60 protein-coding genes (2 of these 60 running past the window's edge) are annotated in these 57,671 nt (G+C 40.1%); 44 read left to right on the forward strand and 16 right to left on the reverse strand.

The annotated features are described in order from the left end of the window. The 3 genes from UP17_RS05830 to moaA form a co-directional block, all read left to right on the forward strand. On the forward strand, nucleotides 1–465 hold the 3' portion of the coding sequence (locus tag UP17_RS05830; protein ID WP_061462071.1) for a prolyl oligopeptidase family serine peptidase. 324 nt of this gene lie to the left of the window's left edge; 465 of the gene's 789 nt are visible here — the last part of the coding sequence; the start codon falls outside the window, past its left edge; it ends in the stop codon at nucleotides 463–465. Between the two features lie 106 nt (nucleotides 466–571). Next, nucleotides 572–880, forward strand: a complete 309-nt coding sequence (locus UP17_RS05835; RefSeq protein WP_061462072.1) for a metal-sulfur cluster assembly factor — start codon at nucleotides 572–574, stop codon at nucleotides 878–880. A 112-nt stretch (nucleotides 881–992) separates the two neighbouring features. After that, nucleotides 993–2,006, forward strand: coding sequence for a GTP 3',8-cyclase MoaA (moaA, locus tag UP17_RS05840; RefSeq protein ID WP_061462073.1), 1,014 nt, complete (start codon nucleotides 993–995; stop codon nucleotides 2,004–2,006). Between the two features lie 266 nt (nucleotides 2,007–2,272). Here moaA and UP17_RS05845 read toward each other — a convergent pair whose 3' ends face one another. After that, on the reverse strand, nucleotides 2,273–2,962 hold the full coding sequence (locus tag UP17_RS05845; RefSeq protein ID WP_061462074.1) for a Crp/Fnr family transcriptional regulator: 690 nt from the start codon (nucleotides 2,960–2,962) through the stop codon (nucleotides 2,273–2,275). 225 nt (nucleotides 2,963–3,187) lie between these two features. On the opposite strand from UP17_RS05845, the gene argC reads away from it, so the two are divergent. From argC to UP17_RS05885, 8 genes are all read left to right on the forward strand, one after another. Further along, nucleotides 3,188–4,225 (forward strand): N-acetyl-gamma-glutamyl-phosphate reductase, encoded by a 1,038-nt coding sequence (gene argC / locus UP17_RS05850; RefSeq protein WP_061462075.1) that lies wholly within the window; start codon nucleotides 3,188–3,190, stop codon nucleotides 4,223–4,225. 16 nt (nucleotides 4,226–4,241) lie between these two features. Next, complete coding sequence (argJ, locus tag UP17_RS05855) at nucleotides 4,242–5,474, forward strand: bifunctional ornithine acetyltransferase/N-acetylglutamate synthase (RefSeq protein ID WP_061462076.1); 1,233 nt, start codon at nucleotides 4,242–4,244, stop codon at nucleotides 5,472–5,474. 12 nt (nucleotides 5,475–5,486) lie between these two features. Beyond that, nucleotides 5,487–6,260, forward strand: a complete 774-nt coding sequence (argB, locus tag UP17_RS05860) for an acetylglutamate kinase (protein ID WP_061462077.1) — start codon at nucleotides 5,487–5,489, stop codon at nucleotides 6,258–6,260. Continuing rightward, a complete protein-coding gene (locus tag UP17_RS05865) occupies nucleotides 6,257–7,408 on the forward strand; it encodes an acetylornithine transaminase (RefSeq protein ID WP_061462078.1) in 1,152 nt (383 codons plus the stop codon). The genes argB and UP17_RS05865 overlap by 4 nt, the downstream gene beginning before the upstream one ends. An 81-nt stretch (nucleotides 7,409–7,489) precedes the next feature. Then, a complete protein-coding gene (locus UP17_RS05870) occupies nucleotides 7,490–8,572 on the forward strand; it encodes a carbamoyl phosphate synthase small subunit (RefSeq protein ID WP_061462079.1) in 1,083 nt (360 codons plus the stop codon). After that, nucleotides 8,565–11,684, forward strand: a complete 3,120-nt coding sequence (locus UP17_RS05875) for a carbamoyl-phosphate synthase (glutamine-hydrolyzing) large subunit (protein ID WP_061462080.1) — start codon at nucleotides 8,565–8,567, stop codon at nucleotides 11,682–11,684. Before UP17_RS05870 ends, UP17_RS05875 begins: the two co-directional genes overlap by 8 nt. 5 nt (nucleotides 11,685–11,689) lie before the next feature. After that, on the forward strand, nucleotides 11,690–12,640 hold the full coding sequence (argF, locus tag UP17_RS05880; RefSeq protein WP_061465999.1) for an ornithine carbamoyltransferase: 951 nt from the start codon (nucleotides 11,690–11,692) through the stop codon (nucleotides 12,638–12,640). 273 nt (nucleotides 12,641–12,913) lie between these two features. Beyond that, nucleotides 12,914–13,093, forward strand: coding sequence for a YjzC family protein (locus UP17_RS05885; RefSeq protein WP_061462081.1), 180 nt, complete (start codon nucleotides 12,914–12,916; stop codon nucleotides 13,091–13,093). Between the two features lie 53 nt (nucleotides 13,094–13,146). Here UP17_RS05885 and UP17_RS05890 read toward each other — a convergent pair whose 3' ends face one another. Further along, entirely contained in the window at nucleotides 13,147–13,905 is a 759-nt protein-coding gene (locus UP17_RS05890) for an IclR family transcriptional regulator (protein WP_061462082.1), read from the reverse strand. A gap of 405 nt (nucleotides 13,906–14,310) precedes the next feature. Between UP17_RS05890 and UP17_RS05895 the strand changes: the two genes are divergently transcribed. The 5 genes from UP17_RS05895 (at nucleotide 14,311) to clpB (ending at nucleotide 21,045) form a co-directional block, all read left to right on the forward strand. Continuing rightward, nucleotides 14,311–15,258: a fumarylacetoacetate hydrolase family protein gene (locus UP17_RS05895; protein WP_061462083.1), complete on the forward strand. Its 948-nt coding sequence runs from the start codon at nucleotides 14,311–14,313 to the stop codon at nucleotides 15,256–15,258. Between the two features lies 1 nt (nucleotide 15,259). Then, complete coding sequence (locus UP17_RS05900) at nucleotides 15,260–15,751, forward strand: DinB family protein (protein ID WP_061462084.1); 492 nt, start codon at nucleotides 15,260–15,262, stop codon at nucleotides 15,749–15,751. A gap of 30 nt (nucleotides 15,752–15,781) precedes the next feature. Then, nucleotides 15,782–16,894 (forward strand): cupin domain-containing protein, encoded by a 1,113-nt coding sequence (locus UP17_RS05905; RefSeq protein ID WP_061462085.1) that lies wholly within the window; start codon nucleotides 15,782–15,784, stop codon nucleotides 16,892–16,894. 122 nt (nucleotides 16,895–17,016) lie between these two features. Continuing rightward, nucleotides 17,017–18,219: an FAD-dependent monooxygenase gene (locus tag UP17_RS05910; protein ID WP_061462086.1), complete on the forward strand. Its 1,203-nt coding sequence runs from the start codon at nucleotides 17,017–17,019 to the stop codon at nucleotides 18,217–18,219. 234 nt (nucleotides 18,220–18,453) lie between these two features. Next, complete coding sequence (gene clpB, locus UP17_RS05915; RefSeq protein WP_061462087.1) at nucleotides 18,454–21,045, forward strand: ATP-dependent chaperone ClpB; 2,592 nt, start codon at nucleotides 18,454–18,456, stop codon at nucleotides 21,043–21,045. Between the two features lie 80 nt (nucleotides 21,046–21,125). On the opposite strand, the gene UP17_RS05920 is transcribed toward clpB, so the two are convergent. Next, entirely contained in the window at nucleotides 21,126–21,317 is a 192-nt protein-coding gene (locus tag UP17_RS05920) for a YjzD family protein (protein ID WP_061462088.1), read from the reverse strand. A 296-nt stretch (nucleotides 21,318–21,613) separates the two neighbouring features. On the opposite strand from UP17_RS05920, the gene UP17_RS05925 reads away from it, so the two are divergent. The 3 genes from UP17_RS05925 (at nucleotide 21,614) to UP17_RS05935 (ending at nucleotide 23,728) form a co-directional block, all read left to right on the forward strand. Then, the gene (locus UP17_RS05925) at nucleotides 21,614–22,336 is read left to right on the forward strand and encodes a hypothetical protein (RefSeq protein WP_061462089.1); all 723 of its coding nucleotides are present in this window, start codon (nucleotides 21,614–21,616) and stop codon (nucleotides 22,334–22,336) included. Nucleotides 22,337–22,438: 102 nt separating this feature from the next. Beyond that, nucleotides 22,439–23,272, forward strand: a complete 834-nt coding sequence (locus UP17_RS05930) for a Rossmann-fold NAD(P)-binding domain-containing protein (RefSeq protein ID WP_061462090.1) — start codon at nucleotides 22,439–22,441, stop codon at nucleotides 23,270–23,272. A 273-nt stretch (nucleotides 23,273–23,545) separates the two neighbouring features. After that, a complete protein-coding gene (locus tag UP17_RS05935) occupies nucleotides 23,546–23,728 on the forward strand; it encodes a ComZ family protein (RefSeq protein WP_061462091.1) in 183 nt (60 codons plus the stop codon). Nucleotides 23,729–23,770: 42 nt separating this feature from the next. Here the strand turns inward: UP17_RS05935 and UP17_RS05940 are convergent, their stop codons facing one another. Further along, the gene (locus tag UP17_RS05940; protein ID WP_061462092.1) at nucleotides 23,771–23,992 is read right to left on the reverse strand and encodes a hypothetical protein; all 222 of its coding nucleotides are present in this window, start codon (nucleotides 23,990–23,992) and stop codon (nucleotides 23,771–23,773) included. A gap of 201 nt (nucleotides 23,993–24,193) precedes the next feature. On the opposite strand from UP17_RS05940, the gene UP17_RS05945 reads away from it, so the two are divergent. The 4 genes from UP17_RS05945 to UP17_RS05960 all read left to right on the forward strand — a co-directional run bounded on the left by UP17_RS05945 (nucleotide 24,194) and on the right by UP17_RS05960 (nucleotide 28,189). Continuing rightward, nucleotides 24,194–25,129, forward strand: coding sequence for a beta-ketoacyl-ACP synthase III (locus tag UP17_RS05945; protein WP_061462093.1), 936 nt, complete (start codon nucleotides 24,194–24,196; stop codon nucleotides 25,127–25,129). Nucleotides 25,130–25,182: 53 nt separating this feature from the next. Further along, entirely contained in the window at nucleotides 25,183–26,421 is a 1,239-nt protein-coding gene (gene fabF / locus UP17_RS05950) for a beta-ketoacyl-ACP synthase II (RefSeq protein ID WP_061462094.1), read from the forward strand. Between the two features lie 132 nt (nucleotides 26,422–26,553). Next, a complete protein-coding gene (locus UP17_RS05955) occupies nucleotides 26,554–27,324 on the forward strand; it encodes a DUF2268 domain-containing putative Zn-dependent protease (RefSeq protein ID WP_061462095.1) in 771 nt (256 codons plus the stop codon). 109 nt (nucleotides 27,325–27,433) lie between these two features. Further along, nucleotides 27,434–28,189, forward strand: coding sequence for a YjbA family protein (locus UP17_RS05960; RefSeq protein ID WP_034314514.1), 756 nt, complete (start codon nucleotides 27,434–27,436; stop codon nucleotides 28,187–28,189). Between the two features lie 35 nt (nucleotides 28,190–28,224). Here UP17_RS05960 and trpS read toward each other — a convergent pair whose 3' ends face one another. Continuing rightward, entirely contained in the window at nucleotides 28,225–29,211 is a 987-nt protein-coding gene (gene trpS, locus UP17_RS05965) for a tryptophan--tRNA ligase (RefSeq protein WP_061462096.1), read from the reverse strand. A gap of 531 nt (nucleotides 29,212–29,742) precedes the next feature. Here trpS and UP17_RS05970 point away from each other — a divergent pair. Further along, entirely contained in the window at nucleotides 29,743–30,921 is a 1,179-nt protein-coding gene (locus tag UP17_RS05970; RefSeq protein ID WP_081108981.1) for a putative glycoside hydrolase, read from the forward strand. A gap of 56 nt (nucleotides 30,922–30,977) precedes the next feature. Here the strand turns inward: UP17_RS05970 and UP17_RS05975 are convergent, their stop codons facing one another. Beyond that, complete coding sequence (locus tag UP17_RS05975; RefSeq protein ID WP_061462097.1) at nucleotides 30,978–31,166, reverse strand: hypothetical protein; 189 nt, start codon at nucleotides 31,164–31,166, stop codon at nucleotides 30,978–30,980. A gap of 98 nt (nucleotides 31,167–31,264) precedes the next feature. Here UP17_RS05975 and UP17_RS05980 point away from each other — a divergent pair, with 98 nt between their 5' ends. The 6 genes from UP17_RS05980 (at nucleotide 31,265) to pepF (ending at nucleotide 39,128) form a co-directional block, all read left to right on the forward strand. Further along, complete coding sequence (locus UP17_RS05980; RefSeq protein WP_061462098.1) at nucleotides 31,265–31,846, forward strand: GNAT family N-acetyltransferase; 582 nt, start codon at nucleotides 31,265–31,267, stop codon at nucleotides 31,844–31,846. Nucleotides 31,847–32,668: 822 nt separating this feature from the next. After that, nucleotides 32,669–33,064: a transcriptional regulator SpxA gene (gene spxA / locus UP17_RS05990; RefSeq protein WP_061462100.1), complete on the forward strand. Its 396-nt coding sequence runs from the start codon at nucleotides 32,669–32,671 to the stop codon at nucleotides 33,062–33,064. Between the two features lie 467 nt (nucleotides 33,065–33,531). Then, entirely contained in the window at nucleotides 33,532–34,200 is a 669-nt protein-coding gene (gene mecA / locus UP17_RS05995; protein WP_061462101.1) for an adaptor protein MecA, read from the forward strand. Between the two features lie 114 nt (nucleotides 34,201–34,314). Beyond that, nucleotides 34,315–35,823, forward strand: coding sequence for a cardiolipin synthase (cls, locus tag UP17_RS06000; protein ID WP_061462102.1), 1,509 nt, complete (start codon nucleotides 34,315–34,317; stop codon nucleotides 35,821–35,823). Between the two features lie 97 nt (nucleotides 35,824–35,920). Next, nucleotides 35,921–37,132 (forward strand): competence protein CoiA, encoded by a 1,212-nt coding sequence (locus UP17_RS06005; RefSeq protein ID WP_061462103.1) that lies wholly within the window; start codon nucleotides 35,921–35,923, stop codon nucleotides 37,130–37,132. Between the two features lie 178 nt (nucleotides 37,133–37,310). Continuing rightward, complete coding sequence (pepF, locus tag UP17_RS06010; protein WP_061462104.1) at nucleotides 37,311–39,128, forward strand: oligoendopeptidase F; 1,818 nt, start codon at nucleotides 37,311–37,313, stop codon at nucleotides 39,126–39,128. 1,421 nt (nucleotides 39,129–40,549) lie between these two features. On the opposite strand, the gene UP17_RS06015 is transcribed toward pepF, so the two are convergent. From UP17_RS06015 to UP17_RS06030, 4 genes are all read right to left on the reverse strand, one after another. Continuing rightward, nucleotides 40,550–41,440: a ClpXP adapter SpxH family protein gene (locus UP17_RS06015; protein ID WP_081108725.1), complete on the reverse strand. Its 891-nt coding sequence runs from the start codon at nucleotides 41,438–41,440 to the stop codon at nucleotides 40,550–40,552. Further along, a complete protein-coding gene (locus tag UP17_RS06020) occupies nucleotides 41,437–41,841 on the reverse strand; it encodes a globin domain-containing protein (RefSeq protein ID WP_061462105.1) in 405 nt (134 codons plus the stop codon). The genes UP17_RS06015 and UP17_RS06020 overlap by 4 nt, the downstream gene beginning before the upstream one ends. A 233-nt stretch (nucleotides 41,842–42,074) precedes the next feature. Further along, on the reverse strand, nucleotides 42,075–42,725 hold the full coding sequence (locus UP17_RS29185; protein WP_061462106.1) for a lytic transglycosylase domain-containing protein: 651 nt from the start codon (nucleotides 42,723–42,725) through the stop codon (nucleotides 42,075–42,077). A 32-nt stretch (nucleotides 42,726–42,757) separates the two neighbouring features. Then, complete coding sequence (locus tag UP17_RS06030; RefSeq protein ID WP_061462107.1) at nucleotides 42,758–43,336, reverse strand: CYTH domain-containing protein; 579 nt, start codon at nucleotides 43,334–43,336, stop codon at nucleotides 42,758–42,760. A 322-nt stretch (nucleotides 43,337–43,658) separates the two neighbouring features. Between UP17_RS06030 and UP17_RS06035 the strand changes: the two genes are divergently transcribed. Genes UP17_RS06035 through UP17_RS06045 form a run of 3 tightly spaced genes read left to right on the forward strand, consistent with a single transcriptional unit; the run spans nucleotide 43,659 to nucleotide 46,052 of the window. Then, a complete protein-coding gene (locus UP17_RS06035) occupies nucleotides 43,659–44,279 on the forward strand; it encodes a GTP diphosphokinase (protein WP_061462108.1) in 621 nt (206 codons plus the stop codon). Between the two features lie 46 nt (nucleotides 44,280–44,325). Further along, a complete protein-coding gene (locus UP17_RS06040) occupies nucleotides 44,326–45,120 on the forward strand; it encodes an NAD kinase (RefSeq protein WP_061462109.1) in 795 nt (264 codons plus the stop codon). A gap of 17 nt (nucleotides 45,121–45,137) precedes the next feature. Beyond that, on the forward strand, nucleotides 45,138–46,052 hold the full coding sequence (locus UP17_RS06045) for an RluA family pseudouridine synthase (protein ID WP_061462110.1): 915 nt from the start codon (nucleotides 45,138–45,140) through the stop codon (nucleotides 46,050–46,052). Between the two features lie 90 nt (nucleotides 46,053–46,142). Here UP17_RS06045 and prpE read toward each other — a convergent pair whose 3' ends face one another. Next, nucleotides 46,143–46,886 carry a bis(5'-nucleosyl)-tetraphosphatase PrpE gene (gene prpE / locus UP17_RS06050; RefSeq protein WP_061462111.1) on the reverse strand — a complete coding sequence of 248 codons (744 nt, stop codon included), beginning with the start codon at nucleotides 46,884–46,886 and terminating at the stop codon, nucleotides 46,143–46,145. Nucleotides 46,887–47,031: 145 nt separating this feature from the next. On the opposite strand from prpE, the gene mgtE reads away from it, so the two are divergent. Both mgtE and fabI read left to right on the forward strand, forming a co-directional pair. Beyond that, nucleotides 47,032–48,372: a magnesium transporter gene (mgtE, locus tag UP17_RS06055; protein ID WP_375166308.1), complete on the forward strand. Its 1,341-nt coding sequence runs from the start codon at nucleotides 47,032–47,034 to the stop codon at nucleotides 48,370–48,372. Between the two features lie 135 nt (nucleotides 48,373–48,507). After that, complete coding sequence (fabI, locus tag UP17_RS06060; protein WP_061462113.1) at nucleotides 48,508–49,281, forward strand: enoyl-ACP reductase FabI; 774 nt, start codon at nucleotides 48,508–48,510, stop codon at nucleotides 49,279–49,281. Between the two features lie 32 nt (nucleotides 49,282–49,313). On the opposite strand, the gene UP17_RS06065 is transcribed toward fabI, so the two are convergent. The 5 genes from UP17_RS06065 to UP17_RS06080 all read right to left on the reverse strand — a co-directional run bounded on the left by UP17_RS06065 (nucleotide 49,314) and on the right by UP17_RS06080 (nucleotide 53,105). Then, a complete protein-coding gene (locus UP17_RS06065) occupies nucleotides 49,314–50,501 on the reverse strand; it encodes a Ger(x)C family spore germination protein (RefSeq protein ID WP_061462114.1) in 1,188 nt (395 codons plus the stop codon). Beyond that, entirely contained in the window at nucleotides 50,498–51,499 is a 1,002-nt protein-coding gene (locus UP17_RS06070) for a spore germination protein (protein WP_081108726.1), read from the reverse strand. The genes UP17_RS06065 and UP17_RS06070 overlap by 4 nt, the downstream gene beginning before the upstream one ends. Before the next feature lie 38 nt (nucleotides 51,500–51,537). Continuing rightward, on the reverse strand, nucleotides 51,538–52,020 hold the full coding sequence (locus UP17_RS29190; RefSeq protein WP_081108727.1) for a spore germination protein: 483 nt from the start codon (nucleotides 52,018–52,020) through the stop codon (nucleotides 51,538–51,540). A gap of 41 nt (nucleotides 52,021–52,061) precedes the next feature. Further along, entirely contained in the window at nucleotides 52,062–52,331 is a 270-nt protein-coding gene (locus tag UP17_RS27380; RefSeq protein WP_155727256.1) for a hypothetical protein, read from the reverse strand. A gap of 273 nt (nucleotides 52,332–52,604) precedes the next feature. Beyond that, the gene (locus UP17_RS06080; protein ID WP_061462116.1) at nucleotides 52,605–53,105 is read right to left on the reverse strand and encodes a GerAB/ArcD/ProY family transporter; all 501 of its coding nucleotides are present in this window, start codon (nucleotides 53,103–53,105) and stop codon (nucleotides 52,605–52,607) included. Nucleotides 53,106–53,315: 210 nt separating this feature from the next. Between UP17_RS06080 and UP17_RS06085 the strand changes: the two genes are divergently transcribed. From UP17_RS06085 to UP17_RS06120, 9 genes are all read left to right on the forward strand, one after another. After that, the gene (locus UP17_RS06085) at nucleotides 53,316–53,636 is read left to right on the forward strand and encodes a hypothetical protein (RefSeq protein ID WP_061462117.1); all 321 of its coding nucleotides are present in this window, start codon (nucleotides 53,316–53,318) and stop codon (nucleotides 53,634–53,636) included. An 11-nt stretch (nucleotides 53,637–53,647) separates the two neighbouring features. Continuing rightward, nucleotides 53,648–54,232, forward strand: coding sequence for a hypothetical protein (locus tag UP17_RS06090; protein ID WP_061462118.1), 585 nt, complete (start codon nucleotides 53,648–53,650; stop codon nucleotides 54,230–54,232). Continuing rightward, entirely contained in the window at nucleotides 54,233–54,598 is a 366-nt protein-coding gene (locus UP17_RS06095; protein ID WP_061462119.1) for a DUF1360 domain-containing protein, read from the forward strand. Nucleotides 54,599–54,887: 289 nt separating this feature from the next. Beyond that, a complete protein-coding gene (locus UP17_RS06100) occupies nucleotides 54,888–55,385 on the forward strand; it encodes a hypothetical protein (RefSeq protein ID WP_061462120.1) in 498 nt (165 codons plus the stop codon). Nucleotides 55,386–55,403: 18 nt separating this feature from the next. Next, nucleotides 55,404–55,874, forward strand: coding sequence for a stage V sporulation protein AC (gene spoVAC / locus UP17_RS06105; protein ID WP_061462121.1), 471 nt, complete (start codon nucleotides 55,404–55,406; stop codon nucleotides 55,872–55,874). Nucleotides 55,875–55,877: 3 nt separating this feature from the next. Next, nucleotides 55,878–56,894 carry a stage V sporulation protein AD gene (gene spoVAD / locus UP17_RS06110; protein WP_061462122.1) on the forward strand — a complete coding sequence of 339 codons (1,017 nt, stop codon included), beginning with the start codon at nucleotides 55,878–55,880 and terminating at the stop codon, nucleotides 56,892–56,894. A gap of 24 nt (nucleotides 56,895–56,918) precedes the next feature. Then, complete coding sequence (gene spoVAE / locus UP17_RS06115) at nucleotides 56,919–57,275, forward strand: stage V sporulation protein AE (RefSeq protein ID WP_061462123.1); 357 nt, start codon at nucleotides 56,919–56,921, stop codon at nucleotides 57,273–57,275. Nucleotides 57,276–57,377: 102 nt separating this feature from the next. Continuing rightward, nucleotides 57,378–57,530, forward strand: coding sequence for a YjcZ family sporulation protein (locus UP17_RS26110; RefSeq protein ID WP_081108729.1), 153 nt, complete (start codon nucleotides 57,378–57,380; stop codon nucleotides 57,528–57,530). Nucleotides 57,531–57,642: 112 nt separating this feature from the next. Continuing rightward, a protein-coding gene (locus UP17_RS06120; RefSeq protein WP_061462124.1) for a sporulation-specific transcription regulator SpoVIF crosses the window boundary here: on the forward strand, nucleotides 57,643–57,671 show its 5' end (the start). The gene runs 226 nt beyond the window's last position; only the first 29 of its 255 coding nucleotides appear in the window; the start codon lies at nucleotides 57,643–57,645; its stop codon lies beyond the right edge, outside the window.

Genomic DNA, 57,671 nt, shown 5'->3' on the forward strand with positions numbered 1-57,671 from the left:
AGAATTGGTGTAGCGGGTACCTCCATGGGGGGAATAGTTACGAATGGGGCTCTGGCTGCTTATGAATGGATATCCGCCGGAGTAAGTTTAATGGGGAACCCATCATATGTCGCGTATGCAGAGCTCCAAATGGAGGAGATTAAGAAAAGGAAAGCTAATTTCCCCGCTACTGATGAGGAAGTAGCCAAAGTGATTGAACAGCTCAAGCCATATGATTTGAGTCTAAATCAAAATAAGCTTTCCAACCGCCCGCTTCTTTTTTGGCATGGAGCTAAGGATCCAGTTGTGCCTTATCAACATGCATATCACTTTTATGAAGGGGTCAAAGCAGGGTATAATGATGCAAATGAAAGAATTGATTTTATCCTCGACCCTAATGCAGGACATAGGGTCAGTAGAGAAGGCGTGCTTATGACTGCAGACTGGTTCGCGAAATATTTGCTGCCAACAGTGCAAAAAGCTTAAGTGCTCATTCAAAATCTGTTATGATTCTAATATGGAGATAGGTTAAGGTCCAAATGGACAACGACTATCTAAAACGGAAGAAATTTTCCATAAAGGAGTGATTGAAGTGGATCAAGATACAAAAGACATTATTTTTGGGGCTTTGGAGCAGGTAATTGACCCTGAGCTTGGTATAGATATCGTGAATTTAGGTTTGGTATATGATGTGGATATGGATGAGGAAGGTTTGACTACAGTATCGATGACATTGACTTCAATGGGCTGTCCGCTTGCTGGGACGATTGTCGATCAAGTGAAATTGGTTCTGGAAGATATTCCAGAGGTCAAGGAAACGGATGTGAAGATCGTCTGGAGTCCGCCATGGTCGAAAGACATGATGTCCAGGTATGCTAAAATTGCATTAGGAATCAAATAATGACCATGTTGTAATAGAAATATAAAGCCAGTCAAAAAACAGTGAATCCATTCAATGGAGCCACTTTTTATGGTCTGGTTTTTTTCTAATACTTATGGCTAGGAGTGGTTAATTGAACAGTCATATAAAAGATTCATTGGACAGGCCACTAAGGGATTTAAGAATTTCAGTCATAGATCGGTGTAACTTTCGCTGTCAGTATTGCATGCCAGCTGAAATTTTTCATGAGAATTTTCAGTTCCTGCCTAAAAGTGAGCTTTTATCTTATGAGGAAATTGTAAGGCTTTCAAAGATATTTGCAAGCTTAGGAGTGAAAAAACTAAGATTGACAGGCGGGGAACCATTACTCCGGAGAGATCTTGCCACACTGATTTCAGAGCTCATTAAAATTGAAGGTATTGAAGATATAGGATTGACCACGAATGGTGTGTTCCTGAAAAAACATGCCGCGAATTTGAAGGCAGCTGGTTTACAGAGGGTGAATATCAGTTTAGACAGCCTTGATGATGAACTTTTTAAGAAGATGAACGGCAGAGATATCGGGATAAAGCCGGTTATTGAAGGCATAGCTGCTGCCAAAGAAGCAGGGCTTGGCGTTAAAGTGAATATGGTAGTGAAAAAAGAAGCCAATGAATCTCAAATCCTGCCGATGGCCCGTTTTTGTAAAGAAGAGGACGTCCAATTACGCTATATTGAATTCATGGATGTGGGACATACAAATGGCTGGCAACTGAAGAATGTCATTACGAAAAAAGAACTCCTTGAGATGCTCCAAACCGAATTCGAGCTTGAACCGGTTGAAGAAGATTATTTCGGAGAAGTGGCAAAACGCTTTCGTTATAAGGGCACTACTGCAGAAGTGGGCTTCATAACATCCGTATCAGAGTCTTTTTGTTCCAGTTGTACACGTGCACGCCTTTCAGCTAATGGAAGTTTATATACATGCCTGTTCAATGGAAAGGGGCAAGACTTGAAGTCATTAATCCGTTCCGACATGACAGATGAAGAATTGACTGGATTCATCATATCGCTTTGGAACCATAGGGACGACCGCTATTCAGATGAGCGTGAAGCCGGGACATTGAAGAAACATGCAAAAATCGAAATGTCATTCATTGGAGGGTAACAAAACAATAAGGACTTCCGTCTGAATGAATGTAAAAAAATGAAGGGATGGCACTATGCCATCCCTTCATTTAATATGTATAGTCGATCTTAAAAGGATTTTTATGCTTATTTTATGCATTTTTAGATGATTGTGAAATTATTTTATTCGAATCCCATAATAATGAAAATAATTCAATGGTCCTAGGGATGAATGAGCCTGAAAATTAATCCGATCATTTTAAGATCGTAAGGCATTATGTATTTCGCTGCTTATTATGGAAGGATTTAATCGATGGTACAGTTTTCTATTGGACAGTTTTCACAATCGATTTCCTGTTTCAAATAGTCTAAGTCAAGAATCGTAATGCGGCCCTTTTTAATGGAGATGACATTATTTTTCCTTAATTGAGCGAGCATCCGATTGACTACCTCACGGGATGTGCCGCAAAAATTGGCGAGTTCTTGATTTGTAAATGGAAGATTGATAACTTTACCGTCTTCAACTTCAGTTCCATGGCTATTTGATAAACGGATGAGGGTGGAGTATAATGCACCTTTCTTACCGTGCAGGAGCATATCGCGGAATTTAGCCTGGTTTTTACGGTTTTGAGCGGATAACCATGTCATCATTTCAACTGCAAGCTGGCTATCGGAGGCGATTTTCCCCTCTAATGCCTCTTTGGAAATAACCGCAACAGTTCCATCTTCCAACATTTTTGCATTCACCATATATTTAGGATTTGGAGAAAAAAGGACTGTTTCCCCAACCAAATCATTCTCCGAACAAATTCGTATAGTTAATTCCCGGCCGTCGGGAACAACCTTACTCAATTCTACTTTGCCTTTCAAAATATAATACAAATCACTTGCTGGGGTGCTTTCCTGAAAAAGGAAGCACCCTTTTTCCAAATGTTTAATTTGCTGTCTCTTATCTAAAATTGTATGCAGCCGATTAGATAACGAAAAACCATTCATGTGTATGACCACCTTTCAGATACCGTTATTACACTACCTTTGATTTAAACGGAAAAAACACTAGTAGTCAACAACTTTGGATAATTATAGAAATTGAAATGGGTAATTTTTCTTTTGGAAGTTAAGTTTAGAAATTTATAAAAATACATTTGATTTTATTTTTATTCAGTCATATAATAGTATAATCAAAGAATGACAGGTACTTGAAATATAGGAGATGGTTTTATGAACGTATCAATAGTAGGTGCAACGGGTTATGGAGGAGTGGAACTAATAAGGTTTTTGAATAATCATCCGCAATTCAAGATAAAATCATTGCATACTTCATCCCAATTTGGTCGAAATTTATATGAAGAAAATGCACATTTAATGCATATGAAAGATAAATTAGAAGAAATTGATCCGGAAGCGATTGCAAAAAAATCCGATATTGTATTTCTTGCAACTCCTTCTGGTGTTTCCTCACAATTGATTTCGGAATTTTCGGACCTTGACATTAAAGTAATCGATCTATCAGGAGACCTGAGGCTTCAAACCCCAGGTGAATATGAACACTGGTATAAAAAAACAGCCGCGCCACAGCATATTATTGAAGAAGCCGTATACGGTTTGGCTGAATGGAATGCTGAAGCGATAAGGCAAGCGGCGATTGTTGCAAATCCAGGGTGCTACCCAACCGCATCACTTTTAGGCCTTGCCCCTCTATTCACAGAAGGATTGGCCGGAGCAGCTGCAGAAGTGATCATCGATGCAAAATCCGGGGTTTCAGGGGCGGGTAAATCACTTTCGGCCGTTACACATTATAGTGAAATGAATGAGAACTTTAAGATATATAAGGTAAATCAACATCAACATATACCGGAAATCGAACAACAGCTTGGACGATGGTCAGCGGATTTACAACCTATTACCTTTAATACCCATCTGGTACCAATGACAAGAGGTATTATGGCGACGATGTATATAAAGGTAAATCGGGAAACCTCAAATGTTGAATTAAAGGATTTATACGAAACAGTATACGAGAACCATCCTTTTGTCCGGGTACAGCCGCTCGATCGCTTCCCATCCACGAAACAGGTATATGGATCGAACTTTTGCGACATTGGTGTCGCATATGATGAAAGAACAGGTAGGGTAACGGTAGTTTCGGTTATTGATAATTTAGTGAAGGGTGCTGCAGGGCAGGCCATTCAAAATGCAAATATATTAATGGGACTAGAAGAAACGGCAGGACTATGGAACAGTCCGCTATATCCATAAACTTTGGAGGGAAATAATGAATACACTACAGCCAGTTGAAGAAATCAAACAAATTCAAGAAGGAAACATTTTAATGCCTCAAGGATTCAAAGCGTCAGGTGTCCATGCAGGATTGCGCTACTCCAAAAAGGATGTTGGCATCATTTTTACCGATGTTCCAGCGTCGGCCGCCGCGGTTTATACACAAAACGTTGTTCAGGCCGCTCCAATCAATGTAACGAAAGATAGCATTGCCGCTTCTGGAAAACTTCACGGCATTGTAGTGAATAGTGCTTGTGCGAATGCTTGTACAGGAGTACAGGGTCTAAAAGATGCATATGAAATGAGGAAGCTTGCGGCTCAAAAGTTCGGTATGGAGGATCATTCATTTGCAGTGGCTTCTACCGGGGTAATAGGGGAATTCATGAAAATGGAAAAAGTTAGAAAAGGGATAGAGTCATTGCAGCCAGAAAATTCACCTGAAGCTGCCGATGATTTTGGTACAGCCATTTTAACAACGGATATTGTAACGAAGAGCTGTGGTTATGTAACAATTATAGACGGTAAAACCGTGAAAATGGGAGGAGCAGCGAAGGGTTCGGGAATGATTCATCCAAACATGGCAACAATGCTCGGTTTCATTACAACGGATGCCGTCATCGAACCGAATGATTTACAGCAAGCACTATCTTCCATAACCAACGATACATTCAATCAAATTACGGTTGATGGTGACTGTTCAACGAACGACATGGTGTTAGTGCTTGCGAATGGAGAAGCGAAAAATGAACCTTTGACAGCTAACCATCCAGAATGGTCTGTCTTCTTGGAATTATTAAAACAAACATCCGAAAATTTGGCAAAACAAATTGCGAAAGACGGAGAAGGTGCCACAAAACTGATAGAAGTGAATGTTCATGGCATGCCTACGAAGCAAGATTCACAGATGATGGCGAAGACGATCGTTGGATCAAATCTAGTGAAAACGGCAGCTTTTGGAGCGGATGCAAACTGGGGACGAATCATTGCGGCGATGGGAAGAAGCGGAGTGGGATTCAATCCGGATCAAACGACGATTGTTTTTGGTGATATTGTCGTACTTAAAGATGGTGAGCCAGTACTGTTTTCTGAGGAAGAAGCCAAAGCATATTTGGAAAATGAAAGTATCATCATTCATGTTTATTTGAAAAATGGCAATGAATCCGGAACGGCATGGGGCTGCGATTTAACCTATGATTATGTAAAAATAAACGGAAGCTATCGTTCGTAAGGGGGGGAAATAATGAACATATTAGTCATAAAGTGCGGCGGCAGTATCATCAATGAGTTATCGGAGTCGTTTTTCAATAGTGTTATAGAGTTACAAAACCGCGGCTACCAAATTGTCTTTGTTCATGGAGGCGGCCCTGATATAAATTCGATGCTTGAAAAATATGAAATTGAACCAGTCTTTGAAAATGGTTTAAGAAAAACGACCTCTGAAGTGATGGGAATTGTGGAACTTATGCTGGCAGGCAAATCTAACCGCAGTCTCGTTCATAAATTGGAAGCACACGGAATTAAGGCTGTCGGTTTAAGTGGTTCTGACGGCGGGATTCTCACAGGTGAGTATATCGATGAACAGAAACTTGGAGCTGTAGGCGAGATACAAAAAGTCAATACTGAATTACTTGGGATATTATTCGAAAATGGTTATTGTCCCGTATTGACGCCAATTTCAACTACCGAAGAAGGTACTAAATTAAATGTGAATGCTGATATAGCCGCTGGGTCTGTAGCGAAGGCGCTATCTGCAGACATGTGTTTATTTGTGACCGATGTTAAAGGGGTCTTAAAGAATGAACAGATCATTGAGGAATTGACTGAAACGGAAACGAAGGATTTGATAAAGGATGGAAGTATCCATGGAGGAATGATTCCGAAAGTCAATACTGCGTTATCGGTGCTGAATAAAGGGGTTGAAGAAGTGATGATCGTTAGTGGAAAAGATCATTTTTATCAAGGTGGACAATTCATCGGTACGAAATTTCTTCAGGAAGAAGGGGTATTTCAATGAGTTCTTTATTTCCAACATATGCAAGGTGGAACATTGAGCCTAGAAAAGCGTCAGGAATGAAGATTACGAGTACAACAGGTAAAGAGTATCTGGATTTCACATCCGGAATCGGGGTTTTGAATCTTGGTCATTGTCACGAGTTGGTAAAAATGGCAGTCACCAAACAGCTTAATGAATATTGGCACGTATCGAACATGTTTCAAAGTTCCATACAGGAACGGACAGCACAAATGCTGGCAGATGCCTCCGGTTTAAGCCAGGTATTTTTTGCTAACAGTGGAGCCGAAGCGAATGAGGCAGCTATCAAACTAGCGCGTAAAGCTACTGGGAAAAGCAAAATCGTCACATGTCTGCAGTCTTTCCACGGCCGTACGTTTGCAACGATGGCAGCAACGGGACAGGAAAAAATAAAGACTGGTTTCGGACCGATGCTTGCTTCATTCGAGTATGTTCCATTTAATGATAATGATGCCATGACAGCAGCCATAGATGAAAATACGGCGGCTGTAATGATTGAAATAGTTCAAGGTGAGGGCGGCATCCATGTTGTACAGCAATCCTATCTGGATGCGATTCAAACTCAATGCCAAGAACACGGAGCTCTTCTTATCATTGATGAAATTCAGACTGGGATAGGACGTACAGGGAAACCATTTGCATTCCAGCATTTTAATATCCAACCCGACATCATCACTTCAGCAAAGGGGCTGGGAAATGGCCTGCCAATCGGCGCGATGATTGGAAAGGAAAGGTTGTCGGATTTCTTTAACCCTGGAAGTCATGGATCCACATTTGGAGGTAATCCCATTAGTGTTGCAGCAGCAGAATCCGTTTTAAAGGAAATTTTCCAATCAGGGTTTTTAAAAGAGACCGTGAAAAAGGCTGAATACCTTGAGAGTGAATTGGCAAAAGCGTTAAAGGAATCGGAAGAAGTTAAAGAGATTCGCGGACTGGGGTTGATGGTCGGGATTGAATGCAAACAGGATGTTCAGGGGTTTTTAATGGAACTTCAAGAAGAGGGCTTACTTGTGTTGAGTGCAGGTCCTAAAGTGCTTCGTTTACTCCCATCTCTGACAGTTACTGAATCGGAAATCGATATGGCGATAAGTAAAATTGAAAAAATATTGGCAATAAAACAAACTATTTAAATTTAATGAATTTTTATAGAACAAAATGAATAATTATGCTATTCTATATATAAATATACAGCATCTAAAGAGGTGAAGATCATGAAAAACTTTCTATATTTAGAGAATGGTTCCGTCTTTGAAGGGGAACTGCTGACTAAATCGACTGAAAATGCAATCAATGGAGAGATTGTCTTTTTTACAGGGATGACCGGATATCAAGAAGTATTGACAGATCCTTCATATAAGGACCAAATTGTCGTTTTCACATATCCTCTAATCGGAAATTATGGAATCAATGAAAATGATTTTGAGAGTAAGAGGCCACATGTTGCCGGTGTTATTGTATATGAAGGGAATATGAGCCATTCCCATTATCAAGCTAAATATTCACTTGGTGAATATTTAGACAAGTGGAACATTCCGCTTTTAAGCCATGTTGACACAAGAGCGGTCGTTAAAAATATAAGACAGGAAGGTTCCATGCAGGCTGTCATCACAGCCGAAGAAAAATTTTCTATCAAACCTGGCCAGGTTTGTTTATCAGCCCATGTATCTGAGGTATCCACAAAGGTGGTCGAGAGCTTCGGAGAAGGCGACAAGCATGTGGTGATGATTGATTTCGGTTATAAAAAATCCATATTGGATTCTTTGATTGACCAAGGCTGCCGAGTTTCAGTCGTTCCATTCGATACTGAGTTCGAACAAATCAAGGACTTGAAGCCGGATGGTATTTTGCTTTCAAATGGGCCTGGGGATCCAAAACAGCTTGAATACCTTTTAGGAAACATAAAGAAGGTCATTACGAATTTCCCAACGATGGGCATATGTCTCGGTCATCAATTAACGGCCCTAGCCTTTGGGGGAAATACAAAAAAAATGCTGTTTGGACATCGGGGTGCGAATCAGCCCGTGGTCGATTTGAAAACGAAACAGGTGTATATGAGTTCTCAAAATCATAGTTATGAGGTTGATGAACCGAGCTTACAAGGAACATCTCTTCAAGTGAGATTCAGGAATGTGAATGATAGCACAGTTGAGGGGCTTATGCATGAAGACCTGCCAATATTCACTACCCAGTACCATCCGGAGGCTAATCCAGGACCCATCGAGAGTTCACTTCTTTTCAACGACTTTTTACAAATGATAAATGATTATAGCGGGAGAGAAAAAGCCTATGCCTAAGGACAACACGATACAGACCATTTTAGTGATTGGTTCGGGGCCAATTGTCATCGGGCAGGCCGCCGAATTTGATTATGCAGGTACACAGGCCTGCCTCGCTTTAAAAGAAGAAGGATATAAAGTCATACTGGTCAACAACAATCCGGCAACAATCATGACTGATGATATGAATGCGGATGCTGTCTATTTCGAACCTTTAACAGTGGATGTACTGGAAAAGATCATTTCCAAAGAAAAGCCGGATGGCCTGCTGGCTACATTAGGCGGTCAAACAGGATTGAATCTTGCTTATCAATTGGATGATGCTGGAGTACTTGAAAAATATAAAGTCAAATTATTGGGAACTCCGATCGATTCCATCAAAAAAGGGGAGGATCGTGAACTGTTCCGTGAGCTGATGTTTGAAATAGGTGAACCCGTTCCCGACAGTACAATTGTCCATACTCTTGAAGAAGCGATAGCTTTTGCCGAAAAAATCGGTTTCCCGATCATCGTTCGTCCCGCGTATACACTCGGCGGCACTGGCGGTGGGATTGCTGATTCATTGGATACCTTTAAGGAACTTGTCCGGGGCGGACTCCAAGAAAGCCCGATTACACAATGCTTGATTGAAAGAAGCATAGCTGGATTTAAAGAAGTCGAATATGAAGTAATGCGAGATGGCATCAATACGTGCATCACTATCTGTAATATGGAAAATATCGATCCGGTAGGGATCCATACTGGTGATTCCATCGTTGTGGCACCATCACAGACCTTATCGGACGATGAGTTTCAGATGCTTCGTTCCGCTTCAATTAAAATCATTTCTGCTTTAGGTATCATAGGCGGCTGTAACATTCAATTCGCACTTGATCCGAAAAGCAAACAATATTATCTAATTGAAGTAAACCCACGCGTCAGCCGTTCATCGGCATTAGCTTCCAAAGCAACAGGCTATCCCATAGCACGCATAGCTGCAAAGCTTGCTGTTGGCTACCATTTATCGGAAATCGTCAATCCTGTAACGAAAAGCACATATTCAAGCTTTGAACCTGCTCTTGACTATGTAGCGGTGAAGTTCCCGAGGTGGCCATTCGATAAATTCAAGACCGCCAACCGCAAATTGGGAACACAAATGAAGGCGACAGGTGAAGTGATGGCTTTACACCGCAGTTTTGAGGGGGGAGTCCAAAAGGCCGTCGATTCTTTGGAATTAAAAACGAATGGACTGCAGCTATCATCGCTGAAAAATAAAACCGTTCCTGAGCTTTGGGGGAAGCTTGCCGAAAAATCTGATGAGCGAATATTTGTCATTTTTGAAATGCTCAGAAAAGGCGTGACGATTGAAGAAATCCATGAAGCCACAACCATAGATTATTTCTTCCTTAAATCCTTTGATTCATTGATCCAAAACGAAATGAAGATTGAAGCTAGGAGAATCGATCAGGTAACAAAGGAAGAACTGCAGTCATATAAGGAAAAGGGCTTTTCAGACCGCTATCTTGCTTCCGTATGGAATGTAAGCGAGCTGGAAGTGAGGGCACACCGGAAGTCACTTGGCCTTACGGCTGTATACAAAACGGTTGATACATGTGCAGCCGAGTTCGAATCACATACTAACTATCACTATTCAACATATTTCGGTGAGAACGAACAGAAAAAAACGGATAAAAAGAAAGTCTTGATGATTGGCAGCGGCCCGATCCGGATTGGACAGGGAATAGAATTTGATTACTGTTCCGTTCACGGGGTTTATGCACTCCAGGATGAAAATGTTGAAACGATCATGATTAATAATAACCCGGAAACGGTAAGTACGGATTTTGCCACGGCAGACCGCCTTTATTTCGAGCCGTTAACTCTGGAATACGTTCTTAATGTAATAGAAGCGGAAGGTATTGAAGATGTTATCGTCCAATTTGGTGGGCAGACTGCGATAAACCTGGCAAAAGGCCTGGAAGATTACGGTGTCAATTTGTTGGGGACTTCCTTCGATACACTCGATCAATTAGAAGACCGTGATCGTTTTTATCAGCTTCTTCAAAAACTGGATATTCCTCATGTACCGGGTTCGATGGCTAATGGTGAAGAACAATTAATTGACCGTGCAGAGGCTATCGGTTTTCCAGTACTCTTACGCCCATCATATGTAATTGGCGGCCAAGGAATGGAAATAATCCGCTCCAAGGAAAGCTTATTGAATAGAATGGAAAATGGGAATGCACTTGCATACCCCGTATTGATCGATTCTTATATTCCAGGGAAAGAAGCCGAAATCGATTTGATTGCTGATGGAAATGATGTATATATTCCAATCATTGCGGAACATGTAGAAAAAGCAGGCGTCCATTCAGGGGATAGCATGGCATTACTGCCAGCCCAATCATTAACCAATGAAATCAAAGATAAAATGACCCTATATGCGAAAAAACTAGTAATCGAGCTTGGTTATAAAGGACTTATGAACATTCAATTCGTGATTGAAGGAAATAGTGTATATGTATTGGAAGTAAACCCTCGCGCCAGTCGGACAATTCCAATCATCAGTAAAGTCACCGATGTACCCTTGGTGCAAATAGCGACAAAAATATTGCTTGGGAAATATTCATTGTCGAATGTGTTCGAAAAAACGGGCTTAATGGAAGAAATTCCATATGCAGTCGTCAAATATCCAGTATTCTCTACATTTGCACTAAGCGGCCTTGATTCGAAGGTAGGTCCGGAAATGAAATCAACTGGTGAAGGAATCGCCATCGGAGTAACGGTAAAAGAAGCATTGACAAAAGTATTCCATGCTCAAAATGCTAATCATAATTCAGGTGTTTATCAATCCAAATCAGTCAAATTAAGCGAAGATTTGCTAGTGCAAATCAGTGAAGCAGGTTTAACACTGGGGGATTCAAATTTTGATAAATGGTTAAATGAAGGGAATGCATCGGTTGTTTTGGCATATGGAACAACAGAAGAAGATAAGAAGCTAAGGCTAATGGCAGCAAAATATCGCCTTCTGGCATTTACGGAAGAAGAGACTTTCAAAGCCTATCTACAATCGTTAGAAAATGCTGATCCAGGGGTTATCTCGCTTCAGGAATGGCTTGTATCATATTCGGAAGGAGTGTCACAAGTATGAGTTCAATGACGACACCGACACAGGCGAAGATTTTAAATGGAAAAGACTTTTTGACCATGAAGGAGTCAACACCCACTGCGATAGCGGATTTGTTAAAGCTGGCACAGACCATTAAAGGCAAATTGCAAGCTGGCGAGGAATATACACCTTTAAAAGGGAAAACGCTGGGGATGATCTTTGAAAAATCGTCTACCCGTACCCGTGTTTCTTTTGAAGTTGGCATGATGCAGCTTGGCGGACACGCTTTGTTCTTAAGTGGTAATGACTTGCAAATTGGACGCGGGGAAACTATTTCCGATACTGCAAAAGTCCTTTCCGAATATATTGATGGGATCATGATTCGTACCTTCGAGCATGAAAAAATCCTAGAGTTGTCGGAAAATGCTTCTATCCCAGTCATCAATGGGTTAACAGACCTTGCACATCCTTGTCAGGTACTTGCTGACTTCTTGACGATCATCGAGATAAAAGGGCAGCTAAAAGGCCTGAAGATGAGTTATATCGGAGATGGCAATAATGTTGCCAATTCATTGATGGTCGGCTGCGCAAAAATGGGAATGGATTTTTCCATTGGATGCCCTGAGGCCTACAAACCTGATGAAAAGGTCGTTGCCTATGCTCAAAAAGTGGCAGAAGAGACTGGCAGTGAAATTGTGGTGACAACCTCAGCTTCAGAAGCTATAAAAGATGCGGATATCGTCTATTCCGATGTTTGGACCTCCATGGGGCAGGAAATCGAGAATAGTATTCGCTTAGAAGCCTTTAAAGATTATCAAATCAATAGTGAACTTGTGAAACATGCCAAAGAAGATTATTTATTCATGCACTGCCTCCCTGCTCACAGGGAAGAAGAAGTAACAGCTGAAGTCATCGATGGACCGAATTCCGTCGTTTTCCACCAAGCAGGGAATCGTCTTCATGCCCAAAAGGCGGTTCTAGTGGATTTAATGTCTTAACCAAAAAAGTGTCTGCTCAGAGAGAAGTCGCTCAGTTTGTAGAAAAAAAGGTTTCGGAATGGTCCCATTCCGAAACCTTTTTGATTTTATTTGTAGCAGTTAGAGAAATAATAACTGGATGGATCAATACTTGGGTCTACCAGTCTAAGTGTCTGCTCAGAGAACAGACGGTTTTTTAATTCAGCCGAATTTCCTGTATTCCTTAATTTTTCAGACATGAAAGAAAGTAACCTGGTAATAATAACAAGGAAAGCATGTAAAGGGGTGAAATCTATGGGGCAAAATCGTCAATTTAAGCCAGGCCAGAAGGCACCTAATAATGGGACCTATGTAGAAATCGGTGAAACGGGCAGCACGGTAGTGAATCCGAAAATGGTTAAGCTTGATGCAGGGGATGCCTTTCCTGAAACGTCTAATCATAACCGGATATGGACATATCAGCGAAAGCCATGAAAAATTAAAAAGCAGGAAAAAGGAATGATCGCCATCCTTTTTCCTGCTTTTTTCTATTCAGCGGTAAAACCGAAAATTTTCGAAATTTCCAAATAGCTCTTTCTTAAATAATGGCTTAAGGGATCTTCGTAATGATCTGGAATGCTTTCAGTGAATCCAACGGCAGTGATCGCTCCCAATAATTCTGAATTATAATTAAAAACTGGAATGGACATGGAGGAAACAGATGGTACAAGAGGCTCTTTGGCAAAAGCTATTTTGTATTTCCGAATTTCATCATATTCATTTGTTTCTTTAAGGAACGAGCCTGTAACATGACGATCTTTTTCAATCCAGTCCGCTGTCAAGGAAGGATCCTGAAATACTGTGAATACTTTTCCTGAAGAGGATGATGGGGGGAGACGCGTACCTAACTGGGCCCCGATGTTTAAGTTTTGGTTGGAATTCCATATTTTTGCCGTGATTGGTCCATCGTATGTCCAGACGGAAAAAAGGACTGTGCAAGAGGTATGGTGACTGATTTCCTGTAAATAAGGGGTTATTCTGCTCGTGACGTCCTCATTTCCGATGGCTGCCATGCCGTATTGAATCAATTTGCTCCCAAGGTGATACATACCTGTTGTCTTATCACGATAAAGTAACTCGAGTTGAGTCAAAGTATTCAAATATTTATATAGATTACTCTTCGTTATTTCCGTTAATTCTTGAATATCAGAGAATCTTAAAGGATTTCTTTGGGAAGCAAGTAAATCTATAATGCCCATACCTATTTGTAATGATTGGATTGTCGAACCAGATTTTACGATTTCCATATGTCAATCTCCCTAATCAGTTTAATTTAGGTCTAGTATATCAGAATCTTTAAAATTTAAATGAAATTTAGCAAGAAAAACCGGAGGCTGCTTGAAGCTATCAATATACTTTCCTTTTAAATAAATAACTTTAGCGGACCATTTTATTGATTCCGAAGTAGTCATAATGGTGTAGATGATAACATTTGCACAAAAATTTGCAATACTTTCTTGACAATATTCCGAAAATTAAGTTATCATTTATATAAATAGTGAACAATGTTATCTATAAGTGAAATTTGTAGATGCACAGTCATTCATATTCTTGTTTGTGAAGTAAATCTAAAAGAATTATCCCGCAAATTAGGATCGTGGCATCAAGAAGAGGTTTTTTAAAAAATCGAGATTAATAAAGGAGAATGAAATATGAGATTAGTAACTTTCAGCATTCAAGGATTTAAACGTATTGGTGCAATTTACCCGAATAATGTAGTAGTTGACTTGAACTATGCCTATCAAGCGCTTCTGGAAAGCGAAGGGAAACTTCGCAGTGAACAAATCGCTGAGGCATATGTACCTGCAACAATGGAGGCATTTTTAGAGGGAGGGAATGAAAGCCTTTCCATCGCTAAAAAGGCTGCTGACTACGCAATTAACAATCGTGATTCATTCAGACATAAATTGATACATCCAATTGAAGATATAAAGCTTGAGGCACCTGTCCAAAAGCCAGGTAAAATTATTTGTGTAGGACATAACTACCGTGAGCACATTGCTGAAATGGGCCGCGAATTACCGCCATTCCCTGTGGTATTCGCAAAGTTCGCCAATGCAGTAATCGGTCCGCAGGATGACATTCCGTTTTTCCCGATTTCTGAACAACTGGATTATGAAGCGGAATTCGCTTTTGTAGTCGGACAAAAGGCACGTAATGTTTCACAAGAAGATGCACTTGATTATGTAGCGGGTTATACAATTGCCAATGATGTTACGTATCGTGATATCCAAAGGCGTACACTTGAATGGCTTCAAGGGAAATCGGTTGAAGGAAGTGCTCCGATGGGTCCTTGGTTAGTCACATCCGATGAACTATCCGATCCATCTGGCTTAAATGTCCGATTAACTGTAAATGGTGAGGAACGCCAAAAAACGAATACATCCAACTTCGTATTCGATGTGAAATATTTAGTTGAATTCTTATCGAATTTAATGACGCTTGAACCTGGTGACATCGTTCTTACAGGAACACCTGGTGGGGTAGGAGTAGCCCGTGATCCACAAGTGTTCTTAAAAGATGGTGACGTTGTCAAAATCGAAATCGACAAAATAGGTTATCTTGAAAACCGTGTTCGACGTGTCGGGGAGGGAAAATAAAATGGCTTATCAGGAGATCGGGACATCAATCCAATCGGTTCAACAATCAATCGACCACATTCTTGAGACAGCCGCAAACCTTCCGGAAGAGACGATCCGATTAAAGCCTACAGAGGAGGAATGGTCCATCATGCAGATACTTTCCCATTTAGCTGAAGCCATTCCTTATTGGTTAGGTGAAGTGGAAACGGTAATAGCAAAGCCTGGGGCCAAATGGGGGCGTGGATTGCAAGATCCAGCCCGATTGGCAGCAGTCGGTGATATTGACAAACTTGATGTTGATGATGTCTTGAAGCAAGTGGAGGAGCTTAAATATGAAGTGGAGAGCAGGCTTGGGAATTTAGAAGAAGAAGCACTCTCTAAAGAATCGCCACACCGGAATTTCGCTAAATTCGGAAACAAACCAGTTTCTTATATTGTGGAACACTTCATCGATGAGCATGTTTCAGGACACTATGATCAAATCAAGCGAAATCTTTCTAAAATCCAGTGAGGAAAGATAAAAAAGAAAGTAGGGATTAATATGGCTGAAAAATCGGAATACATGAACAGTACAATCGTAAAAGATTTTACAAAGGATATCCAGCAGTATAACCTTGGGCCTTTGTGGGAAGCCATTCCTGCCCTGATGGACCATGAACCTAAACCTCATGCCCATGCTTATTTATGGAAAGAAGAGCTTTTGACAAAAAAGTTGATGGAAGCAGCAGAAATCTTCACACCTGATCGAGGAGGGGAGCGCAGGGCCATTTATTTTCAAAACCCTGGCTTAACTTATCGTCAGCCATGGGGATGGGCTTCGACAACACAAACGCTTTATGCAGCGGTTCAGCTGTTGTTGCCAGGTGAAGTGGCTCCTTCCCACCGTCACTCTCAAAGTGCTCTTCGTTTCATTACGAATGGTGAAGGTGCCTACAGCATCGTGCAGGGAGAAAGGATCTTCATGGAAGAAGGAGATTTCTTGATCACGCCGAAAAACCTATGGCATGGTCATGGTCATGTTGGCGAAAAACCGATGATTTGGATGGACGCCCTTGATATTCCAACTATCTATTCCATAGGCGGCACTTTCTTTGAACCATACCCAGACCGGATTGAAACGCCTAAACGGCCGGATAATTTTTCGGAGCTCCGTTATCAAGGCGGGATGGTTCGTCCAGTATCCGATCGTTATTCACAAGTGGCACCGCTTGCCAACTACAAGTGGAAAGGAACCAAAGCAGCGATAGAAGGGTTAATGAACTTTGAACCAGATCCATATGAAGGTTTTGCAGTGGAATATATCAATCCTTCAAATGGACAAACGGCCAATCCGACGATGGGGGCATGGATGCAGAAACTTCCAAAAGGTTTCCATACCAAAGCACATCGCCATACCCATTCCACAATCTATCAAGTGCACCAAGGTTCAGGCTATTCGGTCATTAATGGAGTGCGTTTTGACTGGTCCAAGGGAGATTATTTCGTCGTTCCGAATTGGGCTTGGCATGAGCACATTGCAGAAGCGGATTCTTACTTATTCTCGGTAAACGACCTACCGATAATGGAGAGATTCGATTTAGAACAGCAACAGGCATTTGACGCAAACAATGGTTACCAAAAGGTTGAAAGTGAATTCAGGCCGGTTTTGGTTTGAAAATAATCTGTTTGCAGCTTTCATCTTGATCCTGATGAATATATATGCCAGTCGAATGAAAACGCTTACTTATATATTGTTTCGCAACTTTGGCGAAAAAGCAACTAATTTAGGGGGAATTGATGATGAACACAGAAAAAAAACCATTCATCGTTATCGGTGGGGGAATTGGCGGATTGGCAACTGCTTTAGGAATCGCAGAAACAAAACAGTATGTAAAAGTCTTGGAGCAAGCTCCCGAATTTGGTGAAATTGGTGCAGGGATTCAGCTTGCAGCAAATGCCACCAACGTTTTACAGCGTTTAGGCGTCATGGATAAAATCAATGAAATTGCAGTATTTCCAAAAAGATTGGTGCTGATGGATGCCTTTTCCGGCAAAGAGCTTTCCGCTTTGGATTTAGGTGATGTTTATAAGGAAAGATATGGAGCACCGTATGTTGTTTTGCATCGTTCCGATTTGCATAAAGTACTGGCTGAAGCCTGTGAAAATAACCCGTATATCGAACTGGTAACGAACCAAACGATTATTGATACAGTGGAAAATGAAGGGGAAGTGACGGTTACTTCTGCCAATGGGTCCCAACATTCAGGAACGGCTGTCATCGGAGCTGATGGATTATGGTCCAAAGCACGGAAACTTTTTGTCGAAGATCAACCGGTCTGCTCGCAATATGTTGCATACAGAGGAGCGATCCCGATGGAAGAGGTTACGAGCCATGGAGATTTAGATGATGTATATATGTGGATTGGACCAAACCTTCATCTTGTTCAGTACCCGGTTAGAAGGGGGGAACTATACAACCAAGTAGTCGTGTTCAAAAGTTCTCAATACACGGTAGAAAACGAAAAAACAGATCAATGGGGAACCCCGGAAGAAATGGACCGTATATTTGCCGGAACTTGTGAGCTTGTTCAGAATGCGATTTCATTTATTCAACGACAACGCCGCTGGCCGATGTATGACCGATTACCAATTGATAATTGGACAAAAGGAAGAATTACGCTTACGGGCGATGCTGCACACCCGATGCTTCAATACTTGGCACAAGGGGCTTGCCAGGCGTTAGAAGATGCAGCTTATTTGTCGGATATGCTTCATAAGCATGGAAAGGACATTGAACAGGCATTTTTGGAATATCAAGAGGAACGCATTCCGCGTACGGCTAATGTTCAAACAAGCGCAAGAATGTGGGGGGAAATCATTCACAATACGACCGATGCAGGCATTCTGCTCCGAGATACGATTCTTACAGGTCGCACGGACAAGGATTTCCAATTCGTCGATCAATTTCATGGTTACAATAAAACGGCCGTGAAAGCATAATCCGTTTTGTTTCATCTAAATGCTGTGCTAAGGGATTTTATGCATTTTACAAATGGGTCTGCCTTTCTTCTATATGAAGAAAGGTTTTTTTCGTTCATCCTCCATACCTCCCTGCATTTTTTATAACTTTCCTTTACATGGGGGAAATTAGAAGTATAATGAAAATATAAAGGTCAAAGTTGGTCAAACCAAGTGTGAATTCGTTCATGATATAGATGAATGGGAGGTTTTAAGATGGATATGAATAAAATGACGGAGAGAACCCAACAGGCATTCATTGGCGGCCAGGAACTAGCCAAAGATAGAGGGAATCCCGAGCTGACGGAGCTTCATTTATTAAAGGCCTTAATGGAACAGGACGAAAGTTTATTGATCAGGATTTTATCGGAATCTGATAAACCGATGAATCAGTTTGATATAGGGCTTAATAGAGAATTGGATCGATTACCGGAAGTGAGTGGGAGTGTTTCCGAGGTTTACATGTCATCCTCCTTACAAAAAATTTTGACGGTTGCCGAAAAAGAAATGCAGAAGTGGGAAGATGAATATTTATCTGTGGAACATTTGCTGCTGGCGTCCTTGAAAGGCAATAACACGAATATAAACAGACTATTCTCATCACATGGAATCGATTACGAAAAAGCAAAACGGATTATACAAGATGTAAGGGGGAATCAGCGGGTGACTAGTCAAAATCCTGAAAGCACATATGAAGTACTGAAAAAATACGGCAGAGATCTTGTTGCTGAAGTTAAATCAGGGAAGGTCGATCCAGTCATCGGTCGTGATGCGGAAATCAGAAACGTCATCCGGATCCTATCACGTAAAACAAAAAATAACCCCGTATTAATTGGAGAACCTGGTGTTGGTAAGACAGCGATTGTCGAAGGATTGGCGCAAAGGATCGTCAGGAAGGATGTCCCGGAAGGATTAAAGGACAAAACCGTTTTTTCACTAGATATGAGTGCACTTGTCGCAGGGGCAAAATTCCGCGGTGAATTTGAGGAACGTCTTAAAGCGGTATTAAATGAAATTAAGAAGAGTGATGGAAAAATTCTTTTATTCATCGATGAACTGCATACAATTGTCGGTGCTGGCAGAACGGATGGCGCACTTGATGCAGGGAATATGTTAAAGCCGATGCTTGCGCGTGGCGAGCTGCATTGTATCGGTGCAACAACCCTTGATGAATATCGACAATATATTGAAAAAGATCCGGCTCTAGAACGTCGTTTCCAACAAGTTCTGGTTCCGGAACCAGATGTGGAGGATACGATTTCAATTTTGCGTGGGCTAAAAGAACGGTTTGAAATTCACCATGGTGTCAGGATTCATGATCGGGCAATCGTGGCTGCCTCTGTCCTTTCGAACCGATATATAACGGAGCGATTTCTGCCGGATAAAGCAATAGATCTTGTGGATGAAGCCTGTGCGATGATCAGAATGGAAATCGATTCAATGCCATCTGAGTTGGATGAAATCACGAGAAGGGTCATGCAACTTGAAATTGAAGAAGCGGCCTTGAAGAATGAGGAGGACCCTCAAAGCAAAGCTAGACTGGAAGTGCTTCAAAAAGAACTCTCAGAACTCAAGGATCAAGCGAATGGCATGAAAGCCAAGTGGCAAATGGAAAAGTCGGCGCTTCAAAAAGTGCAGGATCAACGTGAGGAACTTGAGAAGTTGCGTCATGAACTGGAACAGGCAGAGAATGACTATGACCTTAACCGAGCAGCGGAACTTCGGCACGGAAGGATTCCACAGCTTCAAAAAGAGTTGGATGCCATGGAAGATGAATTGGAAAAGGAAAAACAGGAATCACGGTTGCTTCGCCAAGAAGTGACGGAGGAGGAAATTGCCTCGATCGTTGCAAGGTGGACGGGGATTCCTGTAAGCAAGCTGGTGGAAAGTGAAAGGGAAAAGCTGCTTCGACTATCTGAGATCCTTCATGAACGCGTAATAGGTCAAGGGGAAGCGGTGGAACTCGTATCCGATGCTGTATTAAGGGCAAGGGCGGGAATTAAAGATCCAAACAGACCGATTGGTTCATTCATTTTCCTGGGGCCGACGGGTGTGGGTAAAACAGAACTCGTAAAAGCTTTGGCAGAAACGTTATTCGATAGTGAAGAACATATGATTCGTATCGATATGTCGGAATATATGGAGAAACATTCCGTGTCCCGTCTTGTTGGTGCACCCCCTGGATATGTTGGATTTGAGGAAGGAGGCCAACTAACGGAGGCAGTTAGGAGAAACCCCTACTCGGTCGTATTATTGGACGAAATTGAAAAGGCGCATCCGGAAGTCTTCAATATTTTGCTGCAAATGTTGGATGACGGGAGGATAACAGACTCCCAAGGTAGAACCATAAACTGTAAAAATACAGTGATCATCATGACTTCAAATATCGGTTCCCATTTCTTGTTGCAGTCCAACCGAGTGGATGGTGGAATTGAAGAAGAGATAAAAGATCAAGTCTTTAAAGAATTAAGAGGGCATTTCCGTCCGGAATTTTTGAATCGGGTAGATGATATTGTTTTATTCAAACCGCTTACTAAACAAGAAATCGTTGAAATCGTAGAAAAAATGGTTTTTCAATTACAGGTAAGGTTAACTGAACAAAATATAAACCTTAATGTCACTGAAGCGGCCAAGGAATTCATTGCGGACCAGGGATATGATCCTGTATATGGGGCCAGACCGTTGAAGCGATTCATCCAAAAGCATCTGGAAACGAAGATCGCCCGTAAAATCATAGCTGGCACAGTTGGACTGAATGAAGAAGGAATAACGATTGATTATGATGATGATGAATTGGTCCTCATATAAAAAATTTGAAATGGAGTTTAACCGTAAGCAAAGTACGGTTAACAAAAAGGACATCCTCAATGGATGTCCTCTTTTGCTTCTTAATGTTGATGAGAGTCTTTTGCTGGCCCAGCAGGCAAAATAGCAGGGATGATGCAAATCAGGATAGCAGCAGCTAATCCTAAAATCGTTCCCTGTTTAGCATCGTATGAAACTCCGATCATGGAAGAAACAACATATACAGTCATATGCACTAATAAGAATGTCCAAAAAATTGCCCAAGCATAACGCATCGAATTTCACCTCATTCCACTACATTCATTTTTATCTTACCATAATTAATATACAGTTAAAACGTGTTTTTAATAATAACCTTTAAATAATTCATACATTAAATCATAAGAGAACTTTTCAGGCACAGTCCAGTTGGTACCAAACGTCAAATGGAAAATCATAGGACCTAATATAAAACAAAATCATCACTATTTGGTTAATTTGGGATAAGAAGTTAGGTATTTCCACTGACCCTTTCTATTTTTCGTCATAAATTAATATAGTAGTAGTAATATTCCTTAAAGGAGTTTGACCGATGGAACAACGAACTTTTCAAATTGATGACCAATGGAATATCATCTATTATCCAGAGCGGCCCAGTGGTTTTTCCGTATTGGTAATTGGAGACCGTAGTCATTTTGTCGAAAAAGACAGCAGCTTTTGGCTGCAGCATCCTGGCAGGTTGGAGATATTGGAATATTTAAAGGAATACGGATACACGCTATTTTCATCCAATTTTTACGGAGCCAACTGGGGAAGCCCAAAAGCATTGAACCTTTCCCTTAACCTATATATTCTCTTCATGAAAAAAGAAATAGTCAATCAAAGGGTTCATATATTGGCAGAGGGGTCAGGAGCGCTCCTTGCCTTAAAGCTAATGAATGAACTTGGAAATAAAATACGTTCAGTTGTATTGATTGATCCGGTTTTTTCCTTGAAAGCACAACTGGAGAAGGAAAAGGAAAATAAGTTCTTCTATAAAAAATGGCTGTCCGAGGTCGCTGCTGCATACGAGCTCGATCCACCAGAATGTGAACAGCATATTATGGACACTGAAGATCCAGTGATTGCTGAGAAAATCCCCATGAAAGTGATTCAGGTTTTTGGAAGCATGCGGAAAGAGCAAGCCTCCCTTTATCGGCAAATCCAACTGGCTAGAAAAGCAGACTTGCAGCTGACGTATTTATTACCGGAAAAACGGTATAAAATCCCCTATCAAATACAGAAGTTTTTCAATGAGAATGAAGAGTCTTTATGAGAATGGATATATTTCTACAATAGTTTGCATACGATACAGCATCTAAAAAAACTAGACGTGCCGGATGAAGAGGGCTGGATGGCATACGAGGGGGCTGTATTTATGCAAACATACATTGTAATAGGCGCTTATCAATTTGTGGGATTCTATGTGGCTCAATACTTTTTGAACCAAGGGGAAGAAGTAATCGGAATTGATTGGACTGATTCCGAAGCAAGTAAATATATTATGGAAGAAAAGGAACTTGAAATAGGTAGAAGTTCAAATTATATTTACTTTCCGATAAATAAACTTAAATTATTGGATATTACAAAGCAGGACACTGTGTTCATATCTTGTTACGATATTCAAAGCGGAAAGATGGGTAAAATCGATTTTCTTATAGACGAAATCGTTTTCTTTATTGAGAAATGCAAAAAAAATGGCTCGAATGAAACGCCAAATTTTGTTGTTTTCATGCCAATTGAAGAAGAGATCAGTATTTTTCAATCCATATTAAGCTCGATTCGTGGAATTGATTCTGCAAAAATCATATTTTTACCCACGATTTATGGACCTTGGCAATCGGAAGGCATGAGCTTTGAAGCTGGGATCAATCAACTTGGTCAGTCTGATATCAAACCGGCGATTGCTAACGAATATACTGGGGATGCTCTCTTCATCACTGATTTTGTGAATGCTTTGGAAGAAGTGCTTGCTTCCTCTTCCGATAGGGATATCCAATTGTGCAGCAGTATAGATGATCATTGGAATAAATGTGCAAAGTTAATATTTGGTGAAAGTTTGGGTTCATTCAATTCCCGATCAACAACTAAAATCAATAAAGGATCAATATTTGAGGTGCCTAGCAAAATAGATCCAGAAGAAGGCATTGCTTTACAAAGAAAACATAATAAACGATTAAACTTACTTAAAAAGTGGAGAAAGCGTGATTAAAGAGGGAATGGCTGGTTAATCCGGATAATCAAATTTGAGGGCAATTATGAACAAAGAACATTCGAATCACAATTTTTTTGTGATCGAGAACTTTCGTTATTTAAGAAGGTCAAAACTGTATATTTGCCTCTACCTTATATGTTTTGTACTATAATGTTCAAGGACCGAAATTAATATCAAATGATATTCATGATTTTATATTTATGCCCTTTACGAAAGGGACATCTGGAATTATGATAATATTGATATTCAAATGATAGGGGGAAACACAAAATGAGTTCAGATAAAACTCTTGAATTTATGGGGATCGCCATGAAGTACTTCCCTGAGGCTAAAGCGAAGCTTGAAGCAAACGGGATTCCATTCTCAATGGAGATGGCAGAGCCATTCATGGAGCTCTTTAAAAACGTAATGCAAGAAGCTTATGAGCTTGGGAAACAAGATGCTCAGCGTTAATTAAACGTAGGCTGTCCAAATAAAAGGACAGCCTGCATTTTTTTATTCTTTTTTCAAGAACTTGGCGATCAATGGGTTCAGATTAATTTTATCAATGGCCGGTTTGTATTGACCGTATAAGCCCATCAATGTTTCAACGCTCTCCATCAATTGCATGTAATCAACATTCGATTCCTCTTGTTGGGGTTCACTTTTCCTGCCAAACATCAAATTCGAAAAATGATCATCCTGGTTACTCCGGTTGCTGTGATTGAAGATGTCCACAATAATTCCTCCTTTTCTCCTTTTATTTATAATGTATGTCCCTAAAATCCCTTGGCATAGGCATTTGTCCGACTTCAGTAACGGAATCTTTTATCCTTTCAAACTGTTATCTCTTGCAAGGAGGTGTTTTTTTATATAAAATTAGTACCAGGTAATAATAGATGCTTATAATAACTCATTAAAATATAAGGGGATGGCAAAATGAACGCTGGAATACTAGGGCTTGGCCGCTACTTACCCGATAAAATCGTTACAAATGCGGATTTAGAGAAAATGATGGATACCTCTGACGAGTGGATCCGGACTAGGACAGGTATAGAGGAAAGAAGAATTGCCAATGATGACATTGAAACATCAGATATGGCTTATGAAGCCGCAAAAGCTGCATTGGCAAATGCAAAAATTTCGGCTGAAGAGATAGATTTAATTCTTGTAGCTACTGTTACACCGGATCAGTCGTTTCCTTCTGTCGCGTGTATGATTCAAGAGAAATTGGGAGCGAAAAGTGCAGCTGCAATGGATGTAAGTGCTGCATGCGCGGGTTTTATGTATGCAATGATCACTGCACAGCAGTTCATTAAGACAGGTGCATATAAGCATGTATTGATTGTCGGTGTTGAAAAACTTTCGAAGGTAACCAATTGGGAAGACCGCAATACTGCTGTACTATTTGGTGACGGAGCGGGTGCAGCTGTACTTGGACCTGTTTCGGAAGGCAAAGGGATCCTTGCCTTTGAATTAGGCGCAGATGGAACTGGTGGGAAGCACTTATTACAGGATGGAGATTTCATTCATATGAATGGACGTGAAGTATTTAAATTTGCTGTCCGTCAGATGGGGGAATCCAGCCTAAGTGTGTTGGATAAAGCTGGATTAACAAAAGAAGATGTGGATTTGCTTGTACCGCATCAAGCAAACATACGCATTATGGAATCCTCAAGGGAACGCTTGGGTCTCCCGATTGAAAAAATGACAAAAACGGTTCATAAATATGGAAATACTTCTTCAGCGTCCATTCCAATGGCCCTTGTGGAAGAAATGGAAGCAGGAAGAATCAAGGACAACGACCTAATTATCATGGTCGGTTTTGGTGGTGGCCTTACATGGGGCGCTATCGCTCTTAGATGGGGTAAATAAAAAAAGAAGAAGCAAAACATAAAAGCTTTAAAAAAAGGAAGGAGCCATTTCTAATGACTAATCGTCGTGTAGTTGTAACAGGTATTGGAGCAATATCACCAGTTGGTAATGATGCAGAAACTGGATGGAAGAATATAATCGAGGGGAAATCAGGAATAGGTCCTTTAACTCGTTTGAATGCTGAAGAATTCCCTGTTAAAGTTGCTGCTGAAATCAAGGAGTTTGATATAGAGACATATATTAATCGTAAAGAAGCGCGTAAGATGGACCGTTTTACCCATTATGCAATTGCTGCGTCCGTTATGGCATATAATGATAGTAAGCTGGAAATAACGGATGAAAATGCAGCACGTGTCGGAGTCTGGATCGGTTCGGGTATCGGTGGGTTGGAGACACTTGAGACACAGCATGAAAACTTTTTAAACAGAGGGTATAAGCGGGTGAGCCCATTTTTCGTACCAATGATGATTCCGGACATGGCTGCTGGCCAGGTGTCTATCTTACTGGGTGCTAAAGGAATCAATTCATGTACGGTAACAGCCTGCGCAACAGGAACAAATTCAATTGGTGACGCGTTTAAAGCCATTCAACGGGGCGACGCCGATGTGATGATCACAGGCGGAGCAGAAGCGCCAATCACAAAAATGTCGGTTGCGGGCTTCTGTGCAAATACGGCTTTATCGACCAACCCTGATCCACAAACTGCTAGCCGTCCTTTTGATCTGAATCGTGATGGATTCGTAATCGGGGAAGGTGCAGGGATTATCGTTCTGGAAGATCTGGAACATGCATTGAATAGAGGGGCCAAGATTTATGCTGAAATAGCTGGGTATGGATCAACTGGAGATGCTTTCCATATAACGGCTCCGGCACCTGGTGGGGAAGGCGGGGCAAGGGCGATGAAAATTGCTATTGAGGATGCAGGTTTGAATCCGGAAGACATCCAATATGTGAATGCCCATGGAACGAGTACGCCATACAATGACAAATATGAAACAATGGCAGTCAAAGAAGTCTTTGGCGATCATGCTAATAAACTAGCATTAAGTTCAACTAAGTCCATGACAGGCCATATGTTAGGGGCAGCCGGTGGGGTCGAAGCAATATTCACGATTCAGGCAATCAGGGACAGCATATTGCCTCCAACGATCAATATTGAAACACCAGACCCTGAGTGTGATTTGGACTATGTTCCGAATAAAGCAAGGAAGTGCGAAATTAATGCCGCCATCAGCAATTCACTTGGATTCGGTGGACATAACGCTACTATTCTTTTCAAAAAATATCAATAAATTAAATTGAAGGTAGAGCAGATCTCTTGGGATCTGCTCTTTTTGTGTTATAGAGGTTATGCAAGGGATATAAAAGTGTCAACCGCCTTTTTAAAATCATACGATAGTCTAAAGAAGCGGGGGTGTATAGAAATGGGAGTTATTTTAACTGATGAGTGGATGAAAAAGGATTTCAACCGCCCTGTCCAGATGATGGAAAGACTTAAAAGTACATTCAACAATACCCTTGATGCGAATATGATTTATCATCATTTATTGAAGCATGGTATGTATTCGCCAAATAAAAAAACGAAACTCACATGGGAACATTTAAAAGAAAATAATGCATGGGAAAAAACACAAAGCCTGTTTACTTCTTATAAGAAACTGTGGGGAGGGCCTGATGTTCCCATATATATTTTTCCGCTCATGTCTTCAGGGATGTGGAATAAAATGGTTGAAACGAAGTCAGGATTGGCATTTAAAGATAAACTATTCCTTTTTTACGACAAGGGTATAGCTGAAAAGGAAATGGAGGCCATATTGATTCACGAATATCATCATGTCTGCCGATTACATCATTTGAAAAAGGATCAAAAAGAATTCACTCTTCTTGATACGATGATCATGGAAGGACTGGCGGAAAGAACGGTGGGTAAATATTTAGGAGCAAAATATTTAGCGAAATGGACTAAATTATATCAGGAAGATAAACTGCGAGAATTTTGGAGCAAGCATTTACAAGAAAAGCACACAATAAAACGTACAGATCCTCTTCATGATGTCCTTCTGCTTGGAATGAAAGGATACCCACATATGCTTGGATACTGTAGTGGTTATTACCTAGTGAGAAATTCTGAAAAACTCTCTGTGAAAAAATCATTCATTATTCAATCTGAAGAATTCTTATCGAAAAAGAACTAATTATATACGTTCTTTTTTTCTTAATCTGTTTTCTGGAATAGGAATAAATTGTATGGTTCCTGCCTATACTGATTGACAAACAGAAATTTGTTTAAGTGAGGGATGAATGATGTTATATCTTCATGATGTATGGGTTAACTGGTTTGAAGGAGAAGAAAACGGCTATAATATTTGTCATTTTCATGAATGGAGGAAGGATGATGGGATCGAGCTACTAGATCAAGTTCCTTTGTTGAAAGTGTCATCAACATTGTTCCACTACATAGAAAACGACTTGTCAGAATTACCTAAGCCATTGCTGAATGATGTGTATCAAAAAGCATATGCAAGGAAAAATCATGAACGAATTCAGCTTGACTATTGTTTTATCGTGACTGATGGAAATGGAATTTTAGCTGTTGATACGATAGGTTATCATATTCCGATTAGGAAAAGCAGAATAATTCCCCGGCAGGAACAAATTGTTTATGACATGATAGAAAACCATGATGAGATGGATTACACCTTTACTGAAAAACCTACATCTGAGAAAGAATATCATATTTTATCGCCGTCTCCCTTATTCATGAATGGGTTGACAAGAAAAGAAAGACAGCTTAAGCAATTACTATTCATGGCCATGGACCAATTATTCACGGCGAAAAACACTGCTGAAATCCGCTATTGGTATACAGAATGGGCTCCTGAAAAATATGAAAGCATTCAAGAAATGGATTTTCAGATAGCATGGCTTGAGTTATATGAAGAAATGAAGGAAGGCTGGTCAGAGAAGCACCTTCAACTTTGTGAAAACTTGGTGAAGGGGCAGCCTTTTTTTGAAAAGCTTTGGCAAGTGGAGGCTGGCGATAGCCCATCGATATTATGAACAAAAAAGACGATCCGATGAGGATCGTCTTTTTTTTATCTCTTTCTGCCAAGTCCCATGCCATTATACATTTTTCTAATCATCTTATTGGCTTCAATGTTCGCTTTTTCTGCACCGCGGTCAAGAATTTCATCCAATTCTGGTGAATCGATCAATTCATGATAGCGTTCCTGGATTGGCAGGATTTCTCCAAGAACCACTTCAGCCAAATCACTTTTAAAGTCACCATAACCTTTACCTTCATACATCTCTTCAATTTCTGAATAGGTTTTCCCACTGAAGATGGAGTATATGGACATCAGGTTGGAAACACCGGCTTTGTTTTCCTTATCGTAACGGACAATGCCTTCGGAATCGGTAACAGCGCTCTTGATATTTTTTTCGATTTGCTTCGGATCATCCAATAAGGCAATCGTTGCCTTTTTGTTAGGATCCGATTTGCTCATTTTCTTGGTTGGTTCTTGTAGGGACATGATACGTGCCCCTTCTGTAGGGAGGCTGATTTCCGGGATTTTAAAAATATCATTGTGCTTTCTATTGAACCGTTCAGCCAAATCGCGAGTCAATTCAAGATGCTGTCTTTGATCTTCCCCAACAGGAACTACATCCGTACTATAAAGGAGAATATCGGCTGCCATCAGCGGCGGGTATGTAAGCAATGCTGCAGAGACCCCCTCTTTGCCAGCTGATTTATCTTTAAATTGTGTCATTCGCTCAAGTTCACCAATATAGGAAATACTCTGTAAAATCCAGCCTGCCTGAGCATGCGCAGGTACCTCTGATTGAATGAAGATTGTATTTTTTTCTGGATCGAGGCCAATGGCCAAATATAAAGCGGCCAATGTTTTAATGTTTTTCCTTAATTTAAGGCGATCTTGTGGAACTGTAATTGCATGCTGGTCAACAATACAAAAGAAACATTCATATTCATTTTGTAAGTTAACGAATTGTTTCATGGCTCCGATGTAATTTCCTAAAGTAACGGAACCGGATGGCTGTATGCCGGAGAAAATCCTTTTCAACTGCTAGTCACTCCTCTAAATGCGTTTATTGATAAATGGATATTCGCTCTTCATTATTGTAAGGATAAATAGAAAATGAATCCACTTTCTTTGAAAGAAATGTGCGCCTTGAAAGGGGAACGCTCATTTAAATCTCGTGGAAGGCCGTTTTGTCCTGTATCGATGCCATTCTGAGAATACGAATTGTCCACTATAACTGTATTTTAGCATTTATTCATATTAAATGTATAATCGAAACGGCAATAACGCCACTTGAACGGATTTTCCGTCTGTTTGTATCGATCAATGAAAGCATCAAGGTAAATAAAACCGTTTTATATATTTCACCTTGAGCAGGCGATTTTAGGGAAAGATACATACAAGGGAATACGTGCTGGAAACGTGTTTGCATCCAAGTGTGTTTATTTATGGCAGAGTTTTTTTAATTATTTATAATATATAGGAGTAAAGTTAAATGGTTGTGGTATTAAAGAAAGGGGTCTATTTTTATTTATTGAATATTGATGACTGATGGCGAATGAGGTGGAGGAAATGAAACAAAGAAGTAAATGGTTGATGACAGGTATGTGCATATTCCTGATTCAACAGCCAGTTCATGCACAGGACATGAACGAAACCAGGCAGGTAGCATTAGAAAATAAAGAACTGCCTGTGAATGCACCACGTTTTGTTTTTGATTCGGGGTTGAAATTCGCCTATCCGGATGCTGTGCGTGGAATATATGTGACAGGGCCTGCAGCGGGTGGCAATAAATTGAATGAACTTATTAAATATGTAGATGAAACCGATTTGAATGCGATGGTCATTGATATTAAGGATGATAGGGGGAACGTAACGTATAAGACCAAAAATCCCGATTCTCCATATGCCGGGATTGGTAAAGACTACATAAAGAATCCTAAGGCAATGCTGAAAAAATTTGAGGATAAGCAGATTTATCCGATTGCAAGGGTAGTTGTCTTTAAAGACTCACTTCTGGCTAAAGAGAAGCCTGAATTGTCATTTTTAGATGGGGAAGAGGTATGGAAGAATGGTCGAGGTGAAGCCTTCGTTAACCCATTCTTAAAAGAGGTTTGGGATTATAATGTCGGTATTGCCATTGAAGCGGCAAAAATGGGTTTTAAAGAAATTCAATTTGACTATGTCCGTTTTCCCGAAGGATTCGAAAATAAAGAAAATGATTTGAAATATGATATCGGTGAATATGATGAAGCGAAAGTGAGTCATACAGCTAAAAGGGTTCAGGCAGTGACGGACTTTGTAAGTTATGCGAAGAAACAACTGGAGCCATATGGTGTGGAAGTGTCGGTGGATATTTTTGGATATGCGGCTACGTTACCTGAAGCTCCCGGAATTGGACAGAACTTCACTAAAATCTCTGAGAACGTGGATGTAATTTCCTCAATGATCTATCCAAGTCATTGGACATCTTATTTTGGTATCGATAAGCCTGATTTGGAGCCCTATAATCTCGTTAAGGAATATGCGAAATTGGAAAATGGGAAGCTGAAGGAATTAAAAACCCCGCCAACTTCAAGACCTTGGCTTCAAGATTTTACTGCTTCGTATTTAGGAGAAGGGAATTACCAAAGGTATGGCAAGAAAGAAGTGGAAGCCCAAATAAAAGCGTTAAATGATAATGGGATTGATGAATATTTATTATGGAATGCAGCAAATCGATATACAAAGGGAGTGGATTATACCCCATGAAAAAAAGGGGATGGCCTTAAGGGATATCCTTCCGGTCATCCAATTTCTTTCTAAAATTACCGCTTTTTATTCCCGCCAACTTGATTCCACCCTGACTGAATTCGTCTCGATTGATCGAAAATATGAGAGTGACGTTTCCCTCCAAACCATTTTTCGCCGATACCATTCGTCACAACGCCATTCACGGCAGTGATGCCAATAACGCAAGCTGCGACTAAAACAAAGTCAATAAAGTAACTGAACATCCAACCCCCCCAATATTGTTTTAAAGCTATTTAAGTTCCATTGTAGTGGATAAGAGAAAATCTGGAAAGAATAAACTAGCAAAAGAGGAGATTAAATCATGAATTGGTATGAAAAACTAAACCAGTATTTCCCCATTGAAGAAATGAAGTCTAAAGAACATATTGAAGTTCTCTTAGAAGATAAGCAGGAAATATATATAAAGGATGAAGGTCCCGACCATGTTTTATTGTATGTGGAAGGGGAAGAGTTTATATTCGTTGATTACCTATTTGTATCAAAGAAATCAAGGGGGCAGGGATTAGGAAGGAAATTGATCCAGAAATTGCAAAAAAAGCAGAAAACGATTTTGCTGGAAGTCGAACCAGTTCAAGAAAATGATGATGATACATTTAAAAGGCTGAGATTTTATAAAAGGGAAGGATTCAAGCATGCTTCTTCGATTTCCTACAGCAGAAAATCGCTTGCCACCAAAGAGAATACTCCAATGGAAATCTTATATTGGCCGGCAAATCCATCTGTTGAAGAAGAAGACGTTTTTGATTTCATGAAAGAGATTTATTCTGAAATCCATACCTACAAAGATGACGACCTTTATGGAAAGTCTTATCAGGATGTAGAGGATGTACTAAGCTTGAATGCTGGTCAGGAAACGGATATTTTTAAAGAGATGGAAGTCTGAGAAAGAGGGCCGGTTTTGCGGCCCTTTCATTTTGTCGATAAGTTCGGAAGTGTCTTACCCCGAACCGTAATTTTAAAACAAGACTTGGTTATCCTTCATGTATTTTTGCGCTTGAAATTTGCGACACTCCTGTCGAATAACTGGCTTGCCGAGACCCCGCAGATGCTTGCTTTGATGAGGCTTGGCAGACAGTCGGCAGGAGCGAATTTCTGAAATCAACTGGAACCTTTAAAGAAAAAAACAGAGGAAACTGGCTTTTTTTCGAATATGCTACAGTATGAAAGTGCCGGTTGTTCACCTGTACATTGAAGGAAAATGAATATCTATAACTTCTGGATGGTAGATTGTTCCCTACTTGCCGATTCTTTTGAATTCCCTTATTCACTTTTGGTATTATATGTGCTAAAAGAATGGTTTTTCTTGTAAAAGGAGGAATTTGCTTTTTATTAAAGAAAATATATTAACATGATCTTGTTTATTGACAAGGATTGGGGGTAAATAAAAGTAACGAGCAAATTGACAAAATCATGAGGGCTGAATTGAGAGTTAAATGAGAATGGTAGGTAGGTATTTTCAATTAGAAAAAGTGATTTCAATGTATTACATAAAAAAACGAAATAGCTATAGTACAGGCTAAACAAGAAGTTTAAAAGGATTTTTTCAAATATCAAAAAGGGTATTCATTTTAAATGAATTAGTGTATAATAAACAATATGAAATACTTATTTAAAATTATTTCAAATTAGAGTGGTACTTATGAATACTAATAGTAGATTTCCCCTCATAGATCACCGATTCTATATTTAGGGAGTGTGAGTAAACATGGTAACATTATATACATCACCTAGTTGTACTTCATGCAGAAAAGCAAAAGCATGGTTAGAGGAACATGAGATTGGATATAAAGAAAGAAACATTTTTTCTGAACCGTTGTCAATTGATGAAATTAAAGAAATTCTTCGAATGACAGAAGATGGGACCGATGAAATCATTTCAACACGGTCTAAAACTTTCCAAAAGTTAAACGTAAATTTAGAGAGCCTGCCTCTTCAAGAATTATATAAATTGATCAAGGAAAACCCGGGATTGTTGAGACGTCCAATTATCCTTGACGAGAAACGGCTTCAAGTAGGTTATAACGAAGATGAGATAAGACGCTTTTTACCACGTAAAGTCCGAACCTTCCAGTTACGGGAAGCGCAACGTATGGTCAACTAATAATGTCTTTCAAGCTCTGCCAGGAATTGTGCAGGGCTTTTTCTTTATACAAAACCGATTTTTCGTCCAATTTTAGATCCATGGGCGACAGGGATGTTTGGCATCTCAAGCAAGTCCCTATAGCCGGTCATCATTTAAAGATAAAATAAGAATGCAATTAACCATCGCATGTATATAATAAGGCATAAACGGCGGTAAGATTAAAATTAAAGCATGCATTGTGATAGTTGCATACGGATGAATTATTTTATAGAATGAATGGAATATTAGGCAAACAATTGTTTTTTAGATAAGTAATGTTTTTTATTTCCCTTCTTCAAGGTTTTGTCATAAAATGATGTAAAATAGTATGCTTTAATGACTATCATGATTTACAGTATTCACTTACGGGTAAAGAGCTTTTAAGAGCAATTTTCGCTTGGGGGTTATTATCCCTTCAAAATGAGAAAGGAAGGGAGAGGGGAATCATGGAAATCGAACGAATTAATGACGATACAGTTAAATTTTATATTTCCTATATAGATATTGAGGAAAGAGGCTTCGATCGCGAAGAGATTTGGTACAGTCGTGAGAGAAGTGAGGAACTTTTTTGGGAAATGATGGATGAAGTGCATCAAGAAGAAGAATTCATGATTGAAGGACCTTTATGGATTCAAGTTCAAGCCCTTGAAAAAGGCTTGGAGGTTTTGGTCACAAAAGCCCAGCTTGCCAAAGATGGTCAGAAACTCGAGCTGCCTCTTTCAGATGATAAGTTTAAGGAATTGAATGTATCAGATAAGATGGATACCCTTCTTGATCAACATTTTCATGGTAAGGATGAAGAAAGCGGTATAACATTCGAGGATGGTATGATTGAATTCATCACGACATTCGAGGATTTTGAAGATGTCATTTCATTAAGCAAGCGTCATGGCTTGGATGACTGGACGACAAAACTTTATGTTTATCAAAATAAATATTATCTTTATATCGAGTTTTCCGAGGCGGAAATTGACGAGGAAGAAATCGATAATGTGTTAAGCCTCTTATTGGAATATAGTCAGGAGTCACCAATAACGGTGCACATGCTTGAAGAGTACGGGAAAATAGTCATCGAAAATGATGTATTCACAACGGTCGATAAATATTTCGCATAGACTGTTGAGGCCGATTTCAGTAGAAATCGGCCTTTTCGTCCAAGAATAAATGTTTTTACCTTAAGCAGGGAGGTTTTTAAATGTGCCTGTGTTTGTTAATTGGAGGTAGTCCAGGTGAAGAATATAGTTGGCATAAGTCTGCTAATTCTCTTGTTGGTCGGCCCTTGGTATTTTCTGACAAGTGAAGTCGATGGTAGGCTGATTTTTTATTCTAGCCTTATAATGACCCTGTTCTTGGTGATAATTGGATCCATCATTTTCCTGGAAAATCGGGATCCCATCCAGACCATAACATGGCTTCTTATGTTTGGCGCTTTCCCATTCATCGGTTTCATTTTTTACTTTTTGTTTGGCCGTAATTTTCGGAAAGAGAGGATATTTCGCAAGAAGTACTTTTTGGATAAGCAAAGTTTCGTGAAAATAAGCGGAGAAGCGGAATATAATGATCGAATTAAGGAAATGGGAGAAAACTCACAGCAGTTATTCACGCTTGCAAATAGGCTAGGGAATAGTCCTATTTCATTTACGACTGAAACCCGGATTTTAAGGAATGGTAAGGAGACTTTTTCCAATATCATCGAAGAATTAAAAAAAGCCAGACATCATATTCATTTAGAATATTATATAGTTAGGGATGACCGCATTGGCGGTGTTCTAAAAGATGTCTTGATACAAAAAGTAAAAGAAGGGGTAGTGGTCCGTTTTCTCTATGATGCGGTTGGTTCTTGGAAGTTAGCTCGCTCCTATATCGATGAACTGAAGAATGCTGGAGTCGAAATGGTAGCCTTTGGTCCGTTGCAGCTCCCTTTATTAAATAATAAATTCAACTTTCGTAACCACCGTAAAATAATTGTGATAGATGGCTCTGTCGGTTTCATGGGTGGCCTCAATATTGGGGATGAATATCTGGGACATGATCCGAAATTCGGTTTCTGGCGTGATACGCATCTTCTCGTAAAGGGGGAAGCGGTCAGGACTCTACAGCTCATATTTCTGCAGGATTGGTATTATAGCACCAATAATAGCTTTTTAACGGATGAATACCTCCTGACCGGCATGCCGATCCATGATGGGCATGGCGGAGTTCAATTGATTGGCGGAGGGCCGGATAGTGAGTGGACGATCATTAAGAGCATTTTTTTTAAGATGATTACTTCAGCAGAAAAGTCTGTCTGGATTGCATCTCCCTATTTCGTTCCTGACGACGATATCCTTCAAGCATTGAAGGTAGCTGCTTTAAGTGGTTTGGATGTCAGGCTGCTCGTCCCAAAGAACCCCGATAAGCGAATTGTATTTCATGCTTCGAGAACCTATTTTCCCGAATTGCTTACTTCGGGAGTTCGTATATTCCAATATAATGAAGGCTTCATGCATAGTAAAATCATCATCGTTGATGACCAAATGGCCTCAATTGGGACAACCAATATGGATATGAGAAGCTTTCACTTGAATTTCGAAGTCAATGCCTTTCTCTACCGGACGGAAAGTACACAACAGCTGGTAAATGATTTTTTGGAAGATATAAAGGTATCCCAAGAAGTGGAAATCAATGCGTTTTCCAAACGGAATTTTGGATTGAAAGTGTTGGAATCCACTTGCCGATTGCTTTCCCCCCTTCTTTAGATATTACTTTTCCTTTATGCCGATCAGGCATTTTTTTTTTGAAAATTAAAAGGAATCCATTGCTATGCAAGCGAATGTAGTGGTGAGGAGGAGATGTATGTTAACTGCGATAAAGAGTGATGGGACTTGGATTACCCTTCCTGAAAAGATACCGGCAAACTTGCTTGCTGAATGGAGAAAGTCAACAGATTATTATTGTCCCTGCTGCAAGACGGAAATGTCGATTAAAGCAGGAAACGTCAGGGTCCCGCATTTCGCCCATAAAAATAATTCTTCATGCCGTGCTTCTTCAGAACCGGAATCCGCCTATCATTTAATGGGAAAAAGAAAATTGTTTCAGTGGTTTTCATCACACGGTTATCAAGTGGATCTAGAAGCCTACCTGCCCGAAATCAAGAAAAGGGCTGATATCTTAGCTACGATAGGAGGTAATCGCTATGCAATAGAATTTCAATGCTCAGTTATTCCGGAGATTGAATTCATTGAACGGACAAGAGCCTATCAAAGCGTAGGCATCATGCCAATTTGGATCCTCGCTGCAAAACGCCTAAAAAGGAAAAGCATGTATGAATTCAGTTTATCCGGATTTCAATGGCTCTTCGTCACCGGCAGTTGCCACCATCCGTTTCTTTGGATGTATTGTCCGGAAACTAATCATTTATCAGTATTGAAGAACCTCACTCCTTTTACCCCTAGAACCGTCTTTGCCGAATTGACGACTGCTTCTTTAACGCTCCTACCCCCTAGTCGGGCATTGCCCCAAAACTGCTTCCGTTTCCCTTTTCTGCCTGCGTGGAGAAACAAACGAAAAGACTGGACCCTTCATCGTGTGAAAACTGCACGGAGAAGCGATCCTTTTTTCGAAGGGCTCTATTTACATCATATTACACCTGCGGCAATTCCCATTGAAGTGGGTGTTCCCGTCAGAGGGATGCTGTTGATTGAAACTTCCCCGATTGAATGGCAGGCATGGTTTTACATGGATGTGTTTCAAGAGAAAAAACCTGGGGAAAAGATTTCTATGGCTGATATTATCCACTTTTTTAAGAAGCGCTCAAAAAAGGGGGAAATAAAGTTCAGACCGTTACCATTGCTTCATGAAAAACCCGTGGAATATCCTTTAGATCAATATATCAAGCTATTAGAGAAATTGGGTTACATTTTAAAGGAGGAAGAGGGGGTATTTAAAGTTGAAAAGGCATTTTCCATTCCCTTCACCAGTGACCACGGTCAAATGATGGAAAAAAATTTCTATGATAAGCATAAATTGATGATGGAAAAGGGGAATATCCAGTATAATCGGGGATAACATCTCTATTTATCTTGAATTCAGATGAATTGGCAGGATTATTTTTGTTAATGGAGAAATAGTAATAGGAACGAGGATTTAAAATCTTTAAGGAAGCATGAAGCTGTTTGAAGCATTGGTCCGGTTTGGTGATTGTTAGCTGAATGGCGAGTTTTCTATAGAATGGAGAGGAATTTTAATGGCACAAGAAACAAAAGTGAATGCATTACCCTCAAGAAGTGAAATAGCTGCGGAAGATACATGGAGACTGGAAGATATCTTCGCCACCGAAGAAGATTGGGAAGCTGCTTTCAAAGCAGTAAAAGAAGATCTCAAGAAAGCGGAGGGACATAAAGGGACTTTGGGCGAAAGCGCAGAAAAGTTATTTTCGGCTCTTCAACTCCAAGATGAAGTATTTGAGAAGCTAGGGAAAGTTTATTCTTATTCACATATGCGCAATGACCAAGATACAACCAATCCTTTTTATCAAGGGATGGAAGATCGGGCAAAAGCTTTATACGCCCAGGCAGCGGCTGCGTTTTCATATATGGTTCCTGAGCTATTGAGTATTGACGAAGGCAAAGTGGAAGGGTTTTTGGAAGAAAAAGAAGAATTGAAATTATATAAACATTCATTAGAGGAAATCAATCTTCAGAGACCCCATATCCTATCTGCCGAGCAGGAAGAATTATTGGCACAAGCTTCAGAAGTACTCGATGCATCAGGCAATACTTTCGGTATGCTTAACAATGCTGATTTGAAATTCCCGACCATCAAGGATGAAGAGGGAAATGAAGTGGAAATAACTCATGGAAGGTATATCAGTTTTCTTGAGAGTGAAGATCGCCGTGTACGTGAGGAGGCATTTAAAGGGGTATACAGCAAGTATGGTGAGTTCCGTAATACATTTGCTTCAACCCTGTCAGGTGAGGTGAAAAACCATAATTTCAATGCCACAGTCCGAAAATATGATTCAGCACGCCAAGCGGCGTTAAGCAGCAATAACATTCCGGAGACAGTATACGATAATCTCGTTAAAACAGTCAATGACAGCTTGCCGTTACTGCACCGTTATCTTGATTTACGTAAAAAAGTACTAGGATTGGAAGAACTTCATATGTATGATCTATTCACTCCGCTTGTTAAAGAAGTGAAGATGGAAGTGACATATGAGGAGGCCAAAGATTATGTCCTAAAGGGGCTTGCTCCGCTTGGGGAGGACTATTTGAATGTTTTGAAAGAGGGATTTGAAAACCGTTGGGTCGATGTGCATGAAAACAAAGGGAAACGAAGCGGTGCCTATTCTTCTGGTACATACGGGACGAATCCATATATTTTAATGAACTGGCAAAATAACGTCAATAACTTATTCACGCTCGTTCATGAGTTCGGGCATTCGGTCCATAGCTACTATACGCGTAAATATCAGCCTTACCCATACGGTAATTATTCTATATTCGTAGCGGAAGTTGCCTCGACTTGTAATGAAAACCTGCTGAATGATTACTTACTAAATAAAATCGAGGATGAAAAGAAGCGCATCTATTTATTGAATCATTATCTAGAAGGTTTCCGTGGAACATTGTTCCGCCAAACGATGTTTGCGGAGTTTGAACATTCCATACATTTAAAAGCTCAAAATGGGGAAGCGTTGACAGCCGATATGTTAACTAAGGAATATTATGAGCTGAACAAGAAATACTTTGGTGAGAATGTGACAATTGATGAAGAAATCGGTTTGGAATGGGCACGTATTCCACATTTCTACTATAATTACTATGTTTATCAATATGCGACTGGAATAAGTGCAGCAACAGCATTAAGCAAGCAAATCCTTGAAGAAGGAGAGCCCGCTGTCAAAAGGTATCTGGAGTTCCTGAAATCAGGAAGTTCTGATTATCCGATTGAAGTACTAAAAAAGGCAGGGGTCGATATGACAAAAGCCGAGCCTGTACAAGAAGCCATGAATGTATTCGAAGAGAAATTAAATGAGTTGGAAGAGCTTTTGAATAAATAGGATTCGAAAGGGACCCGAGCGGCTGAACTGCACCCCAATTGTTAGACACCATCTAACAATTGGGGTGCTATTTTTTATGACAAAATATTCATTAGAGTTATAATTAAAAGCTGTCCTTGCTTATTTAGAAGGAGTTGACTCATTTAGATCTGTCGCCAACCAATTTAATGCCAATTATGATATGAAGATGGATGTAGTACAACATATGAACGATTTTGGAGTGACTAATACCCAAGTGGCTGCTGTGTATATATTGCTTCTCCCTCTACTATGGTTAAGTGGCTAAAGCAATTTGAGGAGAACGGGGTTGACGATCTTGAACCGAATAAAAAGGGGCGTCCATCCATGAAAAAAGAAACGAAGAAAATACCAGTAGAAGGATTCATTAGAGGGTTTACAGGCTGAAATGAACGTTGACGTCCAGAGAATGCATATTTAGTTGAGAGCCTTAGTTCAAGAACCCGGTAAATTACCGGGTTCTTGCCCCTCAAGACTGCCTAGGGTTTACTTCAGTTTTGGTCCCTTTTTCTCTTATATGAATATCCGTTATAATCCTTTAAAACGATTTCTTTGATTTACGCTGTGAAGAATAATGAAGAAAACAAAAAATAAAATTGGGGAGGTGAAATACAGAGGAATGAGGTGCATGATACCGAGTAGCTGGACGAATAGCGACCCTATTAAGAGTATGAGTAGAATAAAGCCTTTCAATTTGGTCACCTCCAACCTGACAGCAGTATATGATCATCTGCTCCTTTATTAGATTTTATGTTTTAGAATAAGCAGTATTCTAAGAATATGACAATAATGTGAAAATGCGCACAAAGTTCTTGCAATTAATGTGTATAATCTGATATAGTACAGATAAGAAGTTATCACATCCCAAACATATACCCCTTTGTTTGTTCGTCGTGAAATTTCTCCCATCCCCTTTTTCGTATAAATAGATGAAAACCCCAACAAATTTCGCGATTTGCTGGGGTTTTTTCATGTTGTTGAAGTGAAATGAGGCCAGTTGTAAAAAAAGTGACAAATGTTAGAAAAGGATATGCATTAAAATGTGATGTTTTTCACAATTTAATGCATATCCTTACATATCAGAAATCAATCAGAAAGAAGGTAGCAATAAATCTTTAAATTAAAAAGACGCTCTTTTTTTACAATACACCTAAAGGATAATGATAATAGAAAAGTATATATTATGAACAATTTGTGAAAAGTAATACATATAGTTGAAACATAAATGGATTATCTGTTATATTATTTATTGTGAAATAAATCACAAACAAACATTTACCCCTTTGTTTGATCGTGAAAAAAATTTCTCCCATCCCCTTATTTCTTATAATAAAAACCATGCAATCATTTGATTTGCATGGTTTTTCCCTTTTTTTTGAATAGCAAAGAAGCAGTCAAAATCATTACTGCTTCTTTGTATATCTCCAAAACGTCCCGTATTTAGCCGGAATTTTTTCTGCCAACTGTTTTAAAACAAGTTTCTTCATTTCCAACTCGACGTTATTCTTATTCATATTATAAACCGTTTCGATTTCCTTGGTGGCCACCAGTTTGAAACAGCTTAAAAACTCTTCGATAGAGGGTGGTTTTGCAGGGGCGGGAAGACCATTAAGCATATCTTCTAAAATTTGAACATATACCTCGTAAGAATAGACACCCGAAACCTTTATTCCCTCTTCTTCAATATTTTGATTGAAAAAGACAAGGGAAGGTATTTCAGTCACTTCCATTTCGCTGGTTATTTTCAAGTCACATTGAAAACCTTTGGCTGCACTGGAAGAATTGATGTCATCAAGGAATTCCTCCACATCCAGTTCAACCGTTTTGGCACACTCGGTCAAGACCTCGATATTGGATATATCCTTTTTCCCAATGAATACATATTCTTGAAGCTGCCTTAAAAAGCGAATGGCCAATTTACGGCCCTGCAATTCCGCTGCTTTTATTGCGATGGAAGCTGTATATGGAGAAGAGATTGGGTTTTCAGACCAAAGGCTACCATCACAGGACATTCCCGAGCGGCTGGCTGTCTTTTCCCAAACATGAGCAAGGTTTTCATAATTTTTATTTTTCCCCATATTAAGAGAATCGATTTTACCGCTTAAAACATGGCGTAAACTGAATAATTGGCCATATTCTATCTGTAATTTTCTAATAATTGGTTCTAAGCCCCAGCATTCGGGACAAAGCGGATCAACAAAAACATAAATTTCAATTGGCTTTTTTCCTATATCATAGCAATGCTGCGTCTTGATCCAATCGGAAATATTGAAAACTGGTTTATGTGCGCTCAACTGTCTTCTCCTTTCCCATCAGTACCGGATGTATTGATCATATGCTGTGCCGTCAAAAAAAGGCGGTGATAGAAAAACTCTCTTATTTCACCCTCAAGGCCCACTTCGTCCATAGCTTGATACATGCATGAGAGCCATGCCTTCGCTCGTTCTGGCGTAATTTCAAAAGGTATATGTCGAGCCCGCAACATAGGATGGCCATGTTCTTCAGTATATAAAGAGGGACCACCTAAATATTGAGTCATAAATTGTTTTTGTTTACGGACCGTTTCTGTTAAATCGTCAGGGAAAATCGGCAGTAGATCCGGGTGTTGACTAACGTTGGAGTAAAACACATCAATTAACCTGTGTAATTGCCCTTCTCCAATTAATTCATATGGTGTAGGGTTCCCTTGCATCATGTTGATTACTCCTTTTATTGAAAGATGGTTGATATTTATACATATTTTATCAATGACGTACTGATATAACAAATATATAGCTTGAAGAAAATTTTACATCTGTAGTATGACACAGGGGAATGAACGGAAAAGACCGCTTTTGGGGACTTAAACTTTTGTGCGGTTTTGGATAAGAAATAAATGTACACATATGAAAAAAACTGACCCATCAAAAATATCAGGGTCAGCTTTCATTAGCTTGAAAATGTGCCATATACTTTTTGGACATAATTCTGAGTTTCTTTAAAGGGCGGAATTCCATTATATTTATCTACGTTTCCTGGTCCGGCATTATAAGCAGCAAGGGCAACCTGGATGTCCCCGTCATAACGGGCCATCATTTGACTTAAATATTTACTCCCGCCCATGATGTTTTGTTCAGGGTCGGTTGCATCATCAACTCCCAGGCTCCTTGCAGTTGCGGGCATTAACTGCATAAGGCCAGTTGCACCAGCATAACTGGTTGCTTCAGGGTTAAAGTTCGATTCTTGTTTAATGACCGACTTAATCAGTTTTTCCGGGAGATTATACAAGCTGGCGGCCTGGCTGATGATTTGATCGTAATTTGTGACGGCTTCGCGAGTCTCATCGTTAGTATGGGCAGAAGCTATCTGGTTATTGGATGTCAGTCTGCTGGATTGAAGAAAGGACTTCGTTTCCGTTTCCACATTGGATAATAAGGAACCCAATGTCTGTGAAGTGCCTTCAAGAGCATCACCCGAAACGAGTACCGACAGCATGTCCTGGAAAACGGATCGAGATGAAACAGTTTTAGGGATGTTTCCATTTGTGAATTGCTGGATTGCCTGCAATCCCATAAAAGTCTTGAAATCTTGGATTATCAAATTTCCCACCTCCGAATATGGTTCAAACAGGATTATTCCTGGAATTTGGCGCGATAAAACCTCTTAACTTTATTTTCGGTTTCTCTTTCCGGAATTTGAAGGGTTTCAAGGAGAGTCAGGAAATTTTCTTTACCGGCTTTTGCATCCGTCACTTCATATTCAAGCTCGAAATCTTCCTGATTCACATATGAACTATGATCTAAAACAAGTAAACCCTCCTTGTAAGGGAATTCATAACGGTCGGTCTTTAATGTCCCAAAACAGGTAAAATCCTTTGGATTAACTCCGCATTCAATGATAAGCTGTTGGATCTCCCCTTCAGGGAAAGTGTTTTGATTCAGAAACGCATAAGCGGTTTCTTTAGAGATATCTTGATTCGTTTCCAATAATCCTTCTGTAGCAGGCTGTTTTAAAGTTAGCTCGTAACAGCCGTTTTTCTCCCGGATCCTAAGCGCAGAGTCCAGATTTTTCAAATGGAATTCGAATGTATCGAAGTAATGATTTTTCTGTGATTTAAAGTTCGATGTCCCGATATGAAAATAATCGATCAGTTGTCGAAATTCGTTTTCTTTCAAAAGGTTTTTAAACTCAATTTCAATATGCTGGCTCATGTGTCCCTTCCTTTCTGACTAAATATCTTAGGTTAATCATATAAGAACCATTCAAGCTGTCAAATTGAATACAATAATTTTTTGCTATTGTACTTGAATATTTAGGAATCAATTGCAGGATATGATAAAATAAAAACGTTGAACACGGGAAGTGGATTACCGTTTATAGAGAAATTAATACATACTTTTTGTTTTAAGAGAAAGATTCAATAGGATCCAGTGGTGAATTGGCAGTATGTCATAGGGCTGCTGGATAAGGAGAGCGTTCTGCCCATACCAGAGTTGAACAGACGCTTTTTAGATAGATATAGGTGGTGTGGCAATGGAGAGTTGGGACGATTTCTTGGCGCCTTATACTCAGGCTGTCGAAGAATTAAAGGTTAAGCTAAAGGGATTAAGGAAACAGTTTGAGAGAGAGAATATTCACTCACCGATCGAATTTGTAACAGGCAGGGTAAAGCCGATTGTCAGTATTTTGGATAAGGCGAGTCAGAAGGATATTGCCATTGATAAATTGGGAACCGAAATTCAGGATATTGCAGGACTTCGCATGATGTGCCAGTTCGTGGATGATATCGAACAGGTAGTTGAACTTTTACGAGGTCGCAATGACTTTGAGATAGTTGAGGAGAGGAATTATATTTCCCATAAAAAAGCAAGCGGCTACCGTTCTTATCATGTTGTCATCCGCTACCCGGTCCAGACGATCCATGGCGAAAAAAATATACTTGCCGAAATTCAAATCAGGACACTTGCTATGAATTTTTGGGCTACGATTGAACATTCTTTAAATTATAAATATAAAGGCATTTTTCCGGAAGATATTCAACTGCGGCTAAAACGCGCAGCTGAAGCCGCCTTCCTGCTTGATGCAGAGATGTCGCAAATCCGTACGGAAATCCAGGAAGCACAGCGTCTTTTTTCCAGGAAGAAAGATTCTTAAACGTATAAATGAACAAAAAGAAATCTAAATTGTAAGGTGGGATTACATGAAATTTGCGATTACGTCAAAAGGAGATGCGAAATCGAATACTTTAATGCAAAGGATGCGAACGTATCTTCAGGACTTTCATTTGGAATATGACGAAGATCAGCCGGATATTGTCATTTCTGTCGGTGGTGATGGCACATTATTATATGCATTTCACCGTTATAGTAATAGATTGGACAAAACCGCCTTTGTTGGTGTACATACAGGACATCTTGGTTTTTATGCAGATTGGACCCCTGATGAAATTGAAAAATTAGTGATAGCTTTAGCAAAAACCCCATTTCAAGTGGTGGAGTATCCACTGCTCGAAACAATCGTTCGTTATCAGCATGGAGGACGCGAAACCAGATTTCTGGCTTTGAATGAATCGACAGTCAAAAGTGTTGAAGGGACGCTTGTCATGGATGTTGAGATACGCGGCCAGCATTTTGAGACGTTCCGCGGAGATGGTCTATGCATTGCGACGCCATCTGGAAGTACGGCTTATAATAAGGCGCTTGGTGGAGCCATCGTCCATCCATCAATCGATGCCATTCAGATTACCGAATTGGCATCCATTAATAACCGGGTGTTTAGGACGGTAGGATCTCCTCTGCTGCTGCCGGCACATCATACATGTATGTTCCGGCCGGTCAATGCTGTCAATTTTCAAATTACGATCGATCATTTGACCCTGCTTCAAGAAGACGTCAAGTCGATACAGTGCCGAGTTGCAGATGAAAAGATCCGATTTGCCAGATTCCGCCCTTTTCCTTTCTGGAAAAGAGTGCATGATTCATTTATTGCTAATTAAGGAGATAGACTCACCTCATGTCAAATCAAAACTTTTCTTTGACCTGGTCGGTTTTTGAAGAGGATTCTGGCTCTTTATTGCGAGAGTTTCTCAGCAAATGCGATATTTCAAAACGAGCATTAACGGATATTAAGTTTAAAGGTGGATATATCCAGTTGAACGGCGAAGAAGTAACCGTAAGGGAACGGATTGAAACCGGCGACATCATCACCGTCATATTTCCGCCGGAGCAGGCAAGTGAAGGCCTTTTGCCAGAACCCATCCCCCTAAATGTCAGGTATGAAGATGAATTTGTATTGGTGGTGGCCAAGCCTTCTTCCATGAATACCATTCCTTCCCGGGAGCATCCCAACGGCAGTCTGGCCAATGGCTTGGCGGGATATTATAAGAAGAAGGGAATACAGGCAACGATCCATATTGTTACAAGGCTTGACCGCGATACATCGGGGTTGGTTTTAATTGCCAAGCATCGGCATATCCATCACCTTTTAAGTGAACAACAAAAATCAGGAAAGGTTAAACGGAGATACCAAGCCATAGCCGAAGGACTCGTTGATGGACCTGAAGGGGAGATAGTTGCGCCAATTGGCAGAAAGTCGACCAGCATCATTGAACGGGAAGTCAGGGACGATGGCCGGTATGCCTGTACTCTATTTAAGGTATTGGCACACACTGGGTCGCACACATTCCTCAATTTGGAACTCCAAACAGGGAGGACACATCAAATAAGGGTCCATATAGCCCATATTGGTCATCCATTGGCTGGTGATGATTTATATGGAGGGAGCAGGAGGGATATCTCTCGCCAGGCCCTTCATTGTTTTGAATTGAAATTTTTACATCCTTTCACAAAGAAGATGATGTTGTTTCAAGAAGAGCTACCTGAAGATATGACCCGATTGCTCGAGGGAAGTATAGGCTGGGATTTCTGATTTTATAACCGGCCCGCATCAAGCCGAAAACAAGATTAAGCAAAAATCCATAGACGCAAAAAAACTCACCAAGATGGCGAGTTTTTTTGGTTAATCAAAAGATGTCCTGAATTTTTCCGCTATATATGGCATGGTTGAAGGCACCTCTTGAAGATCCATTTCAGGATAACGGACAGCTGTTAGTTTTCCACCGAAGACGCAGCCTGTATCAATATTGTAAGTATGATTGACTCGTCTTGCTTCAGGGACTGGTGTATGACCATACACGATCCATTTTTCCCCTTTGTAGGATTGAGCCCAGTCCTTCCTGACCGGAGACCCATCTGGATGTTTGGAGCCATTGATATCACCGTAGAGGACAAAGGTTTTTACCTTACTGCTATATTGGCCAATATAATCACTGCGAATTCCCGCATGGGCAATGATCAGTCGTCCATCATCAATAAGTTGATATAGTGGGGAACGTTCATACAGATCCATGAATTTTTTTCGGATTTTCTTCTGCTCCCGAATGTTTAGGGATTCATATTCAGCTACTGTAGTCTCTAAACCATGTGATATTTGAACTTTATTGCCTGAAAAATAACGATACAATTTATTGCAATGGTTTCCTGGGGCATACCTTGCAATATTTTGGTTAATGACTAATTCATGGACAACCTCGATTACTTGAAGGGAATTAGGGCCGCGATCGGTTAAATCCCCTACAAAGCCGAGAACCCTTCCGGAGGGATGGACAGGAATCCCAGTATCCCATGTATAGCCCATTTTTTCCGTCAGTTGCTTGAATTCAGCGAAACATCCATGAATGTCCCCTATGATATCGATGTTCATTTGACACACCCTTTGTTTGTTTTGTATATGTTTATGGTATTAGTATAGTATTATTTAAAAAAATAAAATATAAACGAGGAAATGAAAAAATATGTTTTAGGAGGTGCAGGTTATGGAGGAGATGAAGGAAAGGGAACGTGTTCAAATGAATAACGGGCTTTTGCTTGAAGCGCTTAAAACGGAAAATCTGGATCAGTTCCGTACGGAGTTCCTTGAAATGCATCCATATGATCAAGCCCAATTTTATACAAGCTTGTCAGATGAATTCAGATCCGTCGTATATAGATATTTGTCACCGGAAGAAATGGCTGGCCTTTTTGAAAATATAGAAATAGATAAAGAGGATTTCGAAAGCCTGCTGGCTGAAATGAATCCTTCTTACGTGGCTGATATGCTTTCCCATATGTATGCAGATGACGCGGCTGACGTCCTAAATGAAATCAATGATGAGCAGGCCGTCAGCTATTTGACCATCATGGATGATGAAGCGGCAAGTGAAATCCAAGAGCTTCTAAACTATGAAGAGTATACAGCGGGAAGCATCATGACGACAGAGTTCATCGCCATAGAAGCAAACGAAACGGCTCGATCAGCCATGAAGATCTTAAAAAGGGAAGCTCCGCAAGCGGAGACGATATATTATGTGTTCGTTACCGATCAGGATAAGAAACTTCTTGGTGTCTTATCGCTCAGGACATTGATCATAGCTGATGAAGATGCTTTAATTGGTGATCTAATGGATGACCGGGTAGTATCCGTACCTGTATCTGAAGACCAGGAAGAGGTTGCGCGTAAAATAAGGGACTATAATTTCCTTGCCGTGCCAGTCGTCGATTTTCAAAACCATTTGTTAGGGATCATTACAGTTGATGATATCATTGATGTCATGGATGAAGAGGCATCCGATGATTATTCTAAATTAGCGGGTGTACCAGATCTCGATCATGTTGATAAGAGTCCCTTTTCTGCTGCAAAAAAACGGTTGCCATGGTTGATCATTCTCTTGTTCTTAGGCTTATTGACCGCTAGCCTTATTGGTCGTTTCGAGGAGACACTTAGCCAAAAAGCGATCCTGGCTGTATTTATTCCATTGATTGGCGGCATGGCTGGCAATACAGGAACACAAGCATTGGCCGTGGCGGTACGGGGAATTGCAACAGGGGAATTGGAGCAGGCAAGCAAGTGGAAGCTCGTCATACGGGAGGCGGGGACTGGCCTCATCACTGGCCTGACATGTGGAACAGCCATCATTTTCATTGTATATATTTGGCAAGGTGATCTAATGCTGGGTTTATTGGTTGGAATATCGATTTTCATTACTTTAATAGTTGCCACACTCGCGGGCTCGCTTGTACCGCTCCTCATGCATAAAATGAAGATTGACCCGGCGGTAGCCTCAGGACCATTCATTACAACTATCAATGACATTATCAGTGTTCTGATTTATTTTGGATTAGCTACATTATTCATGGGTTATTTACTATAAGTTAAAGCAGGCCTTTTGGGGAAGCGATATTCCAAAGGGACTTCAGAAAACGGTGTTTTTATCAGAGGAAATTTGGTATACTGTCATTAGTAGCAGGTACTAATAACTTGTATTAAAATTAGGAGGTCACATACGATGACTTTTTCATTAGAGGGAAAAACGTTTGTCATAATGGGTGTAGCGAATAAAAGAAGTATTGCATGGGGAGTTGCCCGTTCCTTACATAAGGCAGGTGCAAAGCTGATATTCACCTACGGAAAAGATCGTACAGAAAAAAGCGTTAGGGAACTATCTTCTACATTGGAAGGGAAGCCTTCCGCCATTTTACAATGTGATGTAACGAAGGATGAAAGCATTGAAAAATGTTTTGCGACGATTAAGGAAGAAATAGGTATCATTCATGGCGTGGCACACAGTATCGCATTTGCCAACAAGGAGGAACTTGACGGAGAGTTCGTCAACACGAGCCGTGAAGGGTTCTTGCTTGCCCATAATATCAGTTCTTTCTCTTTAACTGCTGTAGCTAAAGCTGCGAAAGAAATCATGCCGGAAGGTGGCAGTATTGTCACGATGACGTATCTTGGCGGTGAACGCGTCATGCCAAATTATAATGTAATGGGAGTGGCTAAGGCGTCACTTGAAGCCAGTGTCCGTTACCTATCAAGTGATCTTGGTAAAGATAACATTCGAGTGAATGCAATCTCAGCCGGTCCAATCCGTACGTTATCCGCTAAAGGTATCCGGGACTTCAATACAATCTTGAAGAAGATTGAAGAAGAAGCACCGCTCCGTCGTACAACGACTCCGGAAGAAGTAGGGGATACGGCGGTATTTTTATTAAGTGACATGTCCCGCGGAGTTACCGGGGAAAATATCCATGTGGATTCGGGTTATCATATAATCGGATGACATAAAAAAAGGGGACCTCTATGTCCCTTTTTTTATTGGTTTTCCCATCCTTTGTCTCTCTGCCCTTCAAAGATCGGTGTTAATCTGTGCTTTCCAGTATCTTGAATTTGCACATCAATTTGGATTGACCTGAGTGTGTCTTCTTTCAATGGAATTCTCCCGTTGGTTTCAACCTTCTTCCAAGCTTTAATATCCTTCCGATAGAGTTTTTCAGAAAGCCGGAAAAGGTCAATATCCCTTTTTTGTGTATATTGATAGGTTGTCTTTATTTCCTTTTTGATTGCACGTTTTATTTCTTTTTCATATTGATCACGTGTTGCCCCTTTTATCAACATTTCAACACTAGCTTTAACTTTCATCTTAATGTCAAAACGCACTTTTTCGTTTTTATCCACAAATGGTGTAATTTTACTTTTTTTATCATAAATGACAACAAATACGTCATTTTTCGTTTCTGGGAAAATGGTTACGTTGTCCCGAACAAAATCTTTATTGAACCACCTTCCGCCATTCAACATCTTCTTTGGGAGAATTGCTTTGATTTTATTCTCTGAGATGATAGCGACTGTTTCCATTAATAAATCCTTCTTCTTTTTTTCCTGACTGTTCCATTGTTCTGTTAATTTAAGTTGTGGAATCGCCACTTGATGGGCAGGTTCATCAATATTAATAATTATCTCTCTTAAATTAATGGGCGGGATAAAAGAGCTTTGTTTATAATTATCATCTGGGTCGCTTAATTTTGAAAAAGCCACGGAAACATTTTCGATAGGACTTATGAGCATCGCATCTTTAATTGAGTCTTTAGTCATGAAAAAGAAAATTCGGTAGCGTGTTTCGCGGTAGCGGTCTAAAAAATCAGCGGTATACTTAAGGCCGCCCGTTTTAATGGCTTCTTCCGAAAAAATCACAAAAGAGATGTGACCCCAGTAAACACGCCGGTCAGCCGTATGATACAAATTAAATATGGCTTCGTCCAATGTGCTTCCGGACGCTTTCCCAACATCAGCTGAGCTAAAGGAACTGGGGTCACCGCCTGCTTCGGATTTTGCTAACCCTCTCATGTTAATGATTTGAAGGTAGACAATGACCTTCCCGTCCTTGTAATCGATTCCTAAACCGTTTGCATAAATGAGACGTTCAGGTTCATTCGAATCCCAGCATCCTGACAGTATAGAAATACAACACGATAGGATGAGTATGTTTTTGATCTTTTTCATTTTTGTTCATCATCGCCTTTCCTCGTCGGATCTTTTGTAGAAAAGATGGGAGGGCGTCTTTTATCCAAAGAGGGAGGTATCTGAAAAAGAGTTTTAACGATATTGGACAAGCTTAAGTTGGCGGTCACTTCCATATAAGGAACACCCAATATTCGGATATTACTTACATATGCACAAAGAAACAGTGCTAACAGTATAAATGCGAAAAGTCCAAAAAAAGAAGCAGAAATAATAGCTAGGAGCCTTATTAAACTGATGACGCCATTGATGGGTTGATTGACGAGTGTGTAAGTAGCGACAGCTGAACCAGCAATCACTACAAGCATGGCAGGGCTTGTCAAACCGGAACGAATGGCTGCATCCCCAATGATTAAAGCACCCAATACACTTAATGTCGGTCCGACTGAAGTGGGTAAACGCATCTCTGCTTCTTTGAACACTTCAAAAACGATCACCATGGTTATCGCTTCCAATGCGGTTGGTAATGGCAATCCCCTCCTTGATTCGACAACTGTGGCCAACAAAATCAGCGGGAGCTGATCCTGATGAAAGGTGGTTAATGCAACCCAAAATCCTGGCAGAAGGGCAGCGATAAAAATGCCAAATATTCGAAGGGCCCTTTCGAAGGAAGCATAAATGGACGTATACTCATGATCTTCAGATGTTTTTAACACAATAAATAGGTTGATGGGTGTGATCATTGTGTAGGCTATACCATCAATCAGAATTAATAGTCTGCCTTTTAAAAGGCATTGCACGGCAAAATCCGGTTTACCGGTGTAGTCATGCCTTGGAAAGAGAAGAGAGGGCTGTCCTTCAATTAACCCCATAAATTGATTTCCTCCATATATCCCATCTATATCAATTGCTTCAATACTTTTAGTGATAGTTTGAACCATTTCAGGATCAGAGATATCATCCATATATAAAAGGGCGACTTTAGTCAATGTTCGCCTTCCCACTTCGAAATATTTCACACTCAAGGAGTTTGTTCGCATTCGCTTTCGTATTAAAGCGACATTTATGGATAAATCTTCTATGAATTATCTCTCGGCCCTTTTATCGTTACTTCTGTAGTTGTTTCCTCGGGAGTACGCTGCGGTCGATTAGCAATATTTGTAGACACCAGATAGTTGTATCCTTCAAAGTAAATCAATAATTTCCCAGAATAGATATCTGCGAACAACTCTTCCTTTGTGTTTACATCGGCAAGGTGAGGAAGATGAAGGGAGTCCTTTATGTCATCAATTTTTAAAGCTCCTCTTGGATGCTTTTCGAAAAATAAAGATAGCCCTTCAAATACAAGATTATTTAACAATTCAGTATCGATAAGACCGTCACATCCAATTAATGTGATTTTTATCGGAGACTCATCACGATATAAACTGCTTTGGAAGAATACATCTTCTGAATTATGAAAAATTTCTTTTATATCGTTTTCGCTTTTTATTATGAGATGTTCTGATTTTTCAATTTTACTATTCTGTTTGGACGGTTGCTTTTTCGTTTTTTTGAACATCGGATGAGGACCTCCTTTTTTTACGATTAAAACAAAAATACTTAAAGGATGGAAAACGCTAAAAAGAACCAGAATGTAACCGGCAAGACAATTGTTTTTATAATGTAATATAATATGACATCACTGAAACTGAATGAATTGGAAACGATAAGCATCACTAAATAGGCAATGAGCAATATCGTTTTGTTCAGCGGTTTTTTTATCGATAGGACTTCAAGCGATAAAAACAGTAAAAAGGAGACTCGTATGAATGCCCCGGTTAACCATTGATAAATGGATAAGAAGTCAAGGTGTTCAATGAACCTTCCCAAGGTGACCAATCCCCATTGCTCAAATGCAGGGTACTTTTGTCTTGAAGCTTCAAGCAGACCGAATTCGGTAATGGAGCCAATAAGGGGCCAAGGATAAGCCAAGTAAGGATAATGGTATTCAATGCAAATACCTTATATTTTATTTTCCCATGACCTTTTTGTTGAATGAAAAGTATGACAATCAACTCAATAAGCCCTGACAAAGGATAGATCATCCCAGAGAAAACAGGAGACCAGCCATGTTCAAGAATCGGTTGCAAAAGTGAATAATTTTTAAATTGAATATTTGCGATTGCCACAAAAAAACCAAACAGGATTACGGCAAATAATACGAATAGTATTGGTAATAGCAATCGTTTGGATGTTTGTTGAGGCAAGGAAAAAGCAAAATCCCGTAAAAAGGATTATTTCAAAAATCGGTGGAGTTACGGGCAAGTAGGATACTTTTGTCCATACAACCATCTCTTTCAACGAAACTGCAGCTAATGAAGCGAAACAAATACTTATGACAATGGATAACATTCTGCCTGGCGCTTTACCAATATTCGTTTCCACCCATACAAATATGTTGGTCTGACCGGTGGATTTATGGATGTAAAATAAAAGTAAACACCAAATCATTATCAATCCAAAAGCAAGTAAAACGGAAATCCATCCATCCCGTTTTGCACTTGGCAGTAAGTGCGGGAGGATCGTTACATGATTTTTCAAGCCGACAGCCGTCATCATGATTAAAGATAGTTGTACGGTTGAAATCTTCCCATTTTTTTTCATCCTCATTTACTCCTTTAACATATCATTATCTTTATTTTTCTCCATTAATACCCAACATATCCAAAATTGGTTACCGTCATTATTTAACATCTCCAGCATAAAAAAGGGTGAATTTCATATAAATGATACATAGAGTAGATATTAAACTGTTTGTGAGAATCAGTATAAACCTGCTTTCAACCCTATTCGTGAAAAAGAAGGAGGGGCATCATGGACGTGAAGAAAGTTGACCTGCCTTGTGCTGTTGGAAAACAAAACATACACAATATGCTGAAGAGACATACGAATTTGAATTTGGATGAAAAAAAATTCAGCACTTCATATACTGCCGAGGAATTGGTGGAGCTATTGTCCCGACTCCCTGCCTTTGCACCTAAGCCTGTTTGTAAATTCATCATCAATGACCGCACACTGTTTGGAAAATTGGAACATAAGAAAGAATCCAGTCTGTTCATAAGGCATAAATTCGGGAAAAAGGTTGTTCAATACCATATGAAACAGCTGCAGTCTGTGGATATTCTGAAATATTAAGGAGGATTTTCATGTCAGAGAATAATGGCGATAAGGAATCCAAACCATTGTTATATGTAGATCAGGCAAAAATCTCCGATCTGCGAGGGAATATGCAAAGTGATTTTCGAACGAAAAAAGAAACACCGCAAGAAAACGTTGAGCCGGTACTTCAGGAAGACGGGCATAAGGAAGAAAAAATCGAAAAGATCAAACGCGAATTTGGTGTTTATGATGTCATGAAGGAAATTGAAACAGAGATTACGGGTATAAGGAAAATTACCGAACAATATGTCCCAGAACAAACTCCGGTTAAACACATGGAAAATCCTGAACAATCAGAAAAGGAAACCGAAAAGCCAGTTAAGAAAAAAAGAAAGAAAGTGGAGAAAAGGGAATCTTCTGGGGACATCATTTCCCGCCTATCCAATCATCAAGGTTTTCCAAAGCCATTATGTGAGGCTGTTATTAACGGAGAAACGCTTCAGTTTCAGGTGTTGGGAATGAAGGGGGAATCAGTGAAGATTAAAAGAGGGAACCATATTCGTTTCGTAAGTCTACCGGATATTATTGATGCCAAAATAATTGGAGAATCCAAGAAGAAGGAGCAATATTGAATGATTCTCCCGGAAAATGAGTTCACCTTATTTCTAATAATAGGCTTGGCTTCTTTCAGGCTGACACGCTTGATCGTATTCGATAAAATCATGGAACCGATACGCCGCCCCTTTTTTAAAGAGATAGAGGAAAAAGATGAAGAAGGAGATGTGGAAATATTTTTAATGCCCAAAGAAAAGGGCCTGCTTGGCTGGGGTGGGCAACTGCTTAGCTGTTTTTGGTGTGTTGGTGTATGGGTCAGCCTTTTACTGGTACTCCTTTATATACAACATTGGTTTATAGGCTACGTACTGATTTTAACCCTTGCAGTAGCGGCAGTAGGCGCAATTATTGAGGTCATAATCAGCAAAATTATGGACATTTGATTGGAAACAACTTGTCTCTTCGTTCATATAGTATGGTATAGATCTTAAAGGAGGAGTCATAAATTGAATCAGAAACAGAATCCATGGGCTTATGCAAAACCGATTAAAAAAGATCAACCGGTCAAAATCAAGAAGGACTGTGGCTGTAATAATAACAATAAAAATAAAGGCTATTGAGTGAAAAAACCTTTCCATTTTGGAAAGGTTTTTTTATTTCCTAATCCTACCATTCATAAAAACCAGTTAAACAAGAAAATAATAATAGAACGATAAATTAGGATGTGATTCTATGTTCAGACAAGGAAGATATTTTAAGGGCAAATGGCTGTTTGTTATGTTTGTTTTGTGTTTGCTCACTGCCTGTAGCAGTCAGGGTGACGGAAAAACAGAGAATTTAGCATTGCTTAAACGTACGAATCCTAAACCGATGGATATCATTAATGGGATGGATGAAAAGGGTGAAAAGGGACTGATCTCAAAGGTCAAGGAAACCGTTGCTAACGAAGACGCCATCTATGATGTGATCGTCGTGAAAAATGGCAAAAAGATTATCGTCGCATATAAGGTTAAGCACTTAAAACGTTTTCATATGAAGAAAATTGAAAAAACTGTGACTGGAAATCTTGAAAAGCAGTTTCCCAAGTATGATTTTATCGTTTCGAGCGATTATAAAATCTTTTTGGAATCTGTAAGATTGAACGAGTTACTCAAGGAAAAAGATGTTCCCGAGAAAAAGGCGAAAAGGAAGTTCAAGGAGATTGAAGGACTTCAAAAAGAATTAATTTAGAAAGGGAGGTTCAGTACTATGAGCGGCAAGGAGAAAACTACCCCACAGCAGGATGCATATAAAGAGCTCCAAGGGAAGCATGAAATTAAAAGGCCAATAGTGAAGAATTGTTTGAAAGCCTTTTTAGTAGGTGGCATTTTCTGCATAGTGGGACAAGCCATTTCTTACTTCTATATTTACTTTTTTAACTTTACGGAACAGACAGCAGGTAGTCCAACAACTGCTACCATGGTATTTCTTGCTCTTCTAATGACCGGCTTCGGGTTTTACGACCGCATTGGCCAGTTCGGTGGGGCAGGAAGTGCCGTCCCTGTTACAGGGTTCGGTAACGCAGTCATTTCGGCAGCTATCGAACATCGGACTGAAGGATTTGTCCTTGGTGTTGGAGCCAATATGTTTAAATTGGCTGGATCGGTTATTTTATTTGGAGTATTTTCAGCCTTTGTCGTGGCGTTGATAAAAACGATTTATCAAATGATAGGGGGCTAAGCGGTGTTAAAGGGAAAACAAACATGGATGTTCGCCAATAAACCGGTCATCTTGGAAACAGGGGTAACAGGTGGGCCATTTGAGGCAAATGGAGAAATCGCTGGTGATTTTGATATCCTATACGATGATTTGTGGATGGAACAGGATTCTTATGAGAAGGCTCATCGCCATTTGATGGAGAAAGCGGTTGAGCTTGCACTGGAGAAAGGTAAGATTGACAAGGAGCAGGTACAATTTTTCTTGGCGGGTGATTTAATCAATCAGGTTACACCCACAAGTTTTGCAGCCAGAACCAACGGCATTCCATACTTCGGCTTGTTTGGAGCCTGTTCCACTTCAATGGAAGGTCTCGCTCTAGCTGCCTTCATCACCAATTATGGCGGGGCTAACTATGTGTTGACAGGCGCCTCGAGCCATAATGCAGCTGTTGAAAAGCAATTTCGCTATCCAACTGAATATGGAGGGCAAAAACCTCCGACAGCTCAATGGACGATAACAGGAGCAGGGGTGGCACTGGTAGCTCCTAATGGAAGCAAGCAAGGGGAATTTCCCCATATCGTCTCGGCCACCATCGGAAAGGTCATTGACATGGGATTGAAGGATCCCTTCAATATGGGGGGAGCGATGGCCCCAGCCGCCGTCGATACGATTCTTGCCCATTTCAAAGATACTGGTTTGACCCCGGATGATTATGATTACATCATTACTGGTGATTTGGGGAAAATAGGCAGAGGGACAGCCATTGACTTATTAAAACAAAAGGGCTGCGATATCAATCAGGAAAAATTCAAAGATTGCGGATTGATGATTTTTAAAAAGGATCAGCCTGCTTTGGCAGGCGGGAGTGGTGCGGGATGTTCGGCTGTGGTTTTATATGGCCATATACTAAATGAAATGATTTCTGGTAAATATAAAAGAATCCTGCTTGTTGCAACAGGAGCATTATTGTCACCGCTATCTGTCCAGCAAAAAGATTCCATTCCGTGCATTGCCCATGCGGTAGCCATTGAATATGGATGAAATCATGAAAAAGGAGAGATTTGGATGTTAGCAATGTTTTTTTGGGCCTTTGTCATCGGTGGCTTGATATGTGTAGTCGGCCAGCTTCTTTTCGATGTTGGCAAGCTGACACCAGCACATACGTTAAGCCTGTTCGTTGTAATAGGAGCTGTTCTTGGCGGGTTTGAATTATACGAACCGCTTGTTGACTTTGCCGGTGCTGGAGCAACCATACCAATCGTTTCTTTTGGGAATTCGCTCGTGAACGGGGCAATGATGGAATCGGAAAAACACGGTCTCGTTGGCGTACTGACAGGTATGTTTGAAATTACGAGTTCCGGTATCTCTGCAGCTATCATCTTTGGATTTATCGGGGCGTTAGTTTTCAGACCAAAAGGTTAAAATAACGGAAATAGGCAGCCTGGACTAGGACATGGCCTATACATATTTGTCCAGACCTACATATGTTATCAGTAAGCTTTAGCGAGAGCGAGGTGATATAGTATGTTTGGTTTCGGTGGCTACGGTTGTGGCAACAGCTGTTATGGCTACGGAGGCGGTTATGGCGGAGGCTATGGTTGCGGCGGTTCTACTTTCGCGATAATCGTCGTCTTGTTTATCCTATTAATCATTGTAGGGGCTTCTTTCTGCTGCTAACGTAAATGGAATAGGCAGAAGAAGCCTATTCCATTTATTTTTATTTGTGAGGGCCTAGCACCATTTTTCTGTTAATACATAGGATAGGTACAGAAAAGGGAGGGGCTTAGGTATGGATAATAACTTTTTTAAAAACATAGA

Source organism: Peribacillus simplex (genome assembly GCF_001578185.1).
Classification (GTDB): Bacteria; Bacillota; Bacilli; order Bacillales; family DSM-1321; genus Peribacillus; species Peribacillus simplex_A.

Excerpts from the sequence above, each read along its gene's own strand:
- UP17_RS05900 (WP_061462084.1), top strand. The coding sequence starts at position 15,260 with ATGGCTTATCAGGAGATCGGGACATCAATCCAATCGGTTCAACAATCA.
- UP17_RS06080 (WP_061462116.1), bottom strand. The coding sequence starts at position 53,105 with ATGAAAAAAAATGGGAAGATTTCAACCGTACAACTATCTTTAATCATG.
- prpE (WP_061462111.1), bottom strand. The coding sequence starts at position 46,886 with ATGAACATCGATATCATAGGGGACATTCATGGATGTTTCGCTGAATTC.
- spoVAE (WP_061462123.1), top strand. The coding sequence starts at position 56,919 with ATGTTAGCAATGTTTTTTTGGGCCTTTGTCATCGGTGGCTTGATATGT.
- UP17_RS06070 (WP_081108726.1), bottom strand. The coding sequence starts at position 51,499 with ATGCGAACAAACTCCTTGAGTGTGAAATATTTCGAAGTGGGAAGGCGA.
- UP17_RS26110 (WP_081108729.1), top strand. The coding sequence starts at position 57,378 with ATGTTTGGTTTCGGTGGCTACGGTTGTGGCAACAGCTGTTATGGCTAC.
- UP17_RS05865 (WP_061462078.1), top strand. The coding sequence starts at position 6,257 with ATGAGTTCTTTATTTCCAACATATGCAAGGTGGAACATTGAGCCTAGA.
- spoVAC (WP_061462121.1), top strand. The coding sequence starts at position 55,404 with ATGAGCGGCAAGGAGAAAACTACCCCACAGCAGGATGCATATAAAGAG.
- argF (WP_061465999.1), top strand. The coding sequence starts at position 11,690 with ATGACGACACCGACACAGGCGAAGATTTTAAATGGAAAAGACTTTTTG.
- UP17_RS05925 (WP_061462089.1), top strand. The coding sequence starts at position 21,614 with ATGGAACAACGAACTTTTCAAATTGATGACCAATGGAATATCATCTAT.
- UP17_RS05955 (WP_061462095.1), top strand. The coding sequence starts at position 26,554 with ATGGGAGTTATTTTAACTGATGAGTGGATGAAAAAGGATTTCAACCGC.
- UP17_RS06035 (WP_061462108.1), top strand. The coding sequence starts at position 43,659 with ATGGAGAGTTGGGACGATTTCTTGGCGCCTTATACTCAGGCTGTCGAA.
- mecA (WP_061462101.1), top strand. The coding sequence starts at position 33,532 with ATGGAAATCGAACGAATTAATGACGATACAGTTAAATTTTATATTTCC.
- argC (WP_061462075.1), top strand. The coding sequence starts at position 3,188 with ATGAACGTATCAATAGTAGGTGCAACGGGTTATGGAGGAGTGGAACTA.
- mgtE (WP_375166308.1), top strand. The coding sequence starts at position 47,032 with ATGAATAACGGGCTTTTGCTTGAAGCGCTTAAAACGGAAAATCTGGAT.
- UP17_RS05975 (WP_061462097.1), bottom strand. The coding sequence starts at position 31,166 with ATGTTCAGTTACTTTATTGACTTTGTTTTAGTCGCAGCTTGCGTTATT.
- clpB (WP_061462087.1), top strand. The coding sequence starts at position 18,454 with ATGGATATGAATAAAATGACGGAGAGAACCCAACAGGCATTCATTGGC.
- fabI (WP_061462113.1), top strand. The coding sequence starts at position 48,508 with ATGACTTTTTCATTAGAGGGAAAAACGTTTGTCATAATGGGTGTAGCG.
- UP17_RS05875 (WP_061462080.1), top strand. The coding sequence starts at position 8,565 with ATGCCTAAGGACAACACGATACAGACCATTTTAGTGATTGGTTCGGGG.
- spxA (WP_061462100.1), top strand. The coding sequence starts at position 32,669 with ATGGTAACATTATATACATCACCTAGTTGTACTTCATGCAGAAAAGCA.
- UP17_RS06005 (WP_061462103.1), top strand. The coding sequence starts at position 35,921 with ATGTTAACTGCGATAAAGAGTGATGGGACTTGGATTACCCTTCCTGAA.
- UP17_RS06040 (WP_061462109.1), top strand. The coding sequence starts at position 44,326 with ATGAAATTTGCGATTACGTCAAAAGGAGATGCGAAATCGAATACTTTA.
- UP17_RS05960 (WP_034314514.1), top strand. The coding sequence starts at position 27,434 with ATGTTATATCTTCATGATGTATGGGTTAACTGGTTTGAAGGAGAAGAA.
- UP17_RS05945 (WP_061462093.1), top strand. The coding sequence starts at position 24,194 with ATGAACGCTGGAATACTAGGGCTTGGCCGCTACTTACCCGATAAAATC.
- UP17_RS06085 (WP_061462117.1), top strand. The coding sequence starts at position 53,316 with ATGGACGTGAAGAAAGTTGACCTGCCTTGTGCTGTTGGAAAACAAAAC.
- UP17_RS06065 (WP_061462114.1), bottom strand. The coding sequence starts at position 50,501 with ATGAAAAAGATCAAAAACATACTCATCCTATCGTGTTGTATTTCTATA.
- UP17_RS05870 (WP_061462079.1), top strand. The coding sequence starts at position 7,490 with ATGAAAAACTTTCTATATTTAGAGAATGGTTCCGTCTTTGAAGGGGAA.
- UP17_RS06090 (WP_061462118.1), top strand. The coding sequence starts at position 53,648 with ATGTCAGAGAATAATGGCGATAAGGAATCCAAACCATTGTTATATGTA.
- UP17_RS05845 (WP_061462074.1), bottom strand. The coding sequence starts at position 2,962 with ATGAATGGTTTTTCGTTATCTAATCGGCTGCATACAATTTTAGATAAG.
- UP17_RS05910 (WP_061462086.1), top strand. The coding sequence starts at position 17,017 with ATGATGAACACAGAAAAAAAACCATTCATCGTTATCGGTGGGGGAATT.
- UP17_RS05920 (WP_061462088.1), bottom strand. The coding sequence starts at position 21,317 with ATGCGTTATGCTTGGGCAATTTTTTGGACATTCTTATTAGTGCATATG.
- pepF (WP_061462104.1), top strand. The coding sequence starts at position 37,311 with ATGGCACAAGAAACAAAAGTGAATGCATTACCCTCAAGAAGTGAAATA.
- fabF (WP_061462094.1), top strand. The coding sequence starts at position 25,183 with ATGACTAATCGTCGTGTAGTTGTAACAGGTATTGGAGCAATATCACCA.
- UP17_RS05885 (WP_061462081.1), top strand. The coding sequence starts at position 12,914 with ATGGGGCAAAATCGTCAATTTAAGCCAGGCCAGAAGGCACCTAATAAT.
- UP17_RS06100 (WP_061462120.1), top strand. The coding sequence starts at position 54,888 with ATGTTCAGACAAGGAAGATATTTTAAGGGCAAATGGCTGTTTGTTATG.
- UP17_RS05970 (WP_081108981.1), top strand. The coding sequence starts at position 29,743 with ATGAAACAAAGAAGTAAATGGTTGATGACAGGTATGTGCATATTCCTG.
- UP17_RS05890 (WP_061462082.1), bottom strand. The coding sequence starts at position 13,905 with ATGGAAATCGTAAAATCTGGTTCGACAATCCAATCATTACAAATAGGT.
- UP17_RS06045 (WP_061462110.1), top strand. The coding sequence starts at position 45,138 with ATGTCAAATCAAAACTTTTCTTTGACCTGGTCGGTTTTTGAAGAGGAT.
- UP17_RS05980 (WP_061462098.1), top strand. The coding sequence starts at position 31,265 with ATGAATTGGTATGAAAAACTAAACCAGTATTTCCCCATTGAAGAAATG.
- UP17_RS29190 (WP_081108727.1), bottom strand. The coding sequence starts at position 52,020 with ATGTTCAAAAAAACGAAAAAGCAACCGTCCAAACAGAATAGTAAAATT.
- UP17_RS05895 (WP_061462083.1), top strand. The coding sequence starts at position 14,311 with ATGAGATTAGTAACTTTCAGCATTCAAGGATTTAAACGTATTGGTGCA.
- UP17_RS05905 (WP_061462085.1), top strand. The coding sequence starts at position 15,782 with ATGGCTGAAAAATCGGAATACATGAACAGTACAATCGTAAAAGATTTT.
- argJ (WP_061462076.1), top strand. The coding sequence starts at position 4,242 with ATGAATACACTACAGCCAGTTGAAGAAATCAAACAAATTCAAGAAGGA.
- UP17_RS06020 (WP_061462105.1), bottom strand. The coding sequence starts at position 41,841 with ATGATGCAAGGGAACCCTACACCATATGAATTAATTGGAGAAGGGCAA.
- UP17_RS06030 (WP_061462107.1), bottom strand. The coding sequence starts at position 43,336 with ATGAGCCAGCATATTGAAATTGAGTTTAAAAACCTTTTGAAAGAAAAC.
- argB (WP_061462077.1), top strand. The coding sequence starts at position 5,487 with ATGAACATATTAGTCATAAAGTGCGGCGGCAGTATCATCAATGAGTTA.
- UP17_RS05935 (WP_061462091.1), top strand. The coding sequence starts at position 23,546 with ATGAGTTCAGATAAAACTCTTGAATTTATGGGGATCGCCATGAAGTAC.
- UP17_RS05930 (WP_061462090.1), top strand. The coding sequence starts at position 22,439 with ATGCAAACATACATTGTAATAGGCGCTTATCAATTTGTGGGATTCTAT.
- UP17_RS06095 (WP_061462119.1), top strand. The coding sequence starts at position 54,233 with ATGATTCTCCCGGAAAATGAGTTCACCTTATTTCTAATAATAGGCTTG.